Genomic DNA, 56,095 nt, shown 5'->3' on the forward strand with positions numbered 1-56,095 from the left:
GGTCGTTGGCAGGACCCACCGGATCGGTGGCCGTCAGCATGCTGCGGGGATCGGTGGCGCGAAAGGCGAACAGGTTGCCAATCCTTAGCCCCCCATAGCCCCAGCTGCGGGCGAAGGCCACACAGCGCCGCACCGTGGGATCGTCGCTGTGAGCATCGGCGCTGCTGGGGTTGAGGCCCACGATCAGCACCACCGGCGCGGCCGACCAGCGGCGCCCGAGCGCATACCGGTAGCTCCGGCACGGACTGAACACGACCCAGCGCTGCATCACCGCCGGCCGCCCTTCAGAGGCTGGCCTTGCGGCCGATCACCGCAAAAAAGGGATCTCCCTTGCCGCCCAGCCAGCCCAGCGGCCCCTGGGCAGGGGTGTCTTCGGCGATCACCGCTTCCACAGCCCAGCCCTGGGCGGCCAGCACCCGGGCCACGATCTCCAGGTGGTCCCGGTCGCTGCCGTCGGTCCACACCTGGGGGGCCTTCTGGAAGAACATCCGGTTCGAGAAGGCCACGATCACCTGCCCGGCCGGACGCACCACCCGCAGCAACTCGGCGGCGATCGCTTCCGGCTGCTGCAGATATTGCCAACCGGCCACGATCAGCACCGCATCCACGCTGGCCTCGGCCAGGGGCAGCATCTGGTCGCGGTTGAGGTTCTGCACCCAGTGACGATCCAGCCGGGGATTCGCTTCCAGCTCCCGGGCATTGAGGCCATGGCCGATCACCTCGTCGTAGGTGAGGCCTTCGGGCAGGTGGCTCACCCAGCTGCTCATCAGATCCAGCACCACCGCGCAAGGGGGAATCCGCTCGCGGTAGAGCGCCGTGAGCCTGCTGCGGAAGCTGGCATCGAGATGCTGAACGAAACGGGGCTCCGCATAGAACAAGGCGTCGTCGGAGCCATCGAGCTTCGCCCGCTGGGCTGCGCTCAACACCTGCTGAACCATTGCGATGTCCGCCTGCTGTGAATGGCTGGCGCAGCCTGGCAGCGGCGCCTTCCTGCCGCGAGCGGCCACGCCATCCTGGCGGCGGTGTGTTGCTCACAATCCGGTGACTTCCAGTTCTCAAGCGGGCCCGATCGAGAGTTCGCTGGTGCTGGCGGCTGACGATCCCAAGCAGCTCGCCGGCTTCTATGGGCTGTTGCTCGACAGCACACCCCAGCCGGGGCTGAGCGCGCGGCACTGGCGCCTGCCGCTGCCCTCCGGCGGCCGGCTGGAGATCTACGCCCCGTCGTCACGGCGGCCCAGGCCGCGACAGCATGGCCGGCTGGGGATCTGCGCGACACGGGCGGCCGGAGCACAGCCAGCCCTGCAGGTGCTGCACGACTGGCGGCTGCAGCTGCTGGCCCGGGGGGCCGCTGAACTGGAGCCGGTGCGGCTGGAGCCGTTCGGAGCGGAAGCCTGGATGGCCGATCCAGAGGGCAACCCGTTTCTGCTGCTGGTGCAAGGAGGTACAAGCTGAGTTCGATCTTCAGCCTCTGAAGCAACAGAGAATCCGCACGTCCGTTCCTGCAACGTGCCCTGATTGGTCACGGCGCTGTTGTACCAAATGCGCTTCCCAAGCGCGTGCGCCATCACTCAGCAGCGCCATCCCCGCTTGAGCAGCGCCTTCCCTTGGTTGTTGCAACCTGCAGCGCTTTCGCTGCAGGCGTGTGTTGCCGCTCGGTGCGTGGGCCGTTTGCTGAGCGATGGCTACGGTTGCCATGGATCTTCCTGGCTGTAGGCCCCATGATTGAAACCATCGATGATCTGCCGGAAGGCACACTTGGTTTTCAGTTCAGAGGAAAGATCACGGCCGATGATTACAATCTTGTGCTCACTCCGGCGTTGGATCGAGCACTGGAGGAGCACGACCGCATCAAGGCGCTGGTCTGCCTCGTAGACGATTTTCAAGGCTTCAGCCTGGGGGCCGCCTGGGAAGACACCAAAGAGGGATTGCGGCACTGGGACGGCTTTGAGCGGCTGGCTGTGGTCACCGATGTGGCCTGGATGCGGCACGGCCTGCCGGCCATCGCCGTGGCCCTGCCCTACCCCGTGCGGGTGTTCGGCAATGCCGAGCCTGAGGAGGCGCGCCGCTGGCTCAGCGAGGCCCTCGGCCTCATTCAGGTGTCCCGTGACGCCGATGTGGTGACGGTGCGGTTGATCGGCTCGCTGGATGCCGGTGCCTACGCCCACGCTGAGGAGGAGATCGCGGCGGCTTTCGCCGGCCTCGACGGCGTGCGGCTGCTGCTCGAGTTGAGCGCCTTTGACGGCTGGGCTGGGCTGGCGGCGCTGAGCCGCCACCTGGGACTGATCCGCGACCATCACCGGGCGATCCGGCGTGTGGCCCTGGTGGGCAACAAGGTGTGGCAGAAGCTGGCCGAAAAGGCCACCTCCCGCTTCATCACCGCCGAAACCCGCTTCTTCGCTTCCACGGATGCCGCCTTGGCGGAGGTGTGGATCCGGCAGTGACCGGCGCAAGCATGAACAGATGTACAGAGCGATGGACGGTTTCGGCCCACCGTTCCATGATTCATTTGTTGGGATTCGGAGGCACCATTTGGCAGATACTCCCCCTGAACATCAATCAGGAGTGCGCTGACGTTTCGGACCCTGCTCCAACAGTCTCGCAGGACATTGTGGCTTTATGGTTGCTCTTTGCAGCCACCCAATGCATCGTTTCAGGTGCCCATGGGTATGGATGAAGCCATTCCGTTGATCACCATGGCCCCAGGTGCCAGCGGCAGCAACTCCGTCCCACAACTTCATCTTTTGCGAATCGATTGATTCGCCCTTGGTTCATCTCACTCACCCGTGTTGAGATCACGCCTGTCCTTGACCCTGGCCTGATCGTCACACCCCAGAGGAGCGAAGCCCGGTGGCCTTGCCATCGGGCTTTCTCATGGCTGTGCACCACCCCAGGCCAGTGCCACTTCAGGCTTCCTCGCCGTTGCCCCTGCAGCCGTCCGCTGTGTGCTGCCGCCGCAGGGACCGCAGCACGGGCTCCAGCCTCAGGCGGTTGTAGCGCTGCAGCCACAGGCAGGGCAGGTTGAACAGGGTGGCGAAGCCGAGGCTGATCCACGCACCCAGCGGCGGCAACCACAGGGCCGTGAGCAGCCAGAAGGGCCAGAGCGCCAGGTGCACCAGCTCGGCGCGCCGGGTTTCCGCCACCAGCCGTTGCAGGGTGGCGGCATCCCGCCGTACCAGGGTGTTTTTGCGCACTCCACCCGGCAAGGCGTCGCCGGCATCGGGCAGCAGGGATTTCCAGCGCCGGATTCCCAGCCGGCGCTCGTAGCCCTGGGTCGTTTCCGGCCAGGGTCGCCGAGCGGTGAGCCAGGTGTCCCGCTCAAGGGCCGCCAGCGGCAGCCGCTGAGCGAGCCAGCCGATCAGCAGCGACCACAGCAACCAGCCCAACGCACAGGCGAGTGCCGCTAGCGCGTTGGAAAACGCCTGCCTTTCCATTCGATCGTGCCGCGCTCAAGATTCAGAATGGCCAGAAGGAACACCGCCAGGAAGAACAGCACCGGCAGCGGAAAGATCAGGCAGATCCAGCCGAAATCACCCACCCGCCGGGTGATCACCAGCAGCTGCAGGGCGAACGCCAGGTAGAGCACCAGGTTGGGTGCCAGGGAGGCATCCCCCACCATCGGCCAGCCCAGCAAGGCCGCCGGCAGGCACCAGGCCGCCCAGAACAGACCGGACAGCCACAGCAACACCGCCAGCATCCACAGCCAGCGCACCTCACCGGCGGCGGTGGCGAAGTTCTTGGCGAAGCCCACCACCATGTCGTGGAGGCCGCCGGGGTACATGCGGTATTCGATCAGCCCATCGCCGATGTAGGCGCTCACCGGCAGCCCGGCCTTTTCGTAGAGATGGCCCATGAACCAGTCTTCGACCACCTTGCCTGCCACCGCCTCATGGCCGCCGACCCGGTCGTAGTCGGCCCGGCTGGTGGCCATCGCCGGACCGAACGCCACCCCGCACCCCGGCCCCATCGGCACCGCCATCAACCCCACCAGGTTGAACAGCATCGACAGCTGTTCGTAGGGCTTTTCGGTGCGGTGGAACGGTTGCACCGACACCAGCCCGCCCAGAGCCTGACGGGTGGCCAGGAGCCGCTCCAGGAACTCGGGCCGCGGCTCGGTGTCGGCGTCGAGGAACACCAGGATCTCGCCCGTGCTGGCGCGCACGCCATGGTGCAGGGCCCAGGTCTTGCCGCACCAGCCCTCGGCCAGCGGCGGCGGTTGCATCACCTTCACACCGGCGGACCGGGCGATGGCTGCCGTGCGATCGCTGGAGTGATCGTCGACCACAATCACCTCCAACCCCTTGAGGCTCTGAGCCTGCAGGGCTGGCAGCAGGTTGGGCAGGGTTCGCTCCTCGTCCCGGGCGGGGATCAGCACGGAAATCGTCTGCTCGCCCTGCAGCCGGCGCTCGGGAAGCCGCGTGAGCCGCTGGCAGAGGGCCCAGCCCAGCAACCAGCGCACCACAAGAGAAATCGCCACCAGGTCCAACGGTCGGCTCCGGCGGTATCTCTCCAAGCTAGGTAGGCCGCCCCATGGTGAGAACAGCGTGGCAGGGTTGACCTGCTTACCAGGCGAGTTCTGGCAGCTCCCGGAACACTTTGCGCACGCCCGCACTCCACTCGCCGCTCAGCTGCTTGAAGTAGCTATCTCCTTCCGCGAAGCGGCGGCGCTGCTGGATCGCCAGGCTGTCCCGCTCGTAGAGCAGCAGGTCGATCGGCATCCCTACCGACAGATTGCTGCGCATGGTGGAGTCGAACGACACCAGGACGCATTTGGCCGCTTCCGCCAGGGTGGTGTCGCGGTCGATCACCCGGTCGATGATCGGTTTGCCGTACTTCGCCTCGCCGGTCTGCAGGAACGGGGTGCCTTCGCTGGCCTCGATGAAGTTGCCTTCGGCGTACATGCGGAACAGGCGTGGGGCTTCCCCCTTGATCTGCCCGCCCACCAGGAAGGAGGCATTGAAGCCGCCGGCCGCCCCCTTGAGGTAAGGGCCATCGCGCTCTTCGATCGCCCGCACCGCATCGGAAACGAGGCCCATGACATCGAACATGGTGCGGGCCGTCCACACGTTGGGCGTGCCGTCGTCGGCGTCAGCGCGCTGACGCAGCAGGCTGATCACCGCCTGGGTGCCGGCCAGGCTGCCGGAGCTGAGCAGCACCAGCACCCGATCGCCGCGCCGCTCGAACACCGTCATCTTGCAGAAGCTGGCGAAATCATCCAGGCCTGCATTGGTGCGTGAATCGGAGGCGAACACCATGCCGCTCTCCAACAGCACCGCCACGCAGTAAGTCATGCCGCCCATACCTCGAACGACTCCAGCACCGACGGCCCGAAGCTGGTGGTGAGGGCCACATCCGCCGCATCCCGGCCCCGGGCGATCAGGATCCGCCCGATCCGCGGGGTGTTGTTGCGTGGGTCAAACACGTGCCAGCCCTGGCCGAGATAGGCCTCGAACCAGGCCGAGAAATCCATGGCGGTATGGGGCGGTGGCACCTCGATGTCACTCAGGTAACCGGTGCAGTATCGCGCCGGGATGTTCATGGAGCGGCAGAGGGCAATGGCCAGATGGGCGAAATCACGGCAGACCCCCACGCGGCTTTCGAAGGTCTGCAGGGCCGATTTTGTCGGGCTCGAGCGGTTGTAATCGAAGCGCACGTGCTGATGCACGAAATCGCAGATCGCCTGCACCCGCCCCCAGCCTTCTGGCGCCTGGCCGAACTGGGACCAGGCGAAGTCCGTGAGTAGGTCGCTCTCGCAGAAGCGGCTGGCCAGCAGGAACAGCAAGGCGTGATCCGGCAGTAGCTCCACCGGCTGCTGCTCCAGCCAGGGCAGCACCGGATCCGGCAGGCCACTGTCGGCCACCAGGCCACGGCCCCGCAGGCGCATCGGCCCGGCGGGGGCCAGCAGCCGGTTGCAGTGGTTCCCGTAGGTGTCCACGTACGACTGGCAGGGCACCTGCGGCGATAACTGCAGCGGGTCCGCTTCCAGCAGATCGCCGGCGCGGGAGTCATGCACCCCCAGGATCACGATCATCGGCGTGGGCCGCTGGCAGCGCAGCAGCAGATCAAACCCCACGCGAATCTGCAGCGGCTGAGTCGGTGGCGTCGGTTCCGCTGGGATTGGTTCCGCTGGCGGCGGGGTGGGGCGTTCAGGTCTTTCCATGTCCCAGCTTAAGAACGTCTGCTCTCAGGGAAGCGGCGGGAATCCCTCTGTCAGCGCATCCAGCAGCACGGCGGCGAGCCGCTCCACCCACTCGCGCTGCCCGGCGTCGCTGGCCAGCAGGTCCTGGCGGATTTCCAGTTCCACATGCGGAATCCGGCGCTGCTCGCCATGCACGACCACTGTGTAATCGCTGGCGTCGCAGACCGCGTAGGGCTCGTTGTTGCCCACGCACAGCCCCTGCTCCCGCTCCAGCCGCTCGCGCACCCGTCCGGCCAGGCGGCCATCGCGGCCGTGCAGCACGCCCACATGCCAGGGACGTACGTCGCCGGCATGCACTGGCGTGAAGCTGTGCAGCGCCACCAGCACGCTGGGCCGGGCCCGTTGCTGGCGGGCCTCCAGCTCGGCGCCGATGCGCCGGTGGTAGGGCTGGAAGAGCTCCTCCAGCCGCTGCTGCCGCTCGTCTGCGGAGAGGTCGGCGTTGGCGGGGATGGGGGTGTGCTCGCTGAGGCACACGATCGAATCGGGCGCCTCCGGAGGGCGGTTGGCGTCGATCACCAGCCGTGAGTAGTTGTGCAGGATCAGAAAGGCGTCGAGCCGCGCCGACAGCCCCAGCCCCAGCTGGGCCACCCCCAGATCCCAGGCCACGTGCGTGTCAAGCACCGTGTCGCTGAGGTTGAGGCGGTTCAGACGACGCGGAATGGCACGGCCGGCATGGTCGGCCGTGAGCAGCACCGCCGAGCGGCCGGTGGGGCGCACGACGCGGAACACCGGCGGATCCGCCGCCTCCAGCAGCGGGTTCAGTGGCAAGGTCTGGCCGTCAATGGGGTGCCCCAGCCGGGCCTGTCCGCCCCGTGGCCGTCGCCTGGGAATAGATCAGCACGCTGTAAGGCGCCAGTGCCACGGCGGCTGACCAGGGAAGCCCGTCTCTGCTCTGCGCCACTGCTTCAACGTCACCGCAGAGGTGATCATCGAACAGATCGCTGTAGCCCTGCCAGTTGCTGTTGAAGCGCAGCTCCCAGGTGCCTGCTCCAGGGAAGCCCACGGTGTAGGTGTCCTGGAAGCCGTTCAGGAGGTTGGCGATCACCACCACATCATCTCCCGCACCACCTTGATCCCAGCGGTGAAACGCGATCACGTTGCGCTCCTCATTCAGGTGAAACACCTGGGTGAACTGCCCACACAGTCCACGTGACACACCCTCACGGTTGAGACGAAGGCGGATCAGATCCCGGTACATCCGCACAATCCCCCGGAACTCATCCCGTTGGTCCCAGTCGATGGGCACCGAATCACGAAACCAGCCCCCCTCCAGAAACTCCTGCCCCTGAAAGAGCATGGGAATGCCCGGCGAGGTCAGCACCAGGGCTGCTGCCATGGTGGAGCGCTTCTGGGCAAACCAACCCGTGGGATCGTCGGGGTTGACATCCTGCGGTACACGTGACTGCCCGTTGGCCACATCATCGTGGGATTCGCTGTAGATCACGCGCTCAAAGGCGTCGTCGTTGTAGCGGTAAAGGATGGCCTCTCGAATGCTGTGCAAGGAACGGCTTTCATCCTGCGTTGTGATCATCGCCTGGCGAATCGCTCGCACGAAATGCGGATCCCACTGCGAACCGAAGCCAGCGCCTCCAGCGCCTACATCCTTGGTGATCCAGGCGTTGCTTTCCAGATCTTCGCCGATGGTCAGGAAGCCGGGTTGAAGCTGAGCGGTGGTTTCATTGATGGCCTGCAACAGGCTCCAACCGTCCGGAAGATCTTCGGTGCCCGCATCATCGATGCTTCGGATGAACAGCGTGCTGTCGAGGCGCAGGCCATCGAGGTGGTACTCCGTGATCCACATGCGCACGTTGTCGAGGATGTATTGACGCACTTCCCCGCGGCCGTAATCGGGACGGGTTGCCCCCCAGGGCGTGAGCGCGCGGTGGTCGTTGTAGAAGTAGATGCCTCCTTGATCGTTTTCGCACCAGCCATCAAATCGCCAGAGATCCAGGTCGCTGGGGCCGAAATGGTTGTAAACAACATCAAGGATCACTGCGATGCCAGCCGCATGGGATTCCTTGATGAACTGCTTGAAGCCCAGGGATCCGCCGTAATCCGAATCCACTGCAAAGATGTTGGATGGGTTGTAGCCCCAGGAGCGCATCCCTGCGAACTGGCTCACTGGCATGATCTGAATGGCATTGATGCCAAGTCGCTTCAGGTGCTCCAGCCGAGCTGTGATCGACATGAATTTGCCTGGGCGGCTGGATTCGTCATTGAAGGTGCCAACATGCAGCTCGTAGATGACGAGCTCGTTCCAGCCGCGCATCGAGAAGCTGTCTTCTCCCCAGTTGAAGCTGGGATCATGAATCACCCCATTCCCTGCGGAGTTGGTCACCTCATGGGCATAGGGATCGATGCGGTAAACTGTGCCTTTTCCGGTATCAATGGCGTATTTGTATTGATCAGCAATCCCTGCATGCGCCACCTTGGCGTACCAATAGCCTCCCTCCTCCGCTTGCATTGGAGTCACGCGGCTGTCCCAATCGTTGAAGGTGCCGATCACGGCCACCCCCCTGGCATTGGGCGCCCATACGCGGAACGCCACGCCATCCGCGCAAAGAATGGTTCCCATGCCTGTGACGGCTTGCTGCTGCCCCATGACTGGCTCCCGATGTTTCCACTCTTTCACAAGGAAGAGGCTTCAGATCGCTTGCTTGAGCGTTCGAATTGGAACGACAGAATGACTGGTAAGCGAGCTCTTCAGGCGCTGCAATCACGTGCAGTCCGATGCGATGTGCAGCGGATTTACCTCGCTTCAACACGTGGAAAGTGGCATGGCTCTGTCAGCAGCAGTCAGCACAAGGAAGGATCAGGAGCAACCATCCGCGGGTCTCACCCGGATCCTGCATCGGCAGGAAATCCAGAGCAAGCCTCCGCCCGTGATGGGCGCCTGGGCGCCGTTTAGCTTTCCTACGACCGCAGGGGCCACCGGTGAACGCGAATCGTTCCTCACCCTCCGGCGCTCCGAGCGACCACGACCGCCACCCCAACCCCAACCAATCTCACGGCCGTTCCCACGGCCACCAGCACGGCCACCAGCACGGCGGCAGCCCTGCCGGCGCCTTCAAGTGGAGCGTGCTGCTCAACACCGTGCTGACCAGCCTGCAATTGGTGATCGGCCTGAGCTTCGGCTCCCTGGCCCTGGTCGGTGACGCCCTGCACAACCTCGGAGATGTGGTGGGTCTGGCGCTCGGCTGGGGGGCGGAGCGGGTGAGCCAGCGGCCGGCGAGCGGACGCTTCACCTTCGGCTATGGCCGCACCACCCATATGGCCTCGCTGGCGAACGGGCTGTTGATCCTGGTGGCCGGTGGCGTGGTGGTGGTGGAAGCCATCGAGCGGCTGTCTGCGCCCGTGGCGCTGCATCCTGCGCCAGTGGCCTGGGCGGCGGCGGCCGGTGTGGTCATCAACCTGCTCTCGGCGCGCCTGTTCGGCCAGCACCATCACCACGACCTCAACCAGCGCGCAGCTGTGCTGCATCTGCTCACCGATGCGGCCGTGTCCGTTGCCGTGCTGGTCAGCACCCTGCTGGTCGGTCTCACCCAGTGGGCCTGGCTGGATCCCCTGACCGCCATCGGGGTCGGCATTGTGGTGATGATCAGCGCCCTTTCTCTGTTGCGTGAGGCGATTGCCGTGAGCCTCGATGCCGCGCCGCGGGGCACCGACCTGGCGGCGATCCGCGCGGCGCTGCTGGAGTTGCCGGATGTGGTCGATGTGCGCGATCTGCACGTCTGGGGGGTCAGCACCTCCCGGCTGGCACTCACAGCCCATCTGGTGCGCCACGACCATGCATCCACCGACGATGGCCGCGCTCTGTTGACAGAAGCCCGCCAGCGGTTACAGGCGTTGGGAATCCGGCAGAGCACGCTGCAGCTGGAAGTCAGCCACGACGACTGCGCCGCTTCCCCTTGAGCGCCGTTCGTGCAGCCGGTGCTGGCTTGACGACGTCGGACTGTTGCGCGGCCACTTGCCGCCACCGCTGCTTGCGGCAACGCTGAAGCAAATGCAGCGGGCGCCATGAGCTGGAGCGAACTGGAGCGATTGGTGGCCGAAGCGGAGCAGGATCCGGCGCTGCGATCACCGCTGCGTCACTGCCGCTCCCTGAAGGAATTCCTGCTGGTGGCGCGCAAGCTTGGCTACGCCGTCACCCGCCACGATCTGCGCCTTGCCCGCGAGGAGCATCGCCGGCAGCCTGCCGGCCCGGCAGCCCTCAAGGCCTGAGTAGTTCCAGTCCAGTCCAGAACAGTTCCAGCCCAGAACAAACCCACCGGCCTCGGCGTTGAGCGCGGTTTTGGCGGCGGATTCGCTCCCTCAGCGCGTGGGCACCCATGAGAACGTCCGGCAGGATCAAGCGTGGTGGGGAGAAGCCGCATGGAACGCATCCCGGCAGCAGCGCCCGAGCGGCTGCTGTTTCTCCCCGGAGCCTCCGGCAACATCTGCTTCTGGCATCCCGTCGCTGAACAGTTGAGCGCGGCTGGCCTGCCGCACCGCCACCTGGGCTGGCCAGGCTTCGGTGGCACCCCCCGCGACCCCGCCATCAACGGCTGGTCGGATCTGCTGCAACAGGTGCTGGCCCAGCTGGATGGTCCCTGCGCGCTGATCGCCCAATCCATGGGCGGGGTGCTGGCGGTTCAGGCCGCCTTGCAGCGGCCTCGCCAAGTGACCCATCTGGTGCTCGCTGCCACCTCCGGCGGCCTGCCGATGGCCCGCCATGGCGCACTCGATTGGCGTCCGGGTTTCCGCGCCAGCCACCCCGACCTGCCAGCCTTGTTCAGCGAGGCTGCGGTTGACCTCACTGGCCAGCTGTCCCAGCTGCGCCTGCCCGTGCTGCTGCTCTGGGGCGATGCCGATCCGATCAGTCCCGTGGGTGTGGGCGAGGCGCTGGCGCAGGCGATCCCCCGCAGCCGCTTGCACGTGATCCCCGGGGGAGATCACGATCTGGCGATGACCCACGCCGCCGTGGTGGCTCCGTTGATCACCGCCCATCTGCAGCTCCAGCCATGAGCAAATCCACCATCACCTACTGGAATCCCTTGTTGCCGGCGGAGCAGCACCGCTGGCGCTGGATCGAAGGACTGGAAGGCCAGGTGGAGGAGCTGATCCTCAGCCACGACCCCAGCAGCGGCGAGATCACCCGCCTCACCCGCTTTCTGCCGGGAGCCGACACCACCCCCTTCGGCGCCAAGGCCCACACGTTTCCCGAGGAGATCTTCATCGTGAGTGGCCGCCTTCACGACGCCGCCTTCGGGATCTGGCTGGAGGCGGGCCATTACGCCAGCCGTCCTCCGGGGGAACTGCACGGCCCCTTCCGCAGTGACGAGGGGTGCGTGGTGCTGGATGTGTCCTTTCCGCAGCGCAACGAGGAAGCGCACCATCTTCCTTGTTCAGGGTCTGTGGATTCGCCGCGTCCATCGGCTTCGGACCGGAACCTTCCCACAGCCGCACCGTGATCCATTCGATCGGATGCTGGTGGCCCAGGCAGAGACTGAGCGGCTGATGCTGCTCATGGCCCATCCCGCCCCTGGCGGACGTTCCCTACCCATCCCGACCTGACGGCCTTCCCTTCCCTCCGGCGACGCCGCACCGCGCGATCACCCCCTTACACATCTGCGCTACGAGCACTCCTTCGCGGCTGCCGAGGCTTATCCCCTCGTCCCTGACACGAACACTCTGGCGTTCGCGACGCGACACCAACGACTGAACGTCAAGAACAAAGCCAAAAGCCAGAGCCAATGGAGGTGGAGGTGGGGAAGCCCGATTGATCGACGCCGCCGAACGTCATCCTGCCAATCGTGGTGACACCAATCCTGGCGGCGGAAATCGTGATCCTGACTGATCGTCCCACTGGCGCCCTGGATGACGCCCATCGTGACGCTGGCTGATCGTCACCCTGACGAATCGCTGCTCAGATCAATGGTGAGCCTGAACATTCGTCAGAGATAAAGAGGTGCCGCCAAAATTGCGGCGAGTCGAACGAGAAGAGAAAGCCGGTGATCGGACTTGAACCGACGACCTACTGATTACGAATCAGTTGCTCTACCACTGAGCTACACCGGCAGTCCATGGAAACTAGCATCGAGCCCTCCCCCAGCGCCTGCCGATGCCACCCACCCCGCCCAGGCCGCTCGATCCCGAACTGCGGGCCCGGCTGCTGGAGGAAGCACGCACGCCCTGGCGCGGGTTGCGCCGAGGCCTGTGGTTTGCCTTCAGCGCCTCAGCGGCGATCGGCCTGGCCACCATGGCGATGCGGGTCTCGGCGGGAGGAGAGCTGGCCTCAGGAGACCTGATCATCCAGAGCGGAGCCCTGCTCCTCTTCGGCGTTCTGCTCTGGCGCGATCGCTGAGTCCACCTCGCTGGCCGTGATGGAAGTGGTGGTGGGTGAGGAGCTGGAGCTGGTGGCTGGAGCAGGAATCGCTAGGGGCTGGGCGGGCAGCAGCTCGGCCAGCAGCAGGGGCTCGGGCAGCAGCAGCGGCAGACCCAGGCAGAGGCGCTCCCTGGCGGTGGCCTCCAGGCTGAGGCCACCTGGCCCCGCGCCTGCAACCACCGCTTCTGGCCGGCTCAGCAGCCAGGCGGATTGGCACAGCTGCTGCCACTGCCACAGGCACACAGCCAGCAGGGGGATCGTGAGCAGCAGCGTCACCAGGCGGGAGTTGCCCGCCAGTGGTGACACGGCCATGGCCAGGCCGGCGCGATCGTCCATCAGCCAGACCAGTGCCAGCAGCAACGCCGTGCCGGCCGCCCCCACCACCTTCACCGCCAGGGGTGCCTGCAAGGCACTCAGGCGCCGCTGCAACTCCCGTCGCCCCTGCAAGGGGATCTGCACCAAGAGCAGCGACCACACATCGGGTGGCTGGCGCCAGAACAGCACCGCCGGCAGCAACGCTCCCAGCGACCAGCAAAGCACCCTCTCCAGGCCGGGTAGCGGGCCTGGGTCAGCCCCGGCGAGCAACAGGAAGGCCAGCAGCAATTCGGCGGGAAGTGCTGCCAGGCCGAGCAGTTGAATCCACAGCAGAGGCTCGCTGCGGGGGTTCATGGTCAGTTGGTGCTGAGGGTGCGGCGCTGGGTGACGAGCTTGTAAGCCTCCACCCGGTCGCCGTCCTGCCAGTTGGCGAATCGATCACAGCCGATGCCGCATTCGAAGCCGGTGGCCACGTCCTTGACGTCGTCCTTGTTGCGACGCAGGGAGTCGAGGTCGCCCTCGAACACGATCTGCTTGCCGCGGTGGACGCGCACCTTGCAGTTGCGTTGCAGCTTGCCGTTGGTGACATAGCAACCCGCGACGGCGCTCTTGCCGATGCTGAACACCGCGCGCACCTCCGCTTCGCCGAGTGTTTCCTCCACCATCTCCGGCTCCAGCAGACCTTCCATGGCCAGCTGGATGTCCTCGAGCAGCTTGTAGATCACGTCGTAGTCGCGCACATCGACGCCGGTGGCATCGGCGGCGCGCTTGGCGCCTGGTGCCATCGAGGTGTTGAAGCCCACGATCACCGCACCGGAGGCGGCAGCGAGGTCCACGTCGGTTTCAGTGATCTCGCCCGGTGCCGAGAGCAGCACCCGCACCTGTACCTCGCCCTGGGGCAGCTGTTCGAGCGATCCGAGAATCGCCTCCACACTGCCCTGGACATCGGCCTTGAGGATCAAGTTGAGCTCCTTGAGGTCGCCCTCGCTCGCCTGACCCGACATGGAGGCCAGCGACACCCGCCGTGAGGCCATCTGCTGGGCCAGCCGGGTGGCGCGGGCCTCGGTGGCCCGTTCCCCCACCACCGAGCGGGCTGTCTTCTCATCGGGGTAGACCTCGAACTCGTCACCGGCGGTGGGCACTTCGCTGAAGCCGAGGGCTTCAACGGCCGAGGACGGACCCGCCGTCTTCACCCGCTTGCCGGTGTCGTCGACCATGGCGCGCACCTTGCCGAGCACAGGGCCGGCGGCCACCACGTCGCCGGCACGGAGGGTGCCGTTCTGGATCAGCAGAGTGGCCACCGGGCCCTTGGCCTTGTCGAGGTGGGCTTCGATCACGGTGCCCTTGGCCATCCGGTCAGGGTTGGCCTGGAGGTCTTCGACCTCCGACACCAGCAGGATCATCTCCAGCAGCTTGTCGATGTTCTCCCGCTTGATGGCGCTCACCGGCACCATCACCGTGTCGCCGCCCCAGTCTTCGGCCACCAGTTGCTGGCCGGAGAGCTCCTGCTTGACGCGGTCGGGCTGGGCGCCTTCCTTGTCGATCTTGTTGATCGCCACCACGATCGGCACTTCGGCGGCACGGGCGTGGCTGATCGCCTCAAGGGTCTGGGGGCGCACGCCGTCATCGGCAGCCACCACCAGCACGGCCACGTCGGTGACCTTGGTGCCGCGGGCACGCATGGCGGTGAACGCCTCGTGGCCCGGGGTATCGAGGAAGGTGATGCGGCGCTCTTCGCCGGCGTGGGGAATCGTGACTTGATAGGCCCCGATGTGCTGGGTGATCCCGCCGGCTTCGCCGGCGGCCACGCGGGTCTTGCGGATGGCGTCGAGCAGGCTGGTTTTGCCGTGGTCGACGTGGCCCATCACGGTGACCACGGGTGGCCGGCGGATCAGATGCTGGAGATCGCTCTCCTCGATCATGTCCACCGTCTTCTTGGCGGCTTCCTGGACGTCGTCTTCGAGCACGGGAACGCCGAACTCCTCAGACACGGTTTCAATCGTGGAGAGATCGAGGGTCTGGGTGACCGTGGCGATGATGCCCTTGAAGAAGAGCGACTTGATGATCTCGGAGCTCTCCACGCCAAGGCGATCGGCGAGCTCCTGCACCGTGAGGTTGCCCTCCGGCACGATCAGCATTTCCGGCCGTGTGGCCTTGGCCTCGCGGGCGGCACGCAGTTCCATGGCCCGGCGCCGCTGGCGCTGGCGGGTGGTTTCCTTCTTGCGCTTGCGCATCGCCACCACCGGCTTGGCCGCCGGGGCGCTCTGGCGGGTGCGTGGTTTGGCAGGGCGGGCCAGACTGGCCTGAAGCACCTGGGCTTCGTGCTCGCCGGCGAATCCGCCGGTTTCAGCGGTGAGCGCATCATCGTTTTCGCCGATGATGTGCACCTTCTGCCGCAGCTTCTGCGGCGACTTGCTGCGCAGTGCTTCGAGCTTGGCGCTGTCGTCCCATTCCGGGCGACGGGCCTTCCCGGCCGGCTGGGGCGTGCGGAACCCCGGGCGCCGCGGCGCGGCCGGTGGAGTGGCCGTGGGTCGTGGGCCGGCATCGGCAGGGCTGGCGATCTCGCCGCGTTCAGGCCGGCGCGGGGGCGGGGCAGTGGGGCGGGTGCCGGGTTTCTGCAGCTGCATGAGCTCGCCGGGCGCCACCGGCTTGCGCATGCCCTGAGGCATGCCGCCGGCCCGGATCGGCGGGCCCGGCTTGCCGGGAGCACCAGGACCAGCGGCGTCGCGGCGGATTGGCTTGCCCACCAGCTCCAGGGGGCTGCGGGCCTGCACCGGCCGGGGGCTCGGCGCTGGAGTGCGCTGCGGGGCGCCGGCAGGGCGCTGGCTGAGGGCTGGCCGCCCCGAAGGCGGAGCCGGCCGGTTGCTCGTGCCGGCGGAGGGGCTGGGCGCGGCCGGGCGTGGTTGGGGCTGACCGGGTGCCACCCGTCCGATCAACTGGGGTTTGCCGCCACCGTCGGCGCGGGTCGGCGCGCTGGGGCGCTGCGGTGGCGCCGGACGGCTCGACGGGGCATTGCCGCGGGGCACGGGCCGGGGGCTGGTGCTGGGCCGGGGGCTGGTGGCGGGTGCGGCGACCGGACGGGGGCTGGTGGGCGTGCTGGCTGCAGGCGCTTCGGGTTTGCGTGCCGGCATGGCCGGGGCCTTGCTCACCGGGGTGGCAGGGCGCGCGGGAGGGGCCACCGGCCGTGAGGGTGCCGGCTTGGCGGCAGCTGAAGGGGGCGCGGCAGGGGGCCGGGAGGGAGGCGATGAGCCGGCGGCCGGCGCACGTGTGGGCAGCGGCGCCGTGGGCCTGGCTGGTGGCGGAGTGGTGGAGGGGGGCTTCTGAGCCGCAGGTTGCGCGGCAGATTGCACCAGAACAGGTTTCACCGGCGCTGGCGGGGAAACCGCAGGGCGGGCCGGCTGGGCAACGATGACCGGAGGAGCTGGCGGCCGGGCCGGGGGGGGTTCAGGTGCGGCAACAGATGAGGCGGCCGCGGTGGCCGGCGGCGTTACAGGAGCCGCTTTCTTCACGGCCAGGATCGCTTTGCCAGGCTCCGCCAGCGGCGGTGTCGCGGGCTTCGGGGCGGTCATGGAGGGCGGCGTGGGTCGGGAGATGCCGCTGCCGTTGGGGCGGATCAGCTTCCGGATGCGGGCAGCTTCGTCATCGCTGATCGAGCTGCTGTGGCTGCGGGCGGCAATGGACAGCTTTTCGGCAGCGTCGAGCACGTCCTTGTTGTCCAGGCCCAGGTCCTTGGACAACTCATAGATTCTCACTTTGCCGCTGCTGGTCATTCAGGTCTCCGATCGGTCGGGGCCGCAGGTGCCGCCGGGCCCCACACGCGGTGCAGCCATCAATCATCTTGCCTCAGAGGCTGCTGCCGGAGAGCGGTTCAGCCGCTGTTCAAGCGCGGCATAGGTGGATTCCGCCACCGCGCAGCGCAGGGCGCGTTGCACCCGCTTTCGCCGCTTCGCCTCGTCAAAGCAGGCCCGGGTGGGGCACAGATAGGCCGAGCGGCCCATGCCCTGATCCAGGGCGATGCCGCCACCCGCCAGGCGGATGACCCGCAGGAACTGGTCCCGGTCGGCCAGCAGGCGGCAGCTCACACAACGCCGCAGGGTGGGGGGGGTCGCCATCGGGTGACCCTCAGCCGTTGAGCGGCTCAGCTTCCGCATCGGGTTCGCCTTCGGGCTCCAGGTCAGCTGCCGCTTCCGCGTCGGCCTCAGTTTCAGCGTCTTCCCCAGGCTCGGCTTCACCTGCATAGACAGGCTCTTCGTCTTCTTCCTGGAGGTCGAGCTCGTCTTCGGGCAGGGGATAGAGCTCCCGCAGGCGCGCATCCTCCTCCGCGCGGTTGGCCTGCTCCACCGCCAGGCGGGCTTCCGCCTCGGCCTGCTGGCGCTCGTCTTCCTCGCGCAGGGCGATCAGCTCGGCGGCGCGGGCGTCCTCGCTCACCTGGTCGTATTCGGCCGCGTTCTTGATGTCGATCTTCCAGCCGGTGAGGCGTGCGGCGAGGCGCACGTTCTGGCCTTCCCGGCCGATCGCCAGGCTGAGCATGTCCTGCGGCACAAGCACGTGGGCGTGATGCCCTTCCGGATCCACCAGCCGCACCATCTCCACCCGTGCCGGGCTGAGCGAATTGGCGATGTACTGGGCCGGATCGGGAGACCAGCGGATCACGTCGATCTTCTCGCCCCGCAGTTCGTTCACCACCTGCTGGATGCGGGAGCCGCGGGCACCGATGCAGGCCCCCACGGGGTCCACTTCGCGCTCCACGCTGTCCACTGCCACCTTGGTGCGTGGCCCCACGGCCCGTGACGGGGGGTTGGCTTCCCGCGCCACCGCCACGATGCGCACGGAACCTTCCTGGATTTCCGGTACTTCGTTTTCGAAGAGGTACACCACAAGGCCGGCGTTCGCCCGGGAGACGAACAGCTGCGGCCCGCGGCGCGCCACCTCGCTCACCTCCTTGAGGAACACCTTGAAGGTGGCATTGGCGCGGTAGTTGTCGTTGGGAAGCTGGTCGCGACGAGGCAGCTCCGCCTCCACCTCCGGCCGGCCAAGCCCGGAGCTCACCGCCATGATCACCGACTGGCGCTCGAAGCGGATCACCCGGGCGGTGAGCACGGGATCCTCCAGATCGGCGAACTCCTCCTGGATCATGCGGCGCTGCTGGTCGCGCAGTTTCTGGGCCAGCACCTGCTTGGTGGTGGAGGCGGCCATGCGGCCGAAATCGTCCTTCTCGGGGGTGACATCGAGCACCACGGTGTCGCCGATCTGGGCGTCTTCCGCCACCTGCTGCACCTCGGCGAGGGCGATCTGGTGGTCTTCACTCTCCACCTCCTCGACGATGATCTTGCTGGCGAGCACGCGGTAGCCCTCCTCATCAAGATCGAGGGCCACATCAAAATTGCTGAAGTAGTCCTCCTCGAACGGGTCCTCGCTGATGCCGAGATAGAGGGTGCGGCGGTAACGCTCGTAGCCCTTCAGCAGCGCCTCGCGCAGGGCCGCTTCCACCACCTGGGTGGGCAGCTTCTTCTCATCGCTGATGTCCTCGATCAGGTTCTGCAGACCGGGGAGAAGAACGAGCGCCATGGGATGGGAAGAGGGGTTGGAACAACAATCGGGTTGGGAAGCGGCGCGCCGCTCAGGCTGAGGGCGGAGTCACTCGCTCGGCCGGGTGAGGCTGACGGTCAGCACGTCTTGGCGGGGAATCCGCTGGCGGCGGCCACGGACGTTGAGGTGCAGGAAGGCGTCGTCGCGCTCCAGCAACAGCCCGGCACGGGTGCATTCAGCTCCGCTGGAATCCCGGAACCGCACCTCGATCGGGAAACCCCGAAAGCTGTGGAAGTCACGGTCTTCAACCAGCGTGTCGCTGAGACCAGGACTGCTGATTTCGAGAACATAGGCCTCGCTCAGCAGCTCTTCGGCCTCCATCGCCTCAGCCAGGGCACCACTGAAGGCGGCGCAATCGTCGAGGGTCACATCGCCGCCTTCACCAGTGCGGATCTGCACCAGAACGATGCAGGGATGGCGATGGGTCTGGATCTGCGCCTCCACCACGCGAAATCCGGTTGTGTCAGCCACCCGGCGCGCGAGGGATTCCAGTGCGGGAAGAAGGGGGTGGGGCACCGGGGCGGGTCAGGAGCAGTGGAGCGAGCCCGACCGGCTCCTGCAGAGAACTGCCCCGGACGCTGGAGCAAGCTCATGCGCCTGGGTATGCCCGCCGGGCACTTCGTCATCCTAGAGGTCGGTGCTCCAGCACCGCCCAGCGGCCAGGCGACGCCTCACTCCGTGGTGCCCAGGCTGGTGCTCGGAGCGCCGCCGAACAGGCCGAGGCTGGGGGCCTCCCCATAAAAGTCGTCCACCCCCGCTTCACCGCGCAGGGCCGCGTCCTGGTTGATGCAGCGCTGCGGCTCCTTCACGTATTGACAGACCCTCGCCCAGAGCTTGGCGCGGGTGCCGGGAGCGCCCTGGCTGAAGAGCACCTGGTCATTGCCACCGACCATCCCCTGGATCTCCACCTGACAAAGTGCGCAGCGCACGCGGGTGCCGGGGGGGATCGAAGCCATGGCATGGCGGCGGTTGGAGGCAACTTAGGCTGCTATCTGCGGGCCCGGGCCCCACTGTTGCGACGTCGAAAAGGTGCGACGTCAAAAAGTTCCCGTTGCCAGCTGTGCGCCTCCTTCAGCTCAGTGACCCCCATCTGCTGGCCGATCCGCACGGCTGGCTTCATGGCTTTCAGCCGAACGCGTCGCTGGCCAGTGCGCTGGAGCAGGCCCTTGCGCCGGGCGAAGCTCCCTTCGATCTGCTGCTGATCAGCGGCGACCTCTGCCAGGACGAGTCGTGGGGTGGCTATGTGCGGTTGGGGCAGCTGCTGAGCGCCCGGGGCTGGCCGGTGGCGCTGCTGCCCGGCAACCACGACCACCCGGCCCTGTTGCGGGCGGCGTTGGGCCGGCAGGCCGTGATCGCACCGGCCGCCGTCGATCTGGGCGAATGGCGGCTGCTGCTGATCGACACCCACCTGGCTGGCCGCGTCGATGGTGGGCTCGGCCCGGATCAGCTGCGCTGGCTGCAAGCGCAACTGCAAGCGGCCGACCGCCCCCTGCTGGTGGCCCTGCACCATCCGCCGGTGCCCATCGGCCACGGCGTCATGGATGGGATCGCCCTGCGGCACCCTGCTGCCCTGCTTGAGCTGCTGGCGGCCTGCCCCTGGCTCAGGGCGGTCACCTTCGGGCACATCCATCAGCACTGGCGGGGGGTGCTGCCCGGCCGGCCCGACGTGCAGCTGCTGGGGTGTCCTTCCACCCACCGCCAGTTCGAGGCGGTGCAGGCCTGCCCGCTGGGCCGTGCCTGCGATCCCGGCGGGCGCGTCTGGGAGCTGGCCCCGGACGGCCGCTGGCAGCAGCAACTGCGGCGCTGGCCTGCTGCTGCTGCAACCGCCGCTGCTACCGCCACCCCCACCGCCACTGCCTCCCCCGGCTCGGCGCCAGCGGGTGAAGCGTCACCCCCCTAGCGTCAGTGGCCTCACGTCTCGGGCCCGTGTCCTCCGACTCCAGCGTGCTCAGTACCCTGTGGCTGCGCCTGTTGGCCTTGCCGCTGGCCTTGCTGCTGATCACGGCGGGCCCGGGATCCGCCCTGGCCGTCGCCCCCACCTCACCGGCGGCGCCAGCGGCCACCGTCCCGGTCCCAGCTACGTCCAACACGGCTGCAGCCAGCACAGCCGGAGCCGATACGGCCGCGCCTCCCAGTGCCCCGCCCCCAGCGGCCGCGCCGGTTCCACCTCACAGCTTCGTGTCGCAGGCCGCCCGGCGGGTGGGGGAATCGGTGGTGCGGATCGACACCGAGCGCAGTGTGGCGCGCCAGGCCTTCGACCCCGCCTTGCTTGATCCATTGCTGCGTGATCTCTTCGGTGACCCCTCCAGCAGCACCCGGGAGCGGGGTCAGGGCTCCGGCGTGGTGATCGACGCCTCCGGGTTGGTGCTCACCAACGCCCATGTGGTGGATAGGGCCGATCTGGTGGAGGTCACCCTCGCTGACGGCCGCCAGCTGGATGGCCGGGTGGTGGGCGCCGATCCGGTCACCGACCTGGCGGTGGTGCGCATCGACGCCTCGCCCGATCTGGTTGCCGCTCCCCTTGGTGATTCCGAGGCCCTGGAAGTGGGTGACTGGGCCATCGCCCTGGGCAGCCCCTACGGACTGGAGCGCACGGTCACACTCGGCATCGTCAGCAGCCTGCACCGCAACATCACCAGCCTTGGCTTCGCCGACAAGCGGCTTGATCTGATCCAGACCGACGCCGCCATCAATCCCGGCAATTCCGGGGGGCCACTGATCAATGCCAGCGGCGAGGTGATCGGCATCAATACCTTGGTGCGCTCCGGTCCCGGTGCGGGTCTGGGCTTCGCCATCCCGATCAACCTGGCCCGGCGGGTGTCCGACCAGCTGCGCACCGGTGGCCAGGTGGTGCATCCCTACCTGGGCCTCCAGCTGGTGCCGCTCACTGCCCGCCGCGCCCGTGACAACAACCGTGATCCCGATGCGATTCTCCAGCTGCCGGAGCGCGATGGCGCGCTGGTGCAGCGCGTGCTGCCCGACAGCCCGGCCGAAACCGCCGGCCTGCGCCGCGGCGACCTGGTGGTGGCGGCGGCCGATCGACCGGTGCGGGATCCAGCCAGCCTGCTGGAGCAGGTGGAGGCTTCCAAGGTCGGTGAAAGCCTGCCGCTGAAAGTGGTGCGCGGTGCCCGCGAACTGCAGCTCTCGATCCGTCCCGGCGCCCTGCCCCACCCCGCCTGAGCCTGCCCGCGCCCTTGCTACGGTCACGGCCTTTGGCGCGCCTTCGATGTCAGATCTGCAGGACCGCATGAAGCAGGCGGTGGCTGCTGCGGCCGTTGACCAGATCCGGGATGGCATGGTGCTGGGTCTGGGCTCAGGCTCCACGGCCGCCTTGATGATCAAGGAGCTGGGCGCCAAGCTCAGCCGTGGCGAACTCACCAACATCGTGGGCGTGACCACGTCGTTTCAAGGCGAAGTGCTGGCTGCGGAGCTCGGCATCCCGCTGCAGAGCCTCAACGCGGTGGAGCGGATTGACCTGGCGATCGACGGTGCCGATGAAGTCGACCCCAACTTCCAGCTGATCAAGGGCGGCGGTGCCTGCCACGTGCAGGAAAAGCTGGTGGCGCGCCGTGCCCAGCGCTTCGTTGTGGTGGTGGATTCCACCAAGCTCGTGGAACGGCTCAATCTGGGTTTTCTTCTGCCGGTGGAGGTGCTGCCCGCCGCCTGGCGTCAGGTGAAGTCGGAGCTGGAGGTGATCGGCGCGGAGGTGGAGCTGCGCATGGCCGTGCGTAAGGCCGGCCCGGTGGTGACCGACCAGGGCAATCTCGTGCTCGACCTGAAGTTCCCCGGCGGGATCGGCGACCCGGTTTCGCTGGAGCAGGAGATCAACAACATCCCCGGCGTGCTTGAAAACGGTCTGTTCGTCAACCTGGCCGACCAGGTGCTGGTGGGTCAGATCACCGACGGCGTGCCCGAGGTGAAAGACCTGCCGAAGCGCTGACCGGCGTCAGCGGTTGTGGCGGCGTGACAAGAGCGGTTGCGGCGGGCTTCAGTTCAGCCGCAGCCGCACCGATTCCGCATGGCTGTGCAGGCCTTCACTGTCCGCCAGGGCGATCACGGCGGGGCCGGTGGCCTCCAGGGCCTGGCGGTTGAACTGGATCAGGCTGGTGTGGCGCAGAAAGGTTTCCACGCTGAGGGCGCCGGCGAAGCGGGCCGTGCCTGAAGTGGGCAGGGTGTGGTTGGGGCCGGCCAGGTAGTCGCCCACCGCCTCAGGGCTCCAGGGGCCGAGGAAGATCGCTCCGGCATGACGGATGTGGTCGGCCAGTGGGGCTGGCCGCTCCACCAGCAGCTCAAGGTGTTCCGGGGCGAAGCGGTCGCTGAGCCGAGCCGCCTCTTCCAGCGATGCGCAGATGCCGATCAGCCCCCAGTCGCGCAGGGCGGTGGCCGCCAGTTCCGCCCGGGGGTGGTTGCGCAGCTGGGCTTCCACCTCATGCTGCACGGCCTTGGCCACGGCGGCACTGGTGGTGAGCAGGATTGCCGCCGCCATCGGGTCGTGCTCCGCCTGCGCCAGCAGATCGGCCGCCACATGGGTGGGATTGGCGCTCTGGTCGGCGATCACCAGGACCTCGCTCGGGCCGGCGAGGGAATCGATCGCCACCCGGCCGTACACCGCCTTCTTGGCCAGGGTTACGTAAAGGTTGCCCGGGCCGGTGATCACATCCACGCGCGGGATCGAATCCGTGCCGTAGGCGAGCGCCCCGATCGCCTGGGCCCCTCCGACGCGGTAGATCTCACGGATGCCGGCCAGGTGGGCCGCTGCCAGCACGATCGGGTTGGGCCAGCCGTCGGGACCCGGTGGGGTCACCATCACCAGGCGCTGAACGCCCGCCACAGTGGCGGGGACCGCATTCATCAGCACGGTGCTGGGGTAAGAGGCCCGGCCGCCAGGCACATACAGCCCGGCCCGATCCACCGGGCTCCAGCGCCGGCCCAGGCGCTCGCCATGCACGCCGCTGACGCTGATGTCGCGGGGCAGCTGGCGCTGGTGGAAATCGAGGATGCGGCGATGGGCCAGCTCCAGGGCACTGCGCAGGTCTGCGGGGCAGGTGCGCCAGGCTTCGGCGAGCGTTTCCGCCGGAATGCGCAGGGGGTCGGGCCGCACACCATCGAAGCGTTCGGTGAGATCCAGCAGCGCTTGATCCCCTTCCAGGCGCACCCGCTCGAGGATCGCGTCCACCTGCCGTGCGGCCTCGCTCATCTCGGCGCTGCCGGTGCGCTGGGCGATCTCCTCCAGCCGGCTGCCGATCGCCTCCGGTTCCTGGAGCACCTGCATCGCCAGAGCTGCTGGTGCGTTGGTCACCGGGGGCCTCGTGCGTGTCGGTTCAAGCTAGATCCCCGCCCCTGGGCAGGTCGGCAGGGTTGAAGGTAGGATCAGCGACTGCCGATTCAGCGCCGAACCCGCCTGTGGCCAATAACAAATCCTCGAAGAAGCGCATCCTGGTTGCCGAGCGCAACTGGCTGAAGAACCGCTCCTATAAGTCGGCTGTGCGCACGCTCATGAAGCGCTGCCTCACCGCCGTCTCCAGCTACGAGCAGCAGCCTGGCGATGAGGCCAAGGAAGCGGTTCGCAGCTCCATGAATGCGGCCTTCAGCAAGATCGACAAGGCCGTCAAGCGCGGCGTTCTTCACCGCAACACCGGCGCCAACCAGAAGTCCCGGCTCAGCCACGCCGTGAAACAGGCGATCGAACCGGCAACCGCCCCCAAGGCCTGATCGCCCGCCGGGGTTTCTCTCCTTTGTTCATCAACGCAGCTCACTGCCTGAGCTTGCAGGCACTGCAGCCCCGGCAGATGTCCTACAGGTGCCACCCCCTCCAAGCTGCCCTCCCCTGCAGGGCTCCTTGCAGTTCAGGGCACTACCTCGTCTCCACCTCTCTGTCCGGTCTACGCCGCTGCCCTTCCACGCCGCCGTCATGACAGGCCAGTCCGCGCCAGCACTGACCACGCCAGCGTTTACCACGCCAGCACTGATCGACAGCCACTGCCATCTGGTGTTTCGCAACTTCGAGCACGATCTCGAGGACGTGATTCAGCGTTGGCGCCAGGCCGGGGTGGTCTCCCTGCTGCACGCCTGCGTCGAACCTGCCGAGATTCCGGCGATTCGCGCCCTCGCCGATCGCATCCCTGAGCTGCGCTACTCCGTGGGGGTTCATCCGCTCGACACCGAGCATTGGCAGGACGACACCCCCGCGGTGCTGCGCGCTGCCGCTCAGGCCGATGGGCGGGTGGTGGCGATCGGGGAGCTGGGCCTTGACAGCTTCCGTGCCACCAATCTTCAGGTGCAGCTTGACATCCTGCGTCCGCAGCTGGACCTGGCCGTGGAGCTGGATCTCCCGGTGATCATCCACTGCCGCGATGCGGCCGAACCCATGCTGGCCGAGCTGCGAGCCCGGCAGAGCGAAGGACGCTGCCCCCGCGGGGTGATGCACTGCTGGGGCGGAACCCCTGAAGAAATGGAAGGGTTTCTGGAGCTGGGGCTGCTGATCAGCTTCAGCGGCACCGTCACCTTCGCCAAAGCCGAAGCCACCCACGCCTGTGCCCGCCAGGTGCCGGCCGACCGCTATCTGGTGGAAACCGATTGCCCGTTCCTCGCACCGGTCCCCCGTCGGGGCAAGCGCAATGAACCCTCCTTTGTGGCCTCCGTGGCCGAGCGGATGGCTGTGTTGCGCGGGGAAACCCTCACAGAAGTGGCGGCTTGCAGCACCGCCAATGCGGTAGGTCTTTTTCGACTTCCTGTGACATCCATTCCTCAATGTGTATGATGTTTTATTGGTCTGGCAGCGCGAGCGCTCCATTGTCGACGTCAGCAGTCTTGAACAGAGCTCCATAGGCCGGATTCAGGCGGGCCGCCCCTTCCGGCTACACCCGCCTGATCCGCCCGCTTCCAGCGCGCAGGCGGCTCATTCCCCCTTGCCTTGAGCCCCAGGGCATTTCAAGCCGCTGACGCCCCCGTTCCAGGTCACTCCTCCCCCTCCGTACTGCAGGTCCCCGCATGAGCAGCGCGATCCAGGTCGCCAAGACCGCCACTTACCTGCCCGATCTCGTGGAGGTACAGAGGGCGAGCTTCAAATGGTTCCTGGAGAAAGGCCTGATCGAGGAGCTCGACAGCTTCTCCCCGATCACCGACTACACGGGAAAGCTTGAGCTGCATTTCGTCGGCGATCAATACCGGCTGAAGCGCCCCCGCCACGACGTGGAAGACGCCAAGCGTCGTGACGCCACGTTCGCCTCGCAGATGTATGTCACCTGCCGGCTGGTCAACAAGGAAACCGGTGAGATCAAGGAGCAGGAGGTCTTCATCGGTGAGCTGCCGCTGATGACCGAGCGCGGCACCTTCATCATCAACGGCGCTGAGCGCGTGATCGTCAACCAGATCGTGCGCAGCCCCGGCGTCTACTTCAAGGAAGAACCCGACCCCAAGACCGGCCGCAAGACCTACAACGCCAGTGTCATCCCCAACCGCGGTGCCTGGCTGAAGTTTGAAACCGATAAGAACGAGCTCATGCACGTCCGGGTCGACAAGACCCGCAAGATCAACGCTCACGTGCTGATGCGGGCCATGGGCCTGTCAGACGTCGACGTGCTCGACAAACTGCGGCACCCCGACTATTACCGCAAGACGATCGAAACAGCCACTAACGTCGAGCTGATCACCTCCCAGGATCAGGCTCTGCTGGAGCTCTACAAGAAGCTGCGTCCAGGCGAGCCCCCGTCGGTAAGCGGTGGCCAGCAGTTGCTGGATTCCCGCTTCTTCGATGCCAAGCGCTACGACCTCGGCCGGGTCGGCCGTTACAAGATCAACAAGAAGCTCCGGCTCACGGTTCCCGACGAAACCCGGGTGCTCACCAAGGAGGAGTTGCTCTCCACCCTTGACTACCTGATCGGCCTGCAGCTGGGACAGCCCGGCTACGAAGTCGACGACATCGATCACCTCGGCAATCGCCGTGTCCGCTCGGTGGGCGAGCTGCTCCAGAACCAGGTGCGCGTCGGCCTCAACCGGCTGGAGCGGATCATCAAGGAGCGCATGACCGTCGGTGAGACCGAATCGCTCACCCCGGCTCAGCTGGTGAACCCCAAGCCCCTGGTGGCGGCGATCAAGGAGTTCTTCGGCTCCAGTCAGCTCAGCCAGTTCATGGACCAGACCAATCCTCTGGCCGAGCTCACCCACAAACGCCGCATCAGCGCCCTCGGCCCAGGGGGCCTCACGCGGGAGCGCGCCGGCTTCGCCGTGCGTGACATTCACCCCTCCCACTACGGACGCATCTGCCCGATCGAGACGCCGGAAGGGCCGAACGCCGGTCTGATCGGCTCGCTCGCCACCCACGCGCGGGTTAACGAATACGGCTTCATCGAAACTCCCTTCTGGCGCGTTGAGGATGGCATCGTCCTGAAGCAGGGCGACCCGATCTATCTCTCCGCCGACCTCGAAGACGAGTGTCGCGTTGCTCCTGGCGACGTGGCCACCGACGCCGAGGGACGCATTCAGGCCGAACTGGTTCCGGTCCGCTACCGCCAGGATTTCGAAACCGTTCCACCCACCCAGGTGGACTACGTCCAGCTGTCGCCGGTGCAGGTGATTTCGGTGGCCACCTCCTTGATCCCCTTCCTGGAGCACGACGACGCCAACCGTGCCCTGATGGGCTCGAACATGCAGCGTCAGGCGGTCCCCCTGCTCCGGCCCGAGCGGCCGCTGGTGGGCACTGGTCTGGAAACCCAGGTCGCGCGCGACTCCGGCATGGTGCCGATCACCCGTGTCAACGGTGTGGTCACCTTCGTGGATGCCACGGCGATCGTGATCCGCGATGTCGACGGTGTCGACCATCCCCACCTGCTGCAGAAGTACCAGCGCTCCAACCAGGACACCTGCTTGAACCAGCGCCCGATCGTCAAGCAGGGCGATGCGGTGATCGCCGGCCAGGTGCTGGCCAATGGATCTGCCTGCGAGGGCGGTGAGATTGCCCTGGGCCAGAACGTGCTGATCGCCTACATGCCCTGGGAGGGCTACAACTACGAAGACGCCATCCTGGTGAGCGAACGGCTCGTGCAGGACGACCTCTACACCTCGGTGCACATCGAGAAGTACGAGATCGAAGCCCGCCAGACCAAGCTCGGACCCGAGGAGATCACGCGGGAAATCCCCAATGTGGCGGAAGAGAGCCTCGGTAATCTCGACGAAATGGGCATCATCCGTATCGGCGCTTATGTCGAATCGGGTGACATCCTCGTCGGCAAGGTCACGCCCAAAGGGGAATCCGATCAGCCGCCGGAAGAGAAGCTGCTGCGTGCGATCTTCGGCGAGAAGGCTCGCGATGTGCGCGACAACTCTCTGCGGGTGCCCAACACCGAACGGGGCCGCGTGGTGGACGTGCGCATCTACACCCGCGAGCAGGGCGATGAACTGCCGCCGGGCGCCAACATGGTGGTGCGCGTCTATGTGGCCCAGCGCCGCAAGATTCAGGTGGGCGACAAGATGGCCGGTCGCCACGGCAACAAGGGCATCATCAGCCGCATTCTTCCCCGCGAAGACATGCCCTACCTGCCTGATGGTTCCCCCATCGACATCGTGCTGAACCCGCTGGGTGTGCCCTCCCGGATGAACGTCGGCCAGGTGTTCGAGTGCCTGATGGGCTGGGCTTCCTCCCACCTGGGCTGCCGCGTGAAGGTGGTGCCCTTCGATGAGATGCACGGGGATGAAACCTCCAAGAACACTGTGCAGAAGTACCTCGAAGAAGCTGCCAATCAACCCGGCAAAGACTGGGTCTATGACCCCGAGAACCCCGGCAAGATCCAGCTGATCGACGGTCGCACCGGCGAGAAGTTCGACCAACCGGTCACCGTGGGCTATGCCCACATCCTCAAGCTGGTGCACCTTGTCGACGACAAGATCCACGCCCGCTCCACCGGCCCTTACTCGCTCGTCACCCAGCAGCCTCTCGGCGGCAAAGCCCAACAGGGCGGCCAGCGGCTCGGGGAAATGGAGGTCTGGGCCCTGGAGGCCTACGGCGCCGCTTACACGCTGCAGGAGCTGCTCACCGTCAAGTCCGACGACATGCAGGGCCGCAACGAGGCGCTCAACGCCATCGTCAAGGGCAAGCCCATCCCTCGCCCCGGCACACCTGAGTCGTTCAAGGTGCTGATGCGCGAGCTCCAGTCCCTGGGTCTGGACATCGCGGTGTACACCGACGAAGGCGTTGAGGTTGACCTCATGCAGGACGTCAATCCTCGCCGCAGCACCCCCAACCGGCCCACCTACGAGTCGCTCGGCGTCGCGGATTTCGACGACGACTGAAGATCCACGCCTGATCCGTTCCGTACTCCTTGACGTCCGCGCGACACCCCGGCCATGACCAACAGCAACCTCCGCACCGAAAACCACTTCGACTACGTCAAGATCACGCTCGCTTCCCCCGAGCGGATCATGCAGTGGGGGCAACGCACCCTGCCGAACGGTCAGGTGGTCGGTGAAGTCACCAAGCCTGAGACGATCAACTACCGCACGCTCAAGCCCGAGATGGACGGGCTGTTCTGCGAAAAGATCTTCGGCCCTTCAAAGGATTGGGAGTGCCATTGCGGCAAGTACAAGCGGGTGCGCCACCGTGGCATCGTCTGTGAGCGCTGCGGGGTGGAGGTCACCGAGAGCCGGGTGCGTCGTCACCGCATGGGCTTCATCAAGCTGGCGGCTCCGGTGTCGCACGTTTGGTATCTGAAGGGGATCCCCAGCTACGTGGCGATCCTGCTGGACATGCCCCTGCGGGATGTGGAGCAGATCGTTTATTTCAACTGCTACGTGGTGCTCGAAAAGGGCGACCACAAGGACCTCACCTACAAGCAACTGCTCACGGAAGATGAGTGGCTGGAGATCGAGGATCAGATCTACGCCGAGGACTCGGAGATCGAGAACGAGCCCATTGTGGGCATCGGTGCGGAAGCTCTCAAGCAGCTGCTTGTCGATCTCAACCTCACCGAGATCGCTGAACAGCTCCGCGAAGACATCGCCGGCAGCAAGGGTCAGAAGCGGGCAAAGCTGATCAAGCGCCTGCGGGTGATCGACAACTTCATCGCCACCAATGCCCGGCCGGAGTGGATGGTGCTTGATGCCATCCCCGTGATTCCGCCGGATCTGCGCCCGATGGTGCAGCTCGACGGTGGCCGTTTCGCCACCTCCGACCTCAACGATCTCTACCGCCGGGTCATCAACCGCAACAACCGCCTGGCGCGGCTGCAGGAGATCCTGGCTCCCGAGATCATCGTCCGCAACGAAAAGCGGATGCTGCAGGAGGCTGTCGATGCCCTGATCGATAACGGCCGCAGGGGCCGCACCGTGGTGGGCGCCAACAACAGGCCGCTCAAGTCCCTCAGCGACATCATTGAGGGCAAACAGGGGCGCTTCCGCCAGAACCTGCTGGGCAAACGGGTCGACTATTCCGGCCGGTCCGTGATCGTGGTGGGCCCCAAGCTGAAGATGCATCAGTGCGGTCTGCCCAAGGAGATGGCGATCGAGCTGTTCCAGCCGTTCGTGATCCACCGGCTAATCCGTCAGAACATCGTCAACAACATCAAGGCGGCCAAGAAGCTGATTCAGCGCGCCGACGACGAAGTGATGCAGGTGCTTCAGGAGGTGATTGAAGGTCACCCGATCCTGCTGAACCGGGCCCCCACGCTGCACCGTCTCGGCATTCAGGCGTTCGAGCCCAAGCTGGTGGATGGTCGCGCCATCCAGCTGCACCCGCTGGTGTGCCCTGCGTTCAACGCCGACTTCGACGGTGACCAGATGGCCGTGCACGTGCCACTGGCGATCGAAGCTCAGACGGAAGCTCGCATGTTGATGCTGGCCAGCAACAACATCCTCTCGCCGGCCACCGGCGAGCCGATCATCACCCCCTCCCAGGACATGGTGCTGGGCATCTACTACCTCACGGCTCTCGATCGCAATGAGGCGAAGCCGGCCTTCGGTGACAGGAGCCGTACCTTCGCTGGCCTGGCCGATGTGCTCAATGCCTTCGATGAGAAGCACCTCGCCCTGCACAACTGGGTGTGGGTTCGCTTCTCCGGTGAGATCGACGACGAGGACGAAAGCGATGTTCCCCTCAAGCAGGAAACGCTCAGCGATGGCACCCGCATCGAGCAATGGAAATACCGCCGCGACCGCTTCGATGAAGACGGTGCTCTCATCAGCCGCTACCTGCTCACCACTGTCGGCCGCGTCGTGATGAACGTCACCATCATCGATGCGGTGGCCGCCGTCTGAAGGCTCAGTTCCGCCCGAGTTGTTTCTGCCCTCCTCCACCCGCCTTCCTCCGCGCCCCCCCATGACCAGCACACCTTCCACCTCCACGTCCGATCAGGGTCGCCGCAACGCTCCCCTGACCAAAGAAGCCCCCCGCTTCATCAACAAGGAGATCAACAAGAAGGCGTTGCGCAACCTGGTGGCGTGGGCCTATAAGCACCACGGCACAGCGGCCACCGCCTCGATGGCGGATGAGCTGAAGGACCTTGGCTTCCACTACGCCACCCAGGCGGCCGTTTCAATCTCGGTGGAAGATCTGCGGATTCCTGTGCAGAAGGTGCGCCTCCTCGAGGAAGCCGAGCAGCAGATCACCGATACCGAAGAACGCTATCGGCTCGGCGAAATCACCGAGGTGGAGCGCCATACCAAGGTGATCGACACCTGGACCGAAACAAACGAGCGTCTGGTCGAGGAAGTCAAGAAGAACTTCAACGACAACGACCCGCTCAACTCCGTCTGGATGATGGCCAACTCCGGCGCCCGGGGCAACATGTCCCAGGTGCGGCAGTTGGTGGGCATGCGCGGCCTGATGGCCAACCCTCAGGGGGAGATCATCGACCTGCCGATCCGCACCAACTTCCGCGAAGGGCTCACGGTCACCGAGTACGTGATCTCGTCCTACGGCGCCCGCAAGGGTCTGGTGGACACGGCTCTGCGTACCGCCGACTCCGGCTACCTCACCCGCCGTCTGGTGGACGTGGCCCAGGACGTGATCGTGCGGGAAGACGACTGCGGCACCACTCGCGGCATCCCCATTCAGGCCGATGAAAAAGGCCGTTTCCAGGCCAAGCTGGTCGGCCGCCTGGCTGCGGAGCCTGTGGTGGCTTCCTCCGGCGAGGTGCTGGTCGAGCGTGATGGCGAAATCGATAAGCCGATCACGGCGCTGATCGAAGCCGCCGGTGTGCGCACCGTGCTGGTGCGCTCTCCGCTCACCTGTGAGGCCGCCCGTTCGGTTTGCCGCAAGTGCTACGGCTGGGCTCTGGCCCACAACCAGCTGGTGGACCTGGGTGAAGCCGTCGGCATCATCGCTGCTCAGTCGATCGGTGAGCCCGGCACCCAGCTCACCATGCGCACCTTCCACACCGGTGGTGTGTCCACGGCTGAAACCGGGGTGGTGCGCTCGCTGCTGGAAGGGGTGGCGGAATTCGGCCCCAAGGCCCGAGTGCGTCAGCACCGCACGCCCCATGGCGTGGAGGCTCAGATTGCCGAAACCGATTTCACCCTTTCGGTGATTCCGAGCGCCAAGGGCAAGGTGCAGAAGGTGGATGTCACTGGCGGCTCCATCCTGTTCGTCTCCAACGGCCAATCGATCCCGGCCGACACGGTCCTGGCCCAGATCTCGGCCGGCACGTCCGTCAAGAAGAGCGTGGAGAAGGGAACCAAAGACGTGATCTGTGACCTGGCCGGGCAGGTGCGCTATGAGGACGTGATCCAACCTCGGGAAGTCACCGACCGCCAGGGCAACATCACCCTCAAGGCTCAGCGCCTGGGCCGGATGTGGGTGCTGGCCGGCGATGTGTACAACCTTCCTCCCAATGCCCAGCCCGTGGTGGCCGGCAACAAGCCCGTGACCACCGGCGATGTGCTCGCCGAGAGCCGGCTCGTCAGTGAGCACGGTGGCGCTGTTCGCCTGCGGGAATCGGCGGGCGATTCGCGTGAAGTGCAGATCGTCACCGCCAGCCTCACCCTCAAGGATTGCAAGCTGGTGCATGAATCCACCCATTCGGGGGAAACCTGGCACCTGGAAGGCAAGGACAATTCCCGCTACGTGGTGCGCACCCACCCTGGCAGCAAGATCGGCACCGGCGAAGTGATTGCCGAGCTGGCCGATGACCGCTTCCGCACCCAGACGGGCGGCATGGTGAAGTACGCCCCCGGCCTCTCGATCAAAAAGGCCCGGTCGGCCAAGAACGGCTACGAGGTGTCCAAAGGCGGCACCCTGCTGTGGATTCCCACCGAAACCCATGAGATCAACAAGGACATCTCCCTGTTGATGATTGAGGACGGCCAGTGGATTGAAGCCGGCACTGAAGTCGTCAAGGACATCTTCAGCCAGATCGCTGGTATCGTCACCGTCACCCAGAAGAACGACATCCTTCGCGAGATCATCGTTCGCTCCGGCACTCTCCACCTCGTCTCGGACAGCAAGGTGCTGGGCCGCTATGCCGATGAAGGCAAGCTGCACAATCCTGGGGAGGAAATCGCTCCGGGCCTTGTCACCGAGGCGATGGTGTATGTCGAGGCAGTGGATACTCCCGAAGGAGGGGCGCTGCTGCTGCGTCCAGTTGAGGAATACACCATTCCCGATCAGGCCCACCTGCCTGAACTGGGCACGATCAAGCAGAACGGCGGACCGTCGCTCGGTCTCAAAGCCACCCAGCGTCTCACCTACAAAGACGGTGAGGTGATCAAGTCGGTGGAGGGCGTGGAACTGCTGCGCACCCAGCTGATTCTTGAAACCTTCGACACCACCCCCCAGATGACGGTGGATGTGGAAGTGGTGCCCGACAAACGTGCCAAGACGATCGAACGCCTGCAGCTGGTGATTCTCGAAACCCTGCTCGTGCGCCGCGACACTCTCTCCGACGCCAGCCACGGCTCCACCCACACCAAGCTCCAGGTGGAGGACGGCATGGCCGTCAAGAGCGGCGACGTGGTCGCCACCACCCAGATCCTCTGCAAGGAGAACGGCCTGGTTCAGCTGCCTGACCCGGTGGATGGGGAGCCCGTCCGCCGTCTGATCGTCGAGCGTGCTCACGACACCAAAGACGTCGACTGCGGCTCGGCCGCCATCGCTGTCACGGTCGGTCAGCGCCTCGTCGATGGTGAGCTCCTCGCCGAAGGCATCCGCGCCGACTGCTGCGGCCAGGTGGAGGCGATCAGCGGCAGCACGATCACGATCCGTCTCGGCCGCCCCTACATGGTGTCCCCCGATTCGGTCCTGCACGTCCGCGACGGTGAACTGGTGCAGCGCGGTGATGCTCTGGCGCTGCTGGTGTTTGAGCGCCAGAAAACGGGTGACATCGTTCAGGGTCTGCCCCGCATCGAAGAACTGCTCGAAGCCCGCCGTCCACGTGAATCAGCGGTGCTCTCGCGCAGGTCGGGCACGGTGCAGATCAAGCAGGGCGAAGACGACGACACTGTGACGGTGACGGTGATCGAATCCGACGACGCCCAGACCGACTACCAGCTCTCCCATGGCCGCAATGCCATGGTCAACGACGCGCAGCAGGTGAGTGCCGGTGAGATGCTCACCGACGGCCCGATCAACCCACACGAACTGCTCGAGTGCTACTTCGAGGATCTGCGTTCCCGCAAGCCTTCGATGGAAGCGGCTCAGGAAGCCATCTCCAAGCTTCAGTTCCGCATGGTGCAGGAAGTGCAGAACGTGTACAAATCCCAGGGCGTCACCATCGACGACAAGCACATCGAAGTCATCGTCCGTCAGATGACCAGCAAGGTGCGCATCGAAGATGCTGGTGACACCACCCTGCTGCCGGGCGAACTGATCGAACTGCGCCAGGTGGAGCAGGTGAACCAGGCGATGGCGATCACCGGTGGCGCTCCCGCGGAGTTCACACCAGTGCTGCTGGGTATCACCAAGGCGTCGCTCAACACCGACAGCTTCATCTCTGCCGCCAGCTTCCAGGAAACCACCAGGGTGCTGACCGAAGCAGCGATCGAAGGCAAGAGCGACTGGCTGCGCGGGCTCAAGGAGAACGTCATCATTGGTCGGCTCATCCCCGCCGGTACTGGTTTCGGTGGTTTCGAGGAAGAGCTGCGCAGCGAAGCCGGCCCCCATCCCGACATCCTTGATGAGGAGTCCGGCGGTTACCGCCGCGTGGCCAACCTGCGTCCCGATTACACCGTGGAGATGCCGGCAGCCACGGCTGTCGCCGCCCCCGCGGTGCTCGATGACCCCTCCGAGGACGAGCTCGATGCGGTGCGCAGCAAGCGGGGCATCGAAGCCACGGCCAGCACCTTTGCCGCCTTCGCCCGGCCCAGTGTCGAGGAAGGTCTGGAAGAGGAGCTGATTCCTGATCCGGCCGCCGTGGAAGGATTGCTGGAAGAAGGTCTCCTGAGCGACGACTGATCCATGGTTCTCCAACCCCCGATCGTCCCGCAGCGCCGCCTCCCGCGCTTCGGCTTCCACCACCACACCGAGCTATTGAACGGCCGCCTCGCCATGCTTGGCTTCATCGCTCTGCTGGCCGTGGAGTGGAAGCTGGGTCATGGCCTGCTGGTGTGGCCCTGACGGCTCCTCCCACAGTTCCCTTGCTGGGCCTCAAGCTTGAGGCCCTGGAAGCCTGGGCGGTGGCCCAGGGCCAGCCCGCCTTCCGCGGCCGCCAACTTCACGAGTGGATCTACGCGAAGGGCGCCCGGCGCTTTGCCGATGTCACCGTGCTGCCGAAGCTCTGGCGTGAGCGGCTCGGCGGCAATCCCGACGTCGAGCAGGCCGATCCGATCGGCCGTTCGCGCGAATTGATTCGCAGCGTGGCCAGCGACGGCACCACCAAACTGTTGTTGGCCACCGCCGATGGGCTGAGCCTCGAAACCGTCGGCATCCCCAGCCGGGACCGGCTCACGGTCTGCGTTTCCAGCCAGGTGGGCTGCCCGATGGCCTGCCGCTTCTGCGCCACCGGCAAGGCCGGCCTTGATCGCTCCCTGGCGGTGCATGAAATCGTTGATCAGGTGCTCACGGTGCGCGAGGTGATGGGGGAGCGCCCCAGCCATGTGGTGTTCATGGGCATGGGTGAGCCGCTGCTCAACATCGAGGCCGTGCTCGGCGCGATCGACTGCCTGTGCACTGATCTCGGCATGGCCCAGCGCCAGATCACCCTGAGCACCGTTGGGGTCGCCCAGACCTTGCCGCAGCTGGCCGAGCGGGCCCTCGAACGGCTCGGCCGCGCCCAGTTCACCCTGGCGGTAAGCCTGCATGCGCCTGATCAGTCGCTGCGGGAGCAGCTGATTCCCACGGCCCGCGCCTACCCACTCGAACGGCTGTTGGACGATTGCCGCCGCTACGTGGCTCTGACCGGTCGGCGTGTGAGCTTCGAGTACATCCTCCTGGGCGGGCTCAACGACCACCCGCGCCAGGCGGTGGCCCTGGCCCAGCTGCTGCGCGGTTTCCAGAGCCACGTGAATCTGATCCCTTACAACCCGATTGAGGAAGAGGAGTTCCAACGCCCCAGCCTGGAGCGGGTCGAGGCCTTCCGGCGTGCCCTCCAGGACCGCCATGTGGCCGTGAGCGTCAGGGCCAGTCGGGGGTTGGATCAGGACGCCGCCTGCGGCCAACTGCGGCGACGGTTGGCACCGACCGGCTGAGGCCTTTCCCCTGAGGCCACTCCGCTGTGGCGCGCGGATGAGACAGGCGCGCCGCCGTTGTACGGCATGCCAGCGCGTCTTTTGCAGACGGCCTCACCCAGGCACGCTGAAGCCGCTGGATCAGGGCCGCTCTCACCCACCAGCCAACAACGACCGTGGGTCACCCGTCAGGTGGCATCGCGGGAGGGATCGAACGCCCCGCGGGCTTCCGCTTCGCTCCATGGCGTGAGCTGAAGCATCAGCAGGAAGGCCGGCAGCGCTGCCGTCACGGTGAACAGGAAGAACGGTCCCCATCCCGCCCGCTCGGCCACGAGCCCGGCGGGTGCCGCCAGCACCGAGCGGCTCATGGCGTAGACGCCGGAGAACAGGGCGTACTGGGTGGCGGAGAAGCGCGGGTTGCAGAGGCTCATCAGCAGGGCCACGAACACCGCGCCCACCATCCCGCCGGAGAGATTCTCCAGGCTCACCACCGTGATCAGCCCTGCCAGCCCGCCTCCGAACTGGGCGAGTGCCCAGTAGCTGAGATTGCCGAGCGCCCCGGCGACGGCAAACAGCCACAGGGAGCGGTTCATGCCCAGCCGGCTGAACAGCACGCCCCCCAGCACCGTGCCCGCCATCGTGGCGGCCACCGCCCAGCCGCCTTGCACCAGGCCGATGTCGGCGGGGCTGAAGCCCTGGCTGGTCAGGAACGGGATGGCCATGGCGCTCAGCAGGCCATCCGGCCAGCGGTAGAGCAGCACCAGCAGCAGCAGTTGCCAGGAGCGGTTCGGGCCGCTGCGCCGCAGGAATTCCCGGGCTGGGCCCAGCACCGCCTGGCGCAGGCTGGTGACCGGATGGTCGATGGCGGGCAGCCGCGGTGCCGTCAGGGTGAACGGCAGCATGGCGGCGATCAGCACCGCCGAGCCGAGAAAGGCCGCCGGCCAGCCGAAGCGCCCGGCCAGCAGGAATCCCCCTGCCCCCACTGCCAGCATCGCCGCCCGGTAGCCCAGCGAGGCGGCGGCCGCACCGGGCCCCCGCTCCAGTTCCGACAGCAGGTCGGTCCGGTAAGCATCCACGGCGATGTCCTGGGTGGCGCTGCAGATCGCCAGCACCAGCGCCATCACGCCGATGGCGGCGAGGCTGGTGGCGTCGGTGCTCGGCCGCAGCAGCGCCATCGCGGCGGTGACCACCACCAGCACCAGCTGCAGCAGCACCAACCAGCCCCGGCGCCGGTCGGGCCAGGGGATCGGCCAGCGATCCAGCAGCGGCGCCCAGAACAGCTTCAAGGTGTAGGGCAATTCGGCCAGGGGAATCAGGCCGATCAACCCCAGCGGAACCTGGCTGGCGCTCAGCCAGCCCTGCAGCAGGCGGCTGCCCACCATGTAGGGAGCACCGCTGGCCACACCGGCGGCCGCCACGGCCACAAGCCGGCGCCAGGACGGAACGGTTGGGGCAGGGCTGGAAACAGGCGGCAAGGGTCCCGTTCACGACTGGGCGAACCCTATGCCTTCAGAATGCCAACACCACCAGGACTTTCCGTGTCGTTCTTTCGCTCCACCCTGCTGCCGGCCGGAATCGTGCTGCTCTTCGGCCTGGCCCTGTTCGCCGTGAGTGCGAGGATCTGGCTTCCCGGCGACATGGCAGCGCCTGCGCCGATTGGATGAGGAGGGGCAGTCTGGTGCCCATGGAAGACGAAGCCAGCAGCGAATCCGTGCCGCCGTTCTCAAGGAGCCCGGCGGAACTGGCGTTCGATCCGGAGCTGCTGGCCGGTGAGCTGGCTCAGGAACTGGCTCTCGATCCGCTTGATGCCATCGACACGCTCGAACCTGGCCAGGGCGACATCGCCGCTGAGTGCGATCTGGGCCTGGAGCTGCTGGCCGGCAGCCACGACCAGTGCATGCAGGGGCTGCGCATCTTCTGCGAACACCGCGATCCCCGCGCCGTGCCACGGCTGCTGCCGTTGCTGGCTTCCACCTGCCCGATCCTGCGGATGAGCGCGGTGTACGCCCTCGGGCGCAACCCCGATCCGCGGGCGGTGGAGCCCTTGCTGGCCCTCCTTCAGGACGATGCCAACGGCTACGTGCGCAAGGCGGTGGCCTGGAGCCTGGGCAATTACCCGGAAGCGCCGGTGCTCAACCCCTTGATCCGGGCGCTTCAGCTCGACATCGCCGCCGTGCGTCTGTGGGCAGCCGGGTCGCTGGCGGATGCCGGCAGCACGGGAGCGGCCAAGGCGGATCAGGCGGCTGCCCAGCTGCTGCTGAGCCTGCGGATCGACAGCGAGCCGGTGGTGCGCAGCAACAGCGCCTGGTCACTCGGCCGCCTGTACGACCATCTCGTCCCCCCGCGCCAGTCGGAGCTGGTGGGTGTGCTTGTGGACGTGTTGCTGAACGACAACGACGCCACCGTGCGCGACGAGGCCCGCGTGGCCCTGGAGCAACTGGAGGATCCCTCCGTGCTGGAACGGTTGCAGACACTGGTCGATGAGGGCCTGCTGAACTGAAGCGCCGCACGGTTTGATCGATCCGGCTAGCATCCGGCCACGCTTTCTGCCGCAGGATGGCTCAGCACACCATCCGATTTCGCATCCGGCCCGACGGCACCGTCGAGGAGCTGGTCCAGGGATTTCGTGGTGAGGGCTGCCAGCAGCTGACCGAGCGGATCGAATCCAGCCTCGGCAGCGTTCAGCAACGCAGCAGCACGGCGGAAGCCTTCCAGAGCCAGATCCAGACCTCCTCGGCGGCTTTGCCGGTCGAGCAGCGTTCCGCCTGAACCCTTCACTGTTCGCCCCCTGTTTCGATGTCGCACTTCAGCACCGTCAAGACCGAGCTCCGCGACCGTGAGGCCCTTCTCGGCGCCCTGCGTGATCTCGGCCATGAGCCTGATCCGAGCGAGCGCCCGGTGCGCGGCTATCGCGGCCAGACCGTGCTCGCCGACCTTTGCGTGGCGCAAAGCGGTGGCGGCGATATCGGCTTCCGCTGGAATGCCACCAGCAACAGCTACGAGCTGGTGACCGACCTCGATCTGTGGAAGCAGCCCGTGCCTGTGGAGCGCTTCCTGGCCCAGGTCACCCAGCGCTACGCACTCCGTTCCATTCTTGCCGCTTCGGCAGCGGAAGGGTTCCAGGTCACGGAGCAGACCCAGGCCGTCGACGGCAGCATCGAGTTGGTCGTGTCCCGCTGGGACGCCTGAGTCCGTGCCGCCTGACCGGCTCGAGTCCGCCACGGCAGCCACCGGCTCTGGTGCAGTCCCGGGCGCTGCTGCAGCTGCTGATCCTTCGCTGGCTTTCACGGCCGCGGCCACGGCACGCCCTGTGCCCACCGGGCGTGAACCGCTGCTGGGCGGGCGTCTGCGTCAGCGGGCCGTCTGGGTCGACGAGGCCGTTTGCATCGGCTGCCGTTACTGCGCCCACGTGGCCGGTAACACCTTTCTGGTGGAGCCCGTGTGGGGACGCTCACGTGCGATCCGTCAGGACGGTGATAGCACCGAGACGATTCAAGAAGCGATCGATACCTGCCCCGTCGACTGCATTCACTGGGTGGCCTACGAGGAGATCCCGGCGCTGGAGGAGCAACTGCGCCAGCAGGAGCTTCACCCTCTGGGCCTGCCCTGCGCGGCACGGGTCAAGCGCACCCTGCCCCGGCCCTGAATCTCCCCACCCGTCCCGCAGCAGCACCGGTGATGCCGCCCATCCCCACGCGCCGTTTCGGCCGCACCGGTCTGCCCATGCCGGTGCTTTCACTCGGCGGCATGCGCTACCAGCAGAGCTGGAGCGACCTTCCCGGCGACCAGATCACCCCGGCCAGCCAGGCGAATGTGGCGGCCACCCTGGAGCGGGCCCGCGCCCATGGCCTGCATCACATCGAAACGGCGCGCCACTACGGCACCTCTGAACGGCAGCTGGGCTGGCTGCTGGGGCCCACGCCGGATCCGCAGCGCATCCTCCAGACCAAGGTGCCGCCGCACGAGGATCCCGCCGCCTTCGAGGCCGAGCTGGAACTCAGCTGTGCGCGGCTCCAGGTGGAGCGGCTCGATCTGCTGGCCATCCATGGCGTCAACCTGCCGGAGCACCTGCAGCAGACCCTCCGCCCGGGCGGCTGCCTGGAGGTGGTGCGCCGCTGGCAGCGCGACGGCAGGCTCGGCTCTGTCGGCTTCTCCACCCATGCTCCGCTGCCGCTGATCCTGGAGGCGATCGAAAGTGATGCCTTCGATTACATCAACCTGCACTGGTATTTCATCCGCCAGCAGAACAGCGCGGCGATCGAGGCCGCCCACCGCCATGACATGGGCGTGTTCCTGATCAGCCCCACCGACAAGGGGGGGCACCTGCACAGCCCCTCGGAGCGGCTGTGTGAGCTGTGCGCGCCACTGCATCCGATCGTGTTCAACGATCTTTTCTGCCTCGCCAACGCCGACGTGCACACACTCAGCGTCGGAGCGGCCTGCCCCCAGGACCTCGACCTGCACCTGGAGGCTGTGCAGCGGCTCCCCGAGGCTGATCAGCTGCTGCCGCCGGTGCTGGAGCGGCTGGAACAAGCGCGGCTCGACGCGCTCGGCGCTGCCTGGCTGGCCAGCTGGCAGGAGGGGCTGCCCGACTGGAGCGACACCCCCGGTGGCATCAACGTGCCGGTGCTGCTCTGGCTGTACAACCTGCTGGAAGCCTGGGACCTCGAGAGCTTCGGCCGCGCTCGCTACGGCCTGCTGGGGCAGGGGGGGCACTGGTTTCCCGGTGCCAATGCCGATGCCCTCGATGCCGAGGTGAGCGAGGCGGCGTTGTTGGCGGCTCTACGGGCCAGCCCCTGGGCCGCCCAGATCCCCGAGCTGCTGCGCCGACTGCGCCGTCGGCTCGGAGGTACCCCGCACCAGCGGCTGATGGCCGGGGAGGCGGCCGCCTAGCCCAGCGGCAGCTTGGCGGGTACGCCCACGGGACGGGGGTAGAGCCTGGGGCATGGTCCAGTGGAAGCCACCACCACGGCATGGCGCACACCACGGCCTGACGGCAGCTCCTGCCGCTCCACCCGCCGCAGCTCCGCCCGCAGGGGCAGCACGGCCCGCTCCATGGCCTGCTGGTCTTCGGCGCCCCACTGGCCCCGGTAGAGCAGCGCCTGGCCCCCGGGCCTGAGCAGCGGCACCAGATATTCGGCCACCACCGGCGCCGCGGCCACGGCGCGGGCCAGGGCCCAGTCGAAGCGGCCGCGGCAATCACGGCTGTGGCCTGTGAGTTCCGCCCGCTCGCACCGCACCACCACCCGCTCGCCCAGATCCAGCGCGGCGGCCATCGCCTGCACGGCCGCCGCCTTGCGGCCCACCGAATCCACCAGGGTGAGCCGCGCCTGGGGCAGGGCGATCGCCAGCACCAGGCCGGGGAAGCCGCCGCCGGTGCCCACGTCCACCAGCTGCAGCGGCGCCGCCGGGCTACATAGCAGGGAGCGCCAGGGCCAGAGGCTGTCGAACACCTGGGCGATCCAGTAGTCGTCGCCCTCCACCAGCCGGGTGAGGTTGAGGCGGCCATTCCACTGGCGCAGCTCCTGCTGCAGCGCTTCGAGTGCGCCCAACTGCGCCGCGTCGGGTTGCCAGCCGAGTGCGGGCCAGATCGTGGTCAGGTCTCTGGCCTGGTCCGGGGGGCTGAGGGGATCGAGCGGAGCGTTCATTCCCTAGGAGGTCACCATCCGCGCCGGCAGAACCGACTGAGATCTCTAGGATCTCGCAGACCCGGTGCGGGCTTGGTGGCTGCAGGCGAACGTCCAGGAGGGGGGCAGACCCACTACCAGTTGCTGCGTCTGTCGACCACGGCGACGGCTCAGGAGCTGCGCCTGGCGTTCCGCACCTTGAGCAAGCTGTACCACCCCGACACCACCACTCTGCCGGCTGCGGAAGCAGAGCAGCAGTTTCAGCGCCTGCAGACGGCCTACACCACCCTCAGCGACCCCGATAGTCGCCACGCCTACGACCGGCAGCTGCGGCTGCTGCAGCTGCAGAAAGCTGCAGCGCTCCAGAAGGCCACGGCCGCCCCCGGCCTGGGGGTTCCCGCTGGGCAGCGCGCCCTCTCCGCACGCCGGGCGCTTTCGGGCGGTGAGTGGTTCGCGCTGGTGCTGCTCGGTGCCGCCCTGGTGTGCAGCCTGGTGCTGGGGCTCGGTCTGGCCTGGTGGCGGGGAGTTGATCTGCTGGTGTTGCCCGTGTCCGTGCAGACTGCCCCTCCATCCGGTGATACCGCTGGGGATGAACGCCCTGCCTCCGCTTCAGACGCCCCTCTACAACCATCCGTTGCCGGCCCTGGAGCAATGGCTGCGGCAGCTGGGAGCGAGCCCCAGCCGCAGTGACCGCAGCTCCTGGGATCTTCATCAGCCGCACTGGAGTGCCTTGATCGAGTTCGCGGTCGAGGACATCCGCGTGACCTGGCACCAGGACGGGCGCAGCACGGTGCGGCTGTTTCCCTATGGCCTCACCCGCGCCGATGTGGAATCAGCGATCCTGGCCGGGCCCTGAGCCGCGCTCACAGGGCGGCCAGACCCTCCTGGATCACGCCGTAGCAGTGGGCCAGCTGGTCGTCAGTGAGGCACAGGGGCGGCAGCAGATAGACCACCTGCCCCAGGGGCCTGATGAACACGCCCCGTTCCAGCGCCAGACGCTGAAGCACCCGCCCGCTGCGGTTCAGGTAGCCGGGGTCGGCCACCTTGAGGTCGAAGGCGGCGATGGTGCCGCACAGGCGCGGCCGCTCCACGCGCGGATCGGCGGCGAGCGCTTCGAGATGCGGCCGGTGCCGCGCTTCGAAGCCCGCATACCGCTCCGGAGCTCCGGCCAGCAGGGCCAGGCTGGCGTTGGCCGCGGCGCAGCCCAGCGGGTTGGCCGTGAAGCTGTGGCCGTGGAAGAAGGTGTGGGTGGGGTCCCCGCTGATGAACCCCTGGTAAAGCTGCTCGCTGGCCAGGGTCACCCCCATCGGCAGGAAGCCTCCGGTGAGGCCTTTAGAAAGCGCCACCAGGTCGGGACGGATCCCCGCCTTGCGGCAGGCGAACAGCGCGCCGGTGCGGCCGAAGCCGGTCATCACCTCGTCGGCGATCAGCAGGGCACCCGCCTGGCGCACCCGCTGCTCCACCGCCTGGAGAAAGCCGGGACGCACCATCGCCATGCCGCTGGCCCCCTGCACGAGCGGCTCCAGGATCACCGCCGCCGTGGGACGTTCCAGCAGGCTTTCGAGCGCCTGTAACGCTGCCTCTTCCTTCTCTGCCACCAGCGGATCGTGCCACCAGGTGGAGGGCCAGGGGGCCCGCGCCACCGGGCAGAGCAGCGGGTCGAAGGGCGCCGAAAACAGGGACCGCTCCCCCATCGCCATCGCCCCGAAGGTGTCGCCGTGGTAGGCCCCGTCAAAGGCGATCCACTGCGGGCGGTCCTCGCCACGATTCCGCCACCACTGCCAGGCGATCTTCAGGGCCACCTCCACGGCCGTGGAGCCGTCATCGGAGAAGAACAGCCGCTCCAGCCCGCTGGCGGCGCTGAGGCTTGTGGCCAGCTGCTCGGCCTGGGGATGGCTGAAGTTGGCGAAGATCACCTGCTCAAGCTCCGTCACCTGGCTGGCCACCGCTGCCGCGATCGTGGGCTCGGCATGCCCGTGCAGGGTCACCCACCAGCTACTAATCGCGTCGATCAACTGGCGGCCGTCATCGAGTTCCAGCAGGGCGCCCCGGCCGCGCACAGCCCGCAGCGGCGGCTCGCTCGTGGCCACCTGGGTGGTCGGATGCCAGAGATGGGGATGCCAGCTCATCGGGCAGGAACGGCGGCCTTCACCGGCAGCGGCGGGCTTCGCGCTCACCTTCGGCGGCCAGGGGGCCGCAGTTCACCCACCGCACCACCGAGATCTCGATGTCGGTGAAGATCACCAGCACGGCGGTGCAGATCGCTGCCACCACAGTGCTGACCAGCGCGTGCTTTCGGGTCATGCGCCAAGGTTACGGGGCGCCGAGGGCGCTGCTGAGGCCGCTGGTCTCCCAGGCCTCGGCCAGCGCGGCGGCGCCCAGCAGCGGCAGCGGCGGCAGGCAGCCCAGCAGCGGCGCACCGCTCAGCTCGCGCAAGGTGCCGGGATTGTCGGCATGCGGGGGGCCGTTGAGCACGAGGCCCAGCAGGGGGATCTGGCGGCTCCGCAGCGCCTCGACCGACAGCAGCGTGTGGTTGAGGGTGCCCAGTCCGCTGCGGGCCACCAGCACCACCGGCAACCCCCAGCGCTGGATCTGATCGATCTGCATCAGGTCACGGCGCAGGGGCACCAGCAGCCCGCCGGCCGTTTCCACCACCAACGGTCCGTCCACGGCGGGAAGATCCAGCCGCTCCCGCTCGAGATGCTCCCCTTCCAGCTCGGCAGCCCAGTGGGGCGAGACCGGCGCGGCGAAGCGGTAGGCCTCCGGCAGTAATCGCTGCTCGATCTGCGCGGCGGTCAGCCCCAGCATCCGGCCCACCCGGTCACGGTCGCCGCCGTCCTCGAGCCCGCACTGCACCGGCTTCCAGTAGTGGGCGCCCAGCCCCAGGGTCAGCAGGGCGCTGACCACGGTCTTGCCCACGTCGGTGTCCGTGCCGCAGATGATCAGTTGCTGCTTCATGAACGTGCTGCCTCGTTCAGATGCTGCTGGTGCATGAGCTTGCTGCCTCCTGCCGGGGTTGCTTCATCACGCCACAGTGCCAGCCTGGCGCCACGGGCTGGGAGCGGGCCGCTGACCGATCAGCACCAGCACCTCCCAGGTGAGGAGCTTGCGCGGCCGGCCGGCTGGGCTCAGGGTGGGCTCCGCCGGCCAGGCGGCCTCCAGCCGGCGCCACTGGCCGGGTGTGAGTGGCGCCGCAGGCGTGCTGCCGGCACCGAGCGCCTGGATCTGCCGCAGAAAGGTGAGCGCCGTCGGCGCGAAGCGGCTGAAGCGCAGGCGCCGCTGTGCCTTGAGCTTCAGGTGGCGCTGGGCGCCATGCACCAAGGCGCCGGCTTCGGGCAGCGGCAGGGCGCTGCAGGGCCCCCGCGCCCCCGCCGCCGCCTGGAGCCACTGGGGGAAGCTGCCGGCCGTGGGTACCGCCAGCACCAGCCAGCCGCCCGGGGCCAGGCGGCGGCACCAGTGCTCCAGCTGATCCTGCGGGCACTCGAGCCACTGCAACGCAAAGCTCGACACCAGCAACGAGGCGTTCTCCAGCTGGGGCGGCAGGCCGGTGTTGAGGTCCCACAGCAGCGATTCCCCCCCGTCCCTTGCACCTTGGTGCAGCAGCTCGGCGCAGAGGTCGAGGCGCAGGGGCTGAAGTGACGGCCGCAGTTGCTGCACCGCCCTGCTCAGCAGGCCGCTACCGGCGCCGAGGTCGGCGCAGGGGCCGGCAACCAACGGCAGCTCGCGGCAGTGGCGGGCCAGCCGCCAGGCCACCGCCCGCTGCAGGCTGGCCCGTTGCTCATAGGTACCGGCGTGGCGGCCGAACGCCTTGCGCACCTGCTCCTGCAGGGTCATGGCGCCTCCAGCCAGCTGAGCACGGGCTCGATCAGGGGCGCGCGCAGCAGGCTGTGGCCCGCTCCGGCGATCTGCCAGACGGTGGCCGCGGGCAGAGCCCGCCGCAGGGCGGCCCGGCTGGCGGCGGCGACAATCCGGTCATCCTCGGCTTCCACCAGCAGCACCCGGGCTGCGAGTGGAAACGCTGCCGGCAGCCTGTCGACCCGCCCCAGCAGGTCCAGATCGCTGCGCAGCCGCTCGATGCCCGCTGCCGTGAGTGGCTCGCTCCCCGGGCCCGGTGGCAGCAGGTCGGCGGGATCGGGTGCTGCCGCCTGGCGAAGGAAGTCCGCCAGCAGGTCCGCGGCCTGCCCGCCGGCCAGCCGCGCTTCCATGCCGGCCAGGGCAGCGCGCAGGGGGCGGCCTTCCCTCCCTGACGGCACGAAGGCCGCGAAGCTCGCCAGCAGCACCACCGCATCGGCGGAGGCCAGCACGGCTGGAGGCAATAAGTGCAGCCCGAGTGAATGGACAAGCACACCGCGCCTGCCGGGGGGCGATCCGTTCTCCCAGGCGGGGATCCGGGGCAGCAGCGGTCCGTAGCCCCGTTCGCCGCAGTGCCAGCTCCAGCCGCGTGGCTCGGCAGCTGCCCGCCACGGCTCCCAGGCCCGGCTGTCGCCGGCCCAGCCATGCATCGCCAGCAGTTGCCCGCTCATCGGCCGCCACCGGCCACCGGCGTGCCGAGGGCGGCCAGCAACCGCGCCAGCGTGCCGGTGGGCAGGCTGCGGCTCAGCACCAGTCGCAAGCGGGAGGTGCCCTCAGGCACCGTGGGCGGGCGGATCGCCACGCTGAGCAGACCGGCCCGCTCCAGCTGCGCTTGCAGCGCCAGGGCGGCCCCGTCATTGCCCACCAGCAGCGGCAGCACCGGCCCGGTCCCTTCCGGTCGCTGCCAGCCGGCTGCGGCCAGGCCGCAGCGCCAGCGCTCCGCCCGGTTCAGCAGGGCCTGCCCCAGTCCGGGATCCTGCTGCAGCAGCTCCAGGGCCGCCAGGGCAGCCGCCGCTAGGCAGGGCGCTAGGGCCGTGGAGTAGCGGAAAGCGCCTGAGCTCTGCAGCAGCCAGTCGGCCAGGGGGGCATCAGCCGCCAGAAAGGCGCCGCCGCTGCCGAAGGCCTTGCCGAAGGTGCCGCTCACCAGGCTCACCCCTGCCAGGCCATGGGCCAGGCCCCGTCCGCCCGGCCCCAACACGCCGAGCCCGTGCGCTTCATCCACCAACAGCCGCGCCCTCTGCTGCCGGCAGATGCGGGCGATGGCCGCCAGATCCGGGCTGGTGCCCTCCATGCTGAACAGGCTCTCGGTGATCACCAGCGTCTGGCGCTGAGGCTCCGCTGTCCGTTGCTGGATCAGCCGCCGTTCAAGGTCGGCGCTGTCGTTGTGGCGGAACCGCAGCAGGCGGGCGCCGCTGGCCTGCACCCCCAGCAGCAGCGAGTGATGGATCAGCCGGTCCGCCAGCACCACCCCGTGCCGCCCTGTGAGGGCGAGCACGGCCGCCAGATTGGCCTGAAATCCGCTGGGGAACAGCAGCACCTGCCCACGCCCGAGCCAGTTGGCGAGGGTTTCGGCCAGCAGGGTGTGCACCGGCCGGGTGCCTGTCACCAGCGGAGAGGCGCCGGAGCCGGTGCCGTCTCTGGCGATGGCGTCGCAGGCTGCCTGCTGCAGAAGGGGGTGATGGCTGAAGCCCAGATAGTCGTTGCTGGCCAGGTCCAGCAGTGGCGCTGCCGCCTCACCGGCGCCCACCACGGCCTTCAGCCCGCCGCCGGCCGTGGTGGCAAAGCTGCGCAGCCGCCGGCGCCGGTCGGGGGGGACGCGGCTGAGGGATGGCCACAGGGAGCTGAGGGGATCGGCAGGATCACCGGCCGGGAGCACGTTCACCACCCACTGGGGGCCACGGGGCCCACCAGTCTGCCCAGCCGCGCCGGGGCTCATAGAATCTCTGCATGCTCACTGCCGGTACCGACGCTCCGTCCGCTGCGACGACGGTTCCCCCCGCGGTGCCTGTTCCGGAGCCCCACCACGAGCCGAAGCCTGTGTCTCCGGTGGAGGAGCTGTTCCCGTTCCCGCTCGATCCCTTCCAGCTGGAAGCGATCGACGCCCTCAACCAGGGGCATTCGGTGGTGGTGAGTGCCCCCACTGGCTCCGGTAAAACCCTGGTGGGCGAATACGCCATCCATCGGGCGCTGGCCCACGGGCAGCGCGTTTTCTACACGACGCCGCTCAAGGCCCTCTCCAATCAGAAGCTGCGCGATTTCCGCCAGCAGTTCGGCGAGGAGCGCGTCGGCCTGATGACCGGCGATCTGAGTGTGAACCGGGAAGCGGCGATCGTGGTGATGACCACGGAGATCTTCCGCAACATGCTCTATGCGGAGGTGGATCGGGGCGACGATCCGCTCGCTGACGTGGAGGCGGTGGTGCTTGATGAGTGCCACTACATGAATGACAGCCAGCGCGGCACGGTCTGGGAGGAGTCGATTATCCACTGCCCACCGGCGGTCCAGCTGGTGGCCTTGTCGGCCACGGTGGCCAACGCCGGCCAGCTCACTGACTGGATCGAGCGGGTGCACGGTCCGACCACGCTTGTGATGAGCGACCACCGGCCCGTGCCGCTGGCCTTCAGCTTCTGCAGCGCCAAGGGCCTCCATCCGCTGCTCAACGACGAGGGCACCGGGCTCCACCCGAACTGCAAGGTGTGGCGTGCCCCCAAGGGCGATCGCCGCAAGGGCAAAACACCCCGGCCGCCCCAGCCGGAGCCGGCACCGCTGCCTTTCGTGGTGGCCCAGCTGGCCGAGCGCGAGATGCTTCCGGCCATCTACTTCATTTTCAGCCGCCGCGGCTGCGACAAGGCCGTGCGGGATCTGGGCCGCAGCAATCTGCTCAACGCGCAGGAGGCGGAGGTGGTGCGCCGTCGTCTCGACGCCTTTGTGGCCGTCACCCCGGAGGCCGTGCGGGAGGGGGGCCATGCCGAGGCCCTGCTGCGCGGCATCGCCGCCCATCACGCCGGCGTGCTGCCGGCCTGGAAGGAGCTGATCGAGGAATTGTTCCAGCAGGGTCTGGTGAAGGTGGTCTTCGCCACCGAAACCCTGGCGGCGGGCATCAACATGCCGGCGCGCACCACGGTGATTTCTGCGCTCTCCAAGCGCACCGAGCGGGGTCATCGACCTCTGATGGGCAGCGAATTCCTGCAGATGGCGGGCCGGGCCGGCCGCCGTGGCCTCGATGTGCAGGGCTATGTGGTCACGGTGCAGAGCCGTTTCGAGGGGGTGCGTGAGGCGGGGGCGCTGGCCACCAGCCCCGCAGATCCCTTGGTGAGCCAGTTCACGCCCAGCTACGGCATGGTGCTCAACCTGCTGCAGCGCTACGACCTGGCCAAAGCCCGGCAGCTGGTGGAGCGAAGCTTCGGCCGCTATCTCGCCAACATCGACCTGTTAGAAGACGAGGCCCGCATCGCTGAACTGCGCCAGCAGTTGGAGCAGCTCACGGGTCTCGGCGACGACGTCCCCTGGGAGGCCTTTGAGGCCTATGAGAAACAACGCGACCACCTGCGCGAGGAGCGCCGGCTGCTGCGGATCCTGCAGCAGCAGGCCGAGGAGACCCTCGCCCACGAGCTCACATTGGCGCTGCAGTTCGCCAGCGAAGGGACGCTGGTGAGCCTGAAGTGCCCGCAGCTCAGGGGCCGGGTCACCCCGGCGGTGATCGTGGAGAAACCCATGGGGCCCGGTCAGTTTCCGCTGCTGCTCTGCCTCACTGACGACAACATCTGGATCCTGGTGCCCTGCAATGCGGTCGTGAGCCTGCATGCGGAGCTCAGCTGCCTGCAGGTGACCACGATCGCGGCCCCGGAGCTGCGCCACGTTGGCGAGCTTCGTCATGGCGATCAGCACAGTGGCGGTCTGGCGCTGGCGGTGGGCTCGATGGCCCGCCGCCACGACATGACCACACCCCAGTACGACTTGGCCGGTGAGGTGCGCGATCAGGCCCTGCGGGTGCAGCAGCTGGAAGCGGAGCTTGAGCGTCACCCTGCTCACGCCTGGGGTGACCGCCGCCAGCTCAAGAAGCAGCGGCGCCGCATGGAGGAGCTGGACGCGGAGATCGAGGAGCGGCAGCGACTGCTTCATCACCGCTCCAACCGTCACTGGGACACCTTCCTGTCCTTGATCGAGATCCTGCGCTTCTTCGGCGCGCTGGCGGGGCCGGATGGTCTGGTGCCCACGGAGGTGGGCCGCACCGTTGCGGCCCTGCGCGGCGACAACGAGCTCTGGCTCGGACTGTCACTGATGAGCGGCCATCTCGACGAACTCAGTCCGGCCGAACTGGCCGCCGTGTTCGAAGCGATCAGCACCGAGGTGAACCGCCCCGATCTCTGGAGTGCCTACGACCCGCCACCGCTGGCGGAGGAAGCTCTGCGCGACCTTGGTGGCCTGCGGCGGGAATTGTTGCGCCAGCAGGAGAAGGCGGCTGTGGTGGTTCCGGCCTGGTGGGAGCCGGAGCTGATGGGCCTCGTGCATGCCTGGGCGTCCGGTACCAGCTGGGTCGATGTGATGGCCAACACCTCGCTGGACGAGGGCGATGTGGTGCGCATCCTGCGCCGCACGGTGGATCTGCTCGCCCAGGTGCCGTACGCCGAAGCCCTCAGTGAACTACTGAGAACAACGGCGCGAAAGGCATTGAATGCCATCAACCGCTTCCCGGTGTGTGAGCTTCAGGATCTACCCGGCGCCACTGCCTCTGCAGCCCCCAATCCAGCAGCACCCTCTCCCCCATCGCTTGCAGATGAAGGAACGAAAGGGGTGGAATAGTGGCCTGGGTGGGTAAAACTTCCATTCATCTCGATCAACGGCAATCATAAGCTTCTGTGGGATCAGCTTCGTGACCATCGCCCACACGTGCTTAGGGAGAGCCTGCATATTCCAGGCACTCGTTTAAACTCCCCTTGTGATTGCAGATGAGAGCTGGGTTCAATCGGTGGCAATAGCTCCAGACCGCTTCTTGGAAGTCTGCGCCTACGGTAACTCTGATCAGATTACTGCCAAGACGCGCACGCTTCCTGAGGCCGAGGGCTTGGCGAAGCCTCTGTCGCGAGATGATTCTGGCGGAGATGGATCTGGTGGCGTATCAGAAAACGTCCATCAATCTGAGCGACCCAAAGGACTCCTCTCTGCCAGTAGAGATGACACCTCTCCACACGGATGATCCCGCCGCACCGGCAAAGCGTGGTCAGGATTTCCCAGGAGCTGTGCATTCATGTGGTCACCCCCTACAAATGGAGGAAGTGACGTGGACCCCGAAAACCGGTCCAGGGTGAATGAGATCCTCAGCCGGCCAGATTGGGCCAGGGATTCGACCATGAAACGCACCAGGCACACAGCCGAGCAGATCATCCGCGAGCTCTAAACGGCATAGCAACTGATCGCCCAGGGCAAGACCGTCGCAGAGGTCTGCCGCGTCATCGAGGTGACGCAGCCGACGTACCACCGCTGGAGACAGCAGTACGGGGGGATGCAGGCCGAGGAAGCCAGACGGCTGACTCAGCTGGAGAAGGAGAACGCCCGGCTCTAGGCGAAGCCTTCTCGAAGAGAAGCAGTAGGACCTTGCGGTGCGACGGGAAACTTCTGAGCCCGGAACGTCGGCGCTGGGCTGTTGAGGTCTCGCGCGCACGCTTCCGGGTTTCGGAGCGGCTGGCCTGCCGTGTGGTGGGCCAGCACCGCAGCACCCATCGCCATGGGGGCAAGGTGATCGAACTGGAGGAGGTCAAGCTGCGGCATCGCTTGCGGCAGATCGCGGCTGACCACATTCGCTGGGGCCGCCGCATGGCCTACCGCCTCCTGCGGCGGAAGGGCTGGACGGTGAACCAGAAGCGGGTGCAACGGTTCTGGCGGGAGGAAGGCCTACAGCGGGCCCATTCCCAGGACACGGAAGCGGGCACGGCCCGCCGACGGCTCGGTGAGGCGTTACCGGGCGGAACATCCCCACCAGGTCTGGGCCATGGACTTCCAGTTCGACGCCACCGCCGATGGCCGTCGGCTCAAATCCCTGAACGTGATCGACGAGCACAGCCGCCTCTGCCTGGCCATCCGGGTACGCAGGCGCTGCAAGGCCAAGGACGTAGTGGCGGTGCTGAAGGCGCTCACGGGCCTCTACCAGGCACCAGCGTTCATCCGGTCAGATAACGGGCCTGAATTCATCTCCCAGGCCTGACGTGGCTGGTGCGAGACCAGCGGCACAACCACGGCCACCATCGAGCCAGGATCCCCGTTGCAGAACAGGTTTGCGGAGTCGTATGAGCTCCGCTCGACTTCGTCTACAGGCCACACTCGGCCCTCCAGGGGCGTACGCCCCTGGAGGCAGCTCAACAGGGAGCTGCCGCATGACCACAACCATCCACTCTCATCAGGCCTGAACCGATCAAGGGGGTCACGTCGGGGTCCATGCCCAGGCAGATGGCAAAACTCTTGATCTTCCAGCTTTCGTAGAAAAACCCCCTCTCGTCACTGATCAGCTTTGGCGTGAACAGCAGTGGACCTTCGATCGCAAATGAGTTCACATTGATGAGTGACCATCCTTGGGGTTTCCTTTGGTTGGCTGCAATGACATGCCGTCGTTGAGGTAGAGCAGATTTAGATCTGTGATTTCCAGTTCGCCACGTGAGGAGGGGTGCAGACTCTTGGCTCCTTCAACCACAGTGTTGTCATAAGAATAGAGCCCCGTCAGCGCGTAGCGCGGCTTTGGTTTTGCCGGCTTCTCTTCAATGGAGCGCACTTGACCGTTGGCTTCAAACTCCACAATCCCATTGCGTTCAGGGTCACTAACTGGATAGGCAAACACTGTGGCTTCAGGTTCTCCGACCCCTGCGCACAACAGTTGTGACACCAGGTAGTGTCCGTGGAAGAGATTGTCCCCGAGCACCAACCAACGCGGCATGCGAGTTGCCCAGAAAGTGCTCGCCGATTAAAAAAAGCCTGCGCTAACCCACCAGGGCTGGGTTGAATGGCGTATTCAATCGTGATTCCCCATTGTCTTCAATTGTCCAGCAACCTACGAAAAGCTTCCTGGTCGTTGGGGGTGGTGATGATAAGGATTTCAGTGATTCCTCCCAGCATTAAGGTGCTGAGTGGGTAGTAGATCATAGGCTTGTCGTAAACAGGCATCAGTTGTTTGCTGATGGCTGTGGTCAGCAGCGCCAAGCGAGCTCCACTTCCACCGGCAAGAATGATTCCTCTTCTGTTAGGATGAGGTGGAGCTTGTTGATGCGTTGATGCGTTGATGCGTTGATGCGTTGATGCGTTGATGCGTTGATGCGTTGATGCGTTGATGCGTTGATGCGTTGATGCGTTGATGTAGTTGATTGAGCTTTGCTCGTGTTCTACAATGTCATTGTTGTATTGAAGCATGCCATTTTGTGTTGCTTCGCTGGAAATCAACGCATGATTGTTTCGTGGGATTCGCCATGGGGGCTGCGGCGTGATCTTTATTGGTTGCATAAGCTGTGCTTGCCACAGAGTGTCAATGACTCCAGCAGCGTGCAGAGCGATAAGGGTCAGAGTCAAGCTTGTGGTGTCAACTGCCAGCTGGTGATGACAGGATCTCTCGGGATTCCAGTTCGCGCATCACCAGATCTACGCACTGGTCCACATTTAATGTTCCGGTTTCCACGCGCAGTTCCGGGGCAGCCGGGGCCTCATAGGGGCTGGAGATTCCCGTGAACTCTTTGATTTCACCAGCACGTGCTTTGGCATAAAGCCCCTTCGGGTCCCGATTTTCGCAGGCCTGCAGGTCGGCGGCACAGTGAATCTCGATGAAATCTCCCTCACCGACAAGCCCCCGGGCTTTGTCACGATCGGCGCGGAAGGGGGAGACGAACGCCGTAAGAACAATCACGCCCGCGTCAAGGAACAGCTTTGCTACTTCTCCGATCCGCCGGATGTTCTCCTCCCGGTCGTGATCCGAGAAGCCCAGGTCTTTGCAGAGGCCGTGGCGGATGTTGTCGCCGTCCAGCACGTAACTGCTGAGCCCGCGGGTGAACAATTCCGCATTCACCGCATTGGCAAGGGTGCTCTTGCCGCTGCCCGAGAGCCCGGTGAACCAGAGGATGGCACTGTTGTGACCTTGCCTCTCCGCCTGGCTGCTGCGATCCACCGAGGCCTGATGCCAGACGATGTTGCTGGATTTGATCACGTTGCTGGCTTCACCGCTTGCATTCACAGGCATGGAAGGATCGGCAGGGTACAGGAGTGGAGAGCACCGCCAGATCAGAGCGCTGCCGCCGGATCAATGCGGGCCATGGCTGCTGCCGCGGCATCGCAGAGAACCTGGTGGGCAGGTCCGTGGCTGGCAATCAGGCAACCGGCCTGGCGGAAGTCCCCAGTGTTGTACAGCAAAGGCCGCCCATCGGCGTGAGTGAAGGCGCCACCTGCTGCCAGCAGCACCGCTTCGGGAGCCGCCATGTCCCAGTCCTTCGGAGCTGTCTTGCCGGACAGGGAGATGTAGAGGTCGGTTTCGCCGCGCAGGATCGACGCCACCTTCCCCCCCACACTCCCGCGCGCGATGCCGCTGGCGATCGGCAGTGAGGTCATCAGCTGTTCCAGCCGGTCGTCGCGGTGGCTGCGGCTGGTGACCGGAATCAGGCTCGACAGTGCGGTGCGCCCGCTCAGGGAAGGGGCATGACGTTCCCCGTCCGGCGCTTCCTTCCAGGCGACGGGTGGCTCGATCCCGTCGGGGTCGAGCCACCCGAACCAGAGCTCATCGAGCTCTGGCAGCAGAACCACCCCGAGGGCAGGCCGCTGCTGGTGCACTAGGGCCAGATGCACGGCGTATTCGCCGGTGCCCTGAAGGAAGTCCTTGGTGCCATCGAGGGGGTCGAGGATCCAGAGCCAGTCGTTGGCGATGGCCTGATCGGCGGGCCACTGACCCGTGGTCTCCTCGCTGAGGATGGCCCAGGAGGCTGCTGGGAAGGCGCTCTGCAGCCCCTTGATCAGATGCTCGTTGACGGCAAGATCGGCTGCCGTGACTGGTCCTTTGGGATCCTCATCCACCGAGAGGATCGGCGGATAGCCGAACGGAGGGGTGTCGCCGCGGGCATAGGCCCGCAGGATGGCCGCCGCCTCCCAGCACAGCCGCCGAACGGCAGTGAGAACCGCGGCGACTTGATGGCCGGCGAGCGTGCTTTCTGCGAAGTAGAGCTCCTTCATGGTTTCTGGGGCTTGGCCAGCGGCAGCAGGCATTTGTCGGAGTCGCAGCCGGCTGGACCCGCCTCCACCAGTTCGCCGTTGTCGTAGCGCTGCAGGGAGGCGAAGAAATCGAATTCGCGGCGCCGCGCCGCCACCTCCTCCTGTAGGCGCTGGTAAGTGGCCTGGTCGATCGGCTCGAACGGCAGGCGGGGGAAGGTGGCGTTGGCATCGAAGCGGGCCAGAAGCGCCGCCGAGATGTATCCCTTGCCTTGATCGATCGCTGCGTGAATGGCTTCAGCGAGAGGTTCGATTTCGTTTTCGCGGAACTCGACCGTGGCTGAGGTGTTGTGGGCGGTGTAGTGCTGTTGGACCTGCATGTAGAAGTCAAACTGGGCCAGCGCCGAGAAGCTGTTGATCTCCACGGCGTCGGCGCCGGGCAGGTTGGCCCAGCTCACTTCGGTGGGGATTTCCACCAGCCACTCGGTGCAGCGGGGATCAAACGGATCATCCAGCAGGCGGCCCTGTTCATCCTTGTCGCTCTGGCTCGGCACGATCGTGTAGCCGTAATCCATGCAGGCGAGTGCCACCGGATCGTTCTTGCGGAAGGTGATGCGGCGGATGAAGCGCTGGGCCTTGGGCGGATGCCAGCCGGGGCTGGCGCCGGTGAGCAGGCTCTTGGTGCCGGCGGGCTGAACCGTGGTGCAGCGGTTCGGGCGGCGCAGACCATGGCGGTCGCAGTAGTCCCACACGGCCTCGTTCACCGCCGTCTTCCAGCGCGATAGGTAGGCGGCTTCCTGTTGCTTGAACGCCAGCCCGGCCTCGCTGTCCGGACGGCCCTCCTCCCACCAATTGAGCCAGGGGGTGCCGAAGGCATGCACGAAGAAATCGAACAGGCCCGTGAAGCTCACACCCACGATCGGATCCCAGGCACGGCTCTGGCGGTAACGCTCCACCTCAAAGCGGTGGTTCAGCAGGCAGGCCACCGCCAGACCGGCGGCGCGGAAGGCATCCGCCTGGCCCTCGTGGTCGGCGGGGTCGATCTGGTTGAGGTGAATCTCCGCCAGGTTGCAGTGGAAATCGGCGCCGAGGATCTCGCCGCAGGGGTTGAGGCCGTAGCGGCTGAGGCGGTGCTCAAGTTCGGCGTCCGTGATCTGCGGATGGTTCAGCTGCAGCCAGCGGCCCGCTTCCTCACGGCCCTGATCGCAGTAGATGGTGATGAACTCGCTGCGCAGTTCAGGGGTGGACAGCAGGTCGGCATTCGAGCGGGCGATCGCCTCGGGGGCGAACTGGATGGCGCCTTCGCCGCTCTGAAACTGCTTGAGCACCGCCTCCCGCACCACCTCGCGGCTGGGGCGGGTATGGAACACGCGTGTGTGGTTGGCCATGCGCAGC

The 56,095-nt window shown here is 66.6% G+C and carries 54 protein-coding genes, 1 tRNA gene and 2 pseudogenes (2 of these 57 only partly in view); 29 read left to right on the forward strand and 28 right to left on the reverse strand.

The annotated features are described in order from the left end of the window. Window positions 1-268 carry the 5' portion of a DUF1643 domain-containing protein gene (locus CJZ80_RS00800; RefSeq protein WP_094510194.1) on the reverse strand. 200 nt of this gene lie to the left of the window's left edge, so 268 of the gene's 468 nt are visible here — the first part of the coding sequence; its start codon is at window positions 266-268; its stop codon lies off the left edge, out of view. A 16-nt stretch (window positions 269-284) separates the two neighbouring features. Continuing rightward, on the reverse strand, window positions 285-938 hold the full coding sequence (locus tag CJZ80_RS00805) for a class I SAM-dependent methyltransferase (protein WP_094510195.1): 654 nt from the start codon (window positions 936-938) through the stop codon (window positions 285-287). A gap of 103 nt (window positions 939-1,041) precedes the next feature. On the opposite strand from CJZ80_RS00805, the gene CJZ80_RS00810 reads away from it, so the two are divergent. Together CJZ80_RS00810 and CJZ80_RS00815 are read left to right on the forward strand one after the other, a co-directional pair. Continuing rightward, window positions 1,042-1,452, forward strand: a complete 411-nt coding sequence (locus CJZ80_RS00810) for a VOC family protein (protein WP_233132683.1) — start codon at window positions 1,042-1,044, stop codon at window positions 1,450-1,452. A 266-nt stretch (window positions 1,453-1,718) separates the two neighbouring features. Next, window positions 1,719-2,441 (forward strand): STAS/SEC14 domain-containing protein, encoded by a 723-nt coding sequence (locus CJZ80_RS00815; RefSeq protein WP_233132684.1) that lies wholly within the window; start codon window positions 1,719-1,721, stop codon window positions 2,439-2,441. A gap of 462 nt (window positions 2,442-2,903) precedes the next feature. On the opposite strand, the gene CJZ80_RS00820 is transcribed toward CJZ80_RS00815, so the two are convergent. The 6 genes from CJZ80_RS00820 to CJZ80_RS00845 all read right to left on the reverse strand — a co-directional run bounded on the left by CJZ80_RS00820 (window position 2,904) and on the right by CJZ80_RS00845 (window position 8,798). Further along, window positions 2,904-3,431 carry a hypothetical protein gene (locus CJZ80_RS00820; RefSeq protein ID WP_094510196.1) on the reverse strand — a complete coding sequence of 176 codons (528 nt, stop codon included), beginning with the start codon at window positions 3,429-3,431 and terminating at the stop codon, window positions 2,904-2,906. Next, a complete protein-coding gene (locus tag CJZ80_RS00825; protein WP_233132685.1) occupies window positions 3,401-4,474 on the reverse strand; it encodes a glycosyltransferase family 2 protein in 1,074 nt (357 codons plus the stop codon). The genes CJZ80_RS00820 and CJZ80_RS00825 overlap by 31 nt, the downstream gene beginning before the upstream one ends. An 85-nt stretch (window positions 4,475-4,559) precedes the next feature. Then, entirely contained in the window at window positions 4,560-5,297 is a 738-nt protein-coding gene (locus tag CJZ80_RS00830) for a peptidase (RefSeq protein ID WP_233132686.1), read from the reverse strand. After that, window positions 5,285-6,070, reverse strand: a complete 786-nt coding sequence (locus CJZ80_RS00835) for a transglutaminase family protein (protein WP_233132687.1) — start codon at window positions 6,068-6,070, stop codon at window positions 5,285-5,287. Before CJZ80_RS00835 ends, CJZ80_RS00830 begins: the two co-directional genes overlap by 13 nt. 111 nt (window positions 6,071-6,181) lie before the next feature. Continuing rightward, window positions 6,182-6,964 carry an N-formylglutamate amidohydrolase gene (locus CJZ80_RS00840; RefSeq protein ID WP_198948190.1) on the reverse strand — a complete coding sequence of 261 codons (783 nt, stop codon included), beginning with the start codon at window positions 6,962-6,964 and terminating at the stop codon, window positions 6,182-6,184. Window positions 6,965-6,974: 10 nt separating this feature from the next. Next, window positions 6,975-8,798 (reverse strand): alpha-amylase family glycosyl hydrolase, encoded by a 1,824-nt coding sequence (locus tag CJZ80_RS00845; RefSeq protein WP_369802960.1) that lies wholly within the window; start codon window positions 8,796-8,798, stop codon window positions 6,975-6,977. Window positions 8,799-9,130: 332 nt separating this feature from the next. On the opposite strand from CJZ80_RS00845, the gene CJZ80_RS00850 reads away from it, so the two are divergent. The 4 genes from CJZ80_RS00850 to CJZ80_RS00865 all read left to right on the forward strand — a co-directional run bounded on the left by CJZ80_RS00850 (window position 9,131) and on the right by CJZ80_RS00865 (window position 11,646). After that, a complete protein-coding gene (locus CJZ80_RS00850; protein WP_094510198.1) occupies window positions 9,131-10,108 on the forward strand; it encodes a cation diffusion facilitator family transporter in 978 nt (325 codons plus the stop codon). A 105-nt stretch (window positions 10,109-10,213) separates the two neighbouring features. After that, window positions 10,214-10,417 (forward strand): Nif11-like leader peptide family natural product precursor, encoded by a 204-nt coding sequence (locus CJZ80_RS00855; RefSeq protein WP_094510199.1) that lies wholly within the window; start codon window positions 10,214-10,216, stop codon window positions 10,415-10,417. Window positions 10,418-10,567: 150 nt separating this feature from the next. After that, a complete protein-coding gene (locus CJZ80_RS00860; protein WP_094510200.1) occupies window positions 10,568-11,200 on the forward strand; it encodes an alpha/beta fold hydrolase in 633 nt (210 codons plus the stop codon). After that, entirely contained in the window at window positions 11,197-11,646 is a 450-nt protein-coding gene (locus CJZ80_RS00865) for a cupin domain-containing protein (RefSeq protein WP_094510201.1), read from the forward strand. Before CJZ80_RS00860 ends, CJZ80_RS00865 begins: the two co-directional genes overlap by 4 nt. Before the next feature lie 535 nt (window positions 11,647-12,181). Here CJZ80_RS00865 and CJZ80_RS00880 read toward each other — a convergent pair. Then, a tRNA-Thr gene (locus tag CJZ80_RS00880) sits at window positions 12,182-12,253 on the reverse strand. A gap of 43 nt (window positions 12,254-12,296) precedes the next feature. Between CJZ80_RS00880 and CJZ80_RS00885 the strand changes: the two genes are divergently transcribed. After that, on the forward strand, window positions 12,297-12,539 hold the full coding sequence (locus CJZ80_RS00885; RefSeq protein WP_094510203.1) for a DUF3493 domain-containing protein: 243 nt from the start codon (window positions 12,297-12,299) through the stop codon (window positions 12,537-12,539). Here the strand turns inward: CJZ80_RS00885 and CJZ80_RS00890 are convergent. From CJZ80_RS00890 to CJZ80_RS00915, 6 genes are all read right to left on the reverse strand, one after another. Continuing rightward, window positions 12,471-13,229, reverse strand: coding sequence for a low-complexity tail membrane protein (locus CJZ80_RS00890; protein ID WP_094510204.1), 759 nt, complete (start codon window positions 13,227-13,229; stop codon window positions 12,471-12,473). The two genes, CJZ80_RS00885 and CJZ80_RS00890, sit on opposite strands and share 69 nt — an antisense overlap. Before the next feature lie 2 nt (window positions 13,230-13,231). Then, window positions 13,232-16,645 carry a translation initiation factor IF-2 gene (infB, locus tag CJZ80_RS00895; RefSeq protein ID WP_094510205.1) on the reverse strand — a complete coding sequence of 1,138 codons (3,414 nt, stop codon included), beginning with the start codon at window positions 16,643-16,645 and terminating at the stop codon, window positions 13,232-13,234. A 63-nt stretch (window positions 16,646-16,708) separates the two neighbouring features. Further along, window positions 16,709-16,987 carry a YlxR family protein gene (locus tag CJZ80_RS00900; protein ID WP_094510206.1) on the reverse strand — a complete coding sequence of 93 codons (279 nt, stop codon included), beginning with the start codon at window positions 16,985-16,987 and terminating at the stop codon, window positions 16,709-16,711. Window positions 16,988-16,997: 10 nt separating this feature from the next. Further along, window positions 16,998-18,443 (reverse strand): transcription termination factor NusA, encoded by a 1,446-nt coding sequence (nusA, locus tag CJZ80_RS00905; RefSeq protein WP_094510207.1) that lies wholly within the window; start codon window positions 18,441-18,443, stop codon window positions 16,998-17,000. A gap of 69 nt (window positions 18,444-18,512) precedes the next feature. Beyond that, window positions 18,513-18,980 carry a ribosome maturation factor RimP gene (gene rimP / locus CJZ80_RS00910; RefSeq protein ID WP_094510208.1) on the reverse strand — a complete coding sequence of 156 codons (468 nt, stop codon included), beginning with the start codon at window positions 18,978-18,980 and terminating at the stop codon, window positions 18,513-18,515. A gap of 155 nt (window positions 18,981-19,135) precedes the next feature. After that, window positions 19,136-19,420 carry a hypothetical protein gene (locus CJZ80_RS00915; RefSeq protein ID WP_094510209.1) on the reverse strand — a complete coding sequence of 95 codons (285 nt, stop codon included), beginning with the start codon at window positions 19,418-19,420 and terminating at the stop codon, window positions 19,136-19,138. Between the two features lie 104 nt (window positions 19,421-19,524). Here CJZ80_RS00915 and CJZ80_RS00920 point away from each other — a divergent pair, with 104 nt between their 5' ends. From CJZ80_RS00920 to rpiA, 3 genes are read left to right on the forward strand one after another with little or no spacing between them, the layout of a single operon-like run. Continuing rightward, a complete protein-coding gene (locus CJZ80_RS00920) occupies window positions 19,525-20,364 on the forward strand; it encodes a metallophosphoesterase (protein ID WP_094510210.1) in 840 nt (279 codons plus the stop codon). A 26-nt stretch (window positions 20,365-20,390) separates the two neighbouring features. Beyond that, a complete protein-coding gene (locus tag CJZ80_RS00925) occupies window positions 20,391-21,644 on the forward strand; it encodes a trypsin-like peptidase domain-containing protein (protein WP_304442200.1) in 1,254 nt (417 codons plus the stop codon). A gap of 46 nt (window positions 21,645-21,690) precedes the next feature. Then, window positions 21,691-22,404 carry a ribose-5-phosphate isomerase RpiA gene (rpiA, locus tag CJZ80_RS00930; protein WP_094510211.1) on the forward strand — a complete coding sequence of 238 codons (714 nt, stop codon included), beginning with the start codon at window positions 21,691-21,693 and terminating at the stop codon, window positions 22,402-22,404. 48 nt (window positions 22,405-22,452) lie between these two features. Here the strand turns inward: rpiA and hisD are convergent, their stop codons facing one another. Continuing rightward, a complete protein-coding gene (gene hisD, locus CJZ80_RS00935) occupies window positions 22,453-23,736 on the reverse strand; it encodes a histidinol dehydrogenase (protein WP_094510427.1) in 1,284 nt (427 codons plus the stop codon). A gap of 131 nt (window positions 23,737-23,867) precedes the next feature. Here hisD and rpsT point away from each other — a divergent pair, with 131 nt between their 5' ends. The 7 genes from rpsT (at window position 23,868) to rlmN (ending at window position 36,074) form a co-directional block, all read left to right on the forward strand. Further along, on the forward strand, window positions 23,868-24,176 hold the full coding sequence (gene rpsT, locus CJZ80_RS00940) for a 30S ribosomal protein S20 (RefSeq protein ID WP_094510212.1): 309 nt from the start codon (window positions 23,868-23,870) through the stop codon (window positions 24,174-24,176). 199 nt (window positions 24,177-24,375) lie between these two features. Then, window positions 24,376-25,224 carry a TatD family hydrolase gene (locus tag CJZ80_RS00945; RefSeq protein WP_094510213.1) on the forward strand — a complete coding sequence of 283 codons (849 nt, stop codon included), beginning with the start codon at window positions 24,376-24,378 and terminating at the stop codon, window positions 25,222-25,224. A gap of 230 nt (window positions 25,225-25,454) precedes the next feature. Then, entirely contained in the window at window positions 25,455-28,751 is a 3,297-nt protein-coding gene (gene rpoB, locus CJZ80_RS00950; protein ID WP_094510214.1) for a DNA-directed RNA polymerase subunit beta, read from the forward strand. 54 nt (window positions 28,752-28,805) lie between these two features. Further along, window positions 28,806-30,710 (forward strand): DNA-directed RNA polymerase subunit gamma, encoded by a 1,905-nt coding sequence (locus CJZ80_RS00955; RefSeq protein ID WP_094510215.1) that lies wholly within the window; start codon window positions 28,806-28,808, stop codon window positions 30,708-30,710. A gap of 61 nt (window positions 30,711-30,771) precedes the next feature. Further along, entirely contained in the window at window positions 30,772-34,842 is a 4,071-nt protein-coding gene (locus CJZ80_RS00960) for a DNA-directed RNA polymerase subunit beta' (RefSeq protein ID WP_094510216.1), read from the forward strand. Window positions 34,843-34,845: 3 nt separating this feature from the next. Further along, complete coding sequence (locus tag CJZ80_RS00965; RefSeq protein WP_094510217.1) at window positions 34,846-35,004, forward strand: chlorophyll a/b-binding protein; 159 nt, start codon at window positions 34,846-34,848, stop codon at window positions 35,002-35,004. Continuing rightward, the gene (rlmN, locus tag CJZ80_RS00970) at window positions 34,995-36,074 is read left to right on the forward strand and encodes a 23S rRNA (adenine(2503)-C(2))-methyltransferase RlmN (protein WP_369802961.1); all 1,080 of its coding nucleotides are present in this window, start codon (window positions 34,995-34,997) and stop codon (window positions 36,072-36,074) included. The genes CJZ80_RS00965 and rlmN overlap by 10 nt, the downstream gene beginning before the upstream one ends. Before the next feature lie 167 nt (window positions 36,075-36,241). Here rlmN and CJZ80_RS00975 read toward each other — a convergent pair whose 3' ends face one another. Beyond that, on the reverse strand, window positions 36,242-37,528 hold the full coding sequence (locus tag CJZ80_RS00975) for an MFS transporter (protein ID WP_233132689.1): 1,287 nt from the start codon (window positions 37,526-37,528) through the stop codon (window positions 36,242-36,244). Between the two features lie 63 nt (window positions 37,529-37,591). Here CJZ80_RS00975 and CJZ80_RS15770 point away from each other — a divergent pair, with 63 nt between their 5' ends. The 6 genes from CJZ80_RS15770 (at window position 37,592) to CJZ80_RS01000 (ending at window position 40,946) form a co-directional block, all read left to right on the forward strand. Beyond that, the gene (locus CJZ80_RS15770) at window positions 37,592-37,717 is read left to right on the forward strand and encodes a hypothetical protein (RefSeq protein ID WP_255099860.1); all 126 of its coding nucleotides are present in this window, start codon (window positions 37,592-37,594) and stop codon (window positions 37,715-37,717) included. A 20-nt stretch (window positions 37,718-37,737) separates the two neighbouring features. After that, window positions 37,738-38,553, forward strand: coding sequence for a HEAT repeat domain-containing protein (locus tag CJZ80_RS00980; RefSeq protein WP_094510218.1), 816 nt, complete (start codon window positions 37,738-37,740; stop codon window positions 38,551-38,553). A gap of 56 nt (window positions 38,554-38,609) precedes the next feature. Then, entirely contained in the window at window positions 38,610-38,822 is a 213-nt protein-coding gene (locus CJZ80_RS00985) for a DUF2997 domain-containing protein (RefSeq protein ID WP_094510219.1), read from the forward strand. Window positions 38,823-38,849: 27 nt separating this feature from the next. Continuing rightward, window positions 38,850-39,242, forward strand: coding sequence for a DUF1257 domain-containing protein (locus CJZ80_RS00990; protein ID WP_094510220.1), 393 nt, complete (start codon window positions 38,850-38,852; stop codon window positions 39,240-39,242). A gap of 88 nt (window positions 39,243-39,330) precedes the next feature. Then, a complete protein-coding gene (locus tag CJZ80_RS00995; protein WP_094510430.1) occupies window positions 39,331-39,699 on the forward strand; it encodes a ferredoxin in 369 nt (122 codons plus the stop codon). A gap of 32 nt (window positions 39,700-39,731) precedes the next feature. Next, entirely contained in the window at window positions 39,732-40,946 is a 1,215-nt protein-coding gene (locus CJZ80_RS01000) for an aldo/keto reductase (protein ID WP_094510221.1), read from the forward strand. Here CJZ80_RS01000 and rsmG read toward each other — a convergent pair. Continuing rightward, window positions 40,943-41,701: a 16S rRNA (guanine(527)-N(7))-methyltransferase RsmG gene (rsmG, locus tag CJZ80_RS01005; protein WP_094510222.1), complete on the reverse strand. Its 759-nt coding sequence runs from the start codon at window positions 41,699-41,701 to the stop codon at window positions 40,943-40,945. The two genes, CJZ80_RS01000 and rsmG, sit on opposite strands and share 4 nt — an antisense overlap. 75 nt (window positions 41,702-41,776) lie before the next feature. On the opposite strand from rsmG, the gene CJZ80_RS01010 reads away from it, so the two are divergent. Next, window positions 41,777-42,370, forward strand: coding sequence for a J domain-containing protein (locus tag CJZ80_RS01010; RefSeq protein WP_094510431.1), 594 nt, complete (start codon window positions 41,777-41,779; stop codon window positions 42,368-42,370). Then, complete coding sequence (locus CJZ80_RS01015; protein WP_094510223.1) at window positions 42,270-42,536, forward strand: DUF3143 domain-containing protein; 267 nt, start codon at window positions 42,270-42,272, stop codon at window positions 42,534-42,536. Before CJZ80_RS01010 ends, CJZ80_RS01015 begins: the two co-directional genes overlap by 101 nt. A 7-nt stretch (window positions 42,537-42,543) precedes the next feature. On the opposite strand, the gene bioA is transcribed toward CJZ80_RS01015, so the two are convergent. From bioA to CJZ80_RS01040, 6 genes are all read right to left on the reverse strand, one after another. Continuing rightward, the gene (gene bioA / locus CJZ80_RS01020) at window positions 42,544-43,809 is read right to left on the reverse strand and encodes an adenosylmethionine--8-amino-7-oxononanoate transaminase (RefSeq protein WP_094510224.1); all 1,266 of its coding nucleotides are present in this window, start codon (window positions 43,807-43,809) and stop codon (window positions 42,544-42,546) included. Between the two features lie 19 nt (window positions 43,810-43,828). Then, complete coding sequence (locus tag CJZ80_RS15400; RefSeq protein ID WP_198948191.1) at window positions 43,829-43,984, reverse strand: hypothetical protein; 156 nt, start codon at window positions 43,982-43,984, stop codon at window positions 43,829-43,831. A gap of 9 nt (window positions 43,985-43,993) precedes the next feature. Then, window positions 43,994-44,638 carry a dethiobiotin synthase gene (gene bioD / locus CJZ80_RS01025; RefSeq protein WP_094510225.1) on the reverse strand — a complete coding sequence of 215 codons (645 nt, stop codon included), beginning with the start codon at window positions 44,636-44,638 and terminating at the stop codon, window positions 43,994-43,996. 66 nt (window positions 44,639-44,704) lie between these two features. Beyond that, window positions 44,705-45,514, reverse strand: coding sequence for a methyltransferase domain-containing protein (locus CJZ80_RS01030; RefSeq protein WP_094510226.1), 810 nt, complete (start codon window positions 45,512-45,514; stop codon window positions 44,705-44,707). Further along, the gene (locus CJZ80_RS01035) at window positions 45,511-46,203 is read right to left on the reverse strand and encodes an alpha/beta hydrolase (protein WP_094510227.1); all 693 of its coding nucleotides are present in this window, start codon (window positions 46,201-46,203) and stop codon (window positions 45,511-45,513) included. Before CJZ80_RS01035 ends, CJZ80_RS01030 begins: the two co-directional genes overlap by 4 nt. Then, on the reverse strand, window positions 46,200-47,414 hold the full coding sequence (locus tag CJZ80_RS01040; RefSeq protein WP_233132690.1) for an aminotransferase class I/II-fold pyridoxal phosphate-dependent enzyme: 1,215 nt from the start codon (window positions 47,412-47,414) through the stop codon (window positions 46,200-46,202). Before CJZ80_RS01040 ends, CJZ80_RS01035 begins: the two co-directional genes overlap by 4 nt. Window positions 47,415-47,479: 65 nt before the next feature. Here CJZ80_RS01040 and CJZ80_RS01045 point away from each other — a divergent pair, with 65 nt between their 5' ends. The 4 genes and pseudogenes from CJZ80_RS01045 to CJZ80_RS01060 all read left to right on the forward strand — a co-directional run bounded on the left by CJZ80_RS01045 (window position 47,480) and on the right by CJZ80_RS01060 (window position 51,734). Next, window positions 47,480-50,335 carry an RNA helicase gene (locus CJZ80_RS01045; protein WP_094510229.1) on the forward strand — a complete coding sequence of 952 codons (2,856 nt, stop codon included), beginning with the start codon at window positions 47,480-47,482 and terminating at the stop codon, window positions 50,333-50,335. Window positions 50,336-50,945: 610 nt separating this feature from the next. Continuing rightward, complete coding sequence (locus CJZ80_RS15860; RefSeq protein WP_369802972.1) at window positions 50,946-51,095, forward strand: transposase; 150 nt, start codon at window positions 50,946-50,948, stop codon at window positions 51,093-51,095. A gap of 173 nt (window positions 51,096-51,268) precedes the next feature. Beyond that, window positions 51,269-51,424 (forward strand): annotated as a pseudogene (locus CJZ80_RS15865) (IS3 family transposase); the annotation flags it as partial. 55 nt (window positions 51,425-51,479) lie between these two features. Then, on the forward strand, window positions 51,480-51,734 hold the full coding sequence (locus CJZ80_RS01060) for a DDE-type integrase/transposase/recombinase (RefSeq protein WP_255374096.1): 255 nt from the start codon (window positions 51,480-51,482) through the stop codon (window positions 51,732-51,734). A gap of 396 nt (window positions 51,735-52,130) precedes the next feature. Here CJZ80_RS01060 and CJZ80_RS01070 read toward each other — a convergent pair. The 4 genes and pseudogenes from CJZ80_RS01070 to nrdJ all read right to left on the reverse strand — a co-directional run. Beyond that, a pseudogene (locus CJZ80_RS01070) lies at window positions 52,131-52,801 on the reverse strand (sugar nucleotidyltransferase); the annotation flags it as partial. 292 nt (window positions 52,802-53,093) lie between these two features. Next, window positions 53,094-53,744, reverse strand: a complete 651-nt coding sequence (cysC, locus tag CJZ80_RS01075) for an adenylyl-sulfate kinase (protein ID WP_094510233.1) — start codon at window positions 53,742-53,744, stop codon at window positions 53,094-53,096. Window positions 53,745-53,785: 41 nt separating this feature from the next. Further along, window positions 53,786-54,724 carry a 3'(2'),5'-bisphosphate nucleotidase CysQ gene (locus tag CJZ80_RS01080; protein ID WP_094510234.1) on the reverse strand — a complete coding sequence of 313 codons (939 nt, stop codon included), beginning with the start codon at window positions 54,722-54,724 and terminating at the stop codon, window positions 53,786-53,788. Further along, window positions 54,721-56,095: the 3' portion of a ribonucleoside-triphosphate reductase, adenosylcobalamin-dependent gene (nrdJ, locus tag CJZ80_RS01085; RefSeq protein ID WP_233132734.1), read on the reverse strand. It continues 929 nt past the right edge of the window; 1,375 of the gene's 2,304 nt are visible here — the last part of the coding sequence; the start codon falls outside the window, past its right edge; its stop codon occupies window positions 54,721-54,723. The genes CJZ80_RS01080 and nrdJ overlap by 4 nt, the downstream gene beginning before the upstream one ends.

Origin of the sequence: Synechococcus sp. MW101C3 (assembly GCF_002252635.1) — a bacterium.
Taxonomy (GTDB): domain Bacteria; phylum Cyanobacteriota; class Cyanobacteriia; order PCC-6307; family Cyanobiaceae; genus MW101C3.

Bases quoted from the DNA above. Each gene is read 5' to 3' on its own strand.
- CJZ80_RS00805 (WP_094510195.1), bottom strand. From the start codon at position 938: ATGGTTCAGCAGGTGTTGAGCGCAGCCCAGCGGGCGAAGCTCGATGGC.
- CJZ80_RS00815 (WP_233132684.1), top strand. From the start codon at position 1,719: ATGATTGAAACCATCGATGATCTGCCGGAAGGCACACTTGGTTTTCAG.
- CJZ80_RS00820 (WP_094510196.1), bottom strand. From the start codon at position 3,431: ATGGAAAGGCAGGCGTTTTCCAACGCGCTAGCGGCACTCGCCTGTGCG.
- CJZ80_RS00830 (WP_233132686.1), bottom strand. From the start codon at position 5,297: ATGGGCGGCATGACTTACTGCGTGGCGGTGCTGTTGGAGAGCGGCATG.
- CJZ80_RS00845 (WP_369802960.1), bottom strand. From the start codon at position 8,798: ATGGGGCAGCAGCAAGCCGTCACAGGCATGGGAACCATTCTTTGCGCG.
- CJZ80_RS00855 (WP_094510199.1), top strand. From the start codon at position 10,214: ATGAGCTGGAGCGAACTGGAGCGATTGGTGGCCGAAGCGGAGCAGGAT.
- CJZ80_RS00860 (WP_094510200.1), top strand. From the start codon at position 10,568: ATGGAACGCATCCCGGCAGCAGCGCCCGAGCGGCTGCTGTTTCTCCCC.
- CJZ80_RS00865 (WP_094510201.1), top strand. From the start codon at position 11,197: ATGAGCAAATCCACCATCACCTACTGGAATCCCTTGTTGCCGGCGGAG.
- CJZ80_RS00885 (WP_094510203.1), top strand. From the start codon at position 12,297: ATGCCACCCACCCCGCCCAGGCCGCTCGATCCCGAACTGCGGGCCCGG.
- CJZ80_RS00890 (WP_094510204.1), bottom strand. From the start codon at position 13,229: ATGAACCCCCGCAGCGAGCCTCTGCTGTGGATTCAACTGCTCGGCCTG.
- infB (WP_094510205.1), bottom strand. From the start codon at position 16,645: ATGACCAGCAGCGGCAAAGTGAGAATCTATGAGTTGTCCAAGGACCTG.
- CJZ80_RS00900 (WP_094510206.1), bottom strand. From the start codon at position 16,987: ATGGCGACCCCCCCCACCCTGCGGCGTTGTGTGAGCTGCCGCCTGCTG.
- nusA (WP_094510207.1), bottom strand. From the start codon at position 18,443: ATGGCGCTCGTTCTTCTCCCCGGTCTGCAGAACCTGATCGAGGACATC.
- CJZ80_RS00915 (WP_094510209.1), bottom strand. From the start codon at position 19,420: ATGGCTTCGATCCCCCCCGGCACCCGCGTGCGCTGCGCACTTTGTCAG.
- rpiA (WP_094510211.1), top strand. From the start codon at position 21,691: ATGTCAGATCTGCAGGACCGCATGAAGCAGGCGGTGGCTGCTGCGGCC.
- hisD (WP_094510427.1), bottom strand. From the start codon at position 23,736: ATGCAGGTGCTCCAGGAACCGGAGGCGATCGGCAGCCGGCTGGAGGAG.
- CJZ80_RS00945 (WP_094510213.1), top strand. From the start codon at position 24,376: ATGACAGGCCAGTCCGCGCCAGCACTGACCACGCCAGCGTTTACCACG.
- rpoB (WP_094510214.1), top strand. From the start codon at position 25,455: ATGAGCAGCGCGATCCAGGTCGCCAAGACCGCCACTTACCTGCCCGAT.
- CJZ80_RS00955 (WP_094510215.1), top strand. From the start codon at position 28,806: ATGACCAACAGCAACCTCCGCACCGAAAACCACTTCGACTACGTCAAG.
- CJZ80_RS00960 (WP_094510216.1), top strand. From the start codon at position 30,772: ATGACCAGCACACCTTCCACCTCCACGTCCGATCAGGGTCGCCGCAAC.
- CJZ80_RS00965 (WP_094510217.1), top strand. From the start codon at position 34,846: ATGGTTCTCCAACCCCCGATCGTCCCGCAGCGCCGCCTCCCGCGCTTC.
- CJZ80_RS00980 (WP_094510218.1), top strand. From the start codon at position 37,738: ATGGAAGACGAAGCCAGCAGCGAATCCGTGCCGCCGTTCTCAAGGAGC.
- CJZ80_RS00985 (WP_094510219.1), top strand. From the start codon at position 38,610: ATGGCTCAGCACACCATCCGATTTCGCATCCGGCCCGACGGCACCGTC.
- CJZ80_RS00990 (WP_094510220.1), top strand. From the start codon at position 38,850: ATGTCGCACTTCAGCACCGTCAAGACCGAGCTCCGCGACCGTGAGGCC.
- CJZ80_RS01000 (WP_094510221.1), top strand. From the start codon at position 39,732: ATGCCGCCCATCCCCACGCGCCGTTTCGGCCGCACCGGTCTGCCCATG.
- rsmG (WP_094510222.1), bottom strand. From the start codon at position 41,701: ATGAACGCTCCGCTCGATCCCCTCAGCCCCCCGGACCAGGCCAGAGAC.
- CJZ80_RS01015 (WP_094510223.1), top strand. From the start codon at position 42,270: ATGAACGCCCTGCCTCCGCTTCAGACGCCCCTCTACAACCATCCGTTG.
- bioA (WP_094510224.1), bottom strand. From the start codon at position 43,809: ATGAGCTGGCATCCCCATCTCTGGCATCCGACCACCCAGGTGGCCACG.
- CJZ80_RS15400 (WP_198948191.1), bottom strand. From the start codon at position 43,984: ATGACCCGAAAGCACGCGCTGGTCAGCACTGTGGTGGCAGCGATCTGC.
- bioD (WP_094510225.1), bottom strand. From the start codon at position 44,638: ATGAAGCAGCAACTGATCATCTGCGGCACGGACACCGACGTGGGCAAG.
- CJZ80_RS01030 (WP_094510226.1), bottom strand. From the start codon at position 45,514: ATGACCCTGCAGGAGCAGGTGCGCAAGGCGTTCGGCCGCCACGCCGGT.
- CJZ80_RS01035 (WP_094510227.1), bottom strand. From the start codon at position 46,203: ATGAGCGGGCAACTGCTGGCGATGCATGGCTGGGCCGGCGACAGCCGG.
- CJZ80_RS01045 (WP_094510229.1), top strand. From the start codon at position 47,480: ATGCTCACTGCCGGTACCGACGCTCCGTCCGCTGCGACGACGGTTCCC.
- cysC (WP_094510233.1), bottom strand. From the start codon at position 53,744: ATGCCTGTGAATGCAAGCGGTGAAGCCAGCAACGTGATCAAATCCAGC.
- CJZ80_RS01080 (WP_094510234.1), bottom strand. From the start codon at position 54,724: ATGAAGGAGCTCTACTTCGCAGAAAGCACGCTCGCCGGCCATCAAGTC.